Genomic DNA, 57350 nt, shown 5'->3' with positions numbered 1-57350 from the left:
CCCTCACAACCGATGGCAAAGAGCACCTAGTCTACCTAAAAGCACAGTGGCAAGGTTACAAGGATACCCTTGATGGGATTATTGAAGGGAGTTTAAGACATGACAAGGACTGAATACTTACAGCAGTTGGATAAATACCTGCACCGTTTACCAGAGGAAGACTACCAAGAAGCCATGGACTACTTCACCGAGTATTTCGACGAGGCAGGCGTGGATAACGAAGATCAGGTGATGGCAGAGTTAGGCACACCCAAAGAAGCCGCCCAGGATATCCTCAATGCCCTTTGGGAAAAGCAAGAAAATCAAGATAGTAATGACCACAAATCACGGACCAAAACCCTCTGGATAGCTCTCTTAGCTCTCTTTGCTGCACCACTAGCCATACCGACAATCATAGTCATGATAGGTTTGATAATTACCTTTGTCGCTGTGATCGTTGCCTTTGTGGTTACCTCCCTATCATTGTTGGTAGCTGGTGTGGCAACCGTTGCTGTGCTCTTTTGGGAAACCCTTACCCTTATCCCAGCTTCCTTGCCAGCCTTAGCCATGAGCTTTGGAGCACTCCTCTTAGTTTTAGGATTTGGTTTACTGCTCTGGTTCTTGTTAATGCTAATCATCAAAATAATGATACGTGCGCTAGTTGCTATTATCGGTCATATCACTAAGAAAGGAAAAAAAGCATGAAAACATCACACAAATACTTTTTGATTGTTGCGCTTCTTTGTCTTAGCTTTGGTAGTCTTGCTATCATCTGGGGGCATCGTAATGGTGGTTTAGAAGACATCAAAGCAGCCACCACAGCTAAGAAAATAACACAAGAAGTAGCCTCTTTTAAACAGTTAGAGCTAGACTTAAGCAATCGTGAACTGGTGATTGAACCCTCCAAAGATGACACGTGGCAGTTGAGCTACTACACAGATAATAAGATTTTAGGAGAATTATCCGTACAACAAGATGGCGAAAAACTCTCTCTCAAACAACTAAACAAAGGTAGTATTGTTATTGGACCAATCTCGGCTTTAGGTTATTACCTCAATAACCAAAGCGTTCAGACTCGTCGTGTGGTCTTATCAGTTCCTAAGGGAGCTCACTTTGAGAGTATTAAAGGGTATGTATCTGACACCGTTCATCTCAATCACTTCCCTATTAAAGACATCTCCCTGACATCTGATAGCCTCTACACCAATCATACGACTATTGATAAGGCTAACTTTTCAGTTGGGTCTCTCTATCTCAACAAGACCACTATTGAGCAATTAACATTAGACGTATCAAGCGACCTCTCATTAAGCCAAACAACCCTCAAAGGCGGTGATATTACTGGAATGGATGCCATCTTAACCGCTGATAAAAGCCTTCTCCAAAAAATCACTATTAGCAATCAAGATGGTGAAATTCGCTTCACCGATACTGAGCTTGATAATGTCACACTCTCTGGAGAAAATAATCGCATCAGTGCTACCAATCTAACCCTTAAAAACCTGATTGAAATCACTAATGCTGGCGATGATATTGACCTTATCTTAAATGATCAAATTGCTCAAACCACTCATCTTAATCTAACCGTAACAGATGCTAACTTATCTATTGCAGACAAGATTGCAGCTTCAAATCACATCGATAGCAGCCATGATGAGTCTACCCACACCTTTAACAAGGAAGTCAAAGACAGTCTTGCTACCCTCAAAATCACCAACATAGATGGCGACATTACACTTAACTAATAACTCTCTAAAAAGAAAAACAATCCGCAACACTTACCACACTAAAGTAAGAGTAGGACAATCGTCAGTAACACACGATGTCTTGATTTAAATTTAAGAACAAGAAAAAGGTTGGGCAATAAGTCCAACCTTTTAAAAATTTAGAAAAATAACTTGAAGCTGTGATTGACGGCTTGGGTCGCCTTATAAGTTTCAAAACAGGTTTTATCAAGGTTACAGGAGTGAGAGCACAAAAAAGGTTACATTTTACTAGAAATCAGCATTTTAAAACAAAACAAAAAGCCCGCAACTACGGGCTTTCTTTGCAATAAATATAAAAATTAAAGCATTTTGTTGTAGAATTCAACGATAAGTGCTTCGTTGATTTCTGGGTGGATTTCATCACGTTCTGGAAGGCGTGACAATGATCCTTCAAGTTTTTCAGCATCGAAAGATACGAATGCTGGGCGTCCAAGAGTAGCTTCAACAGCTTCAAGGATAGCTGGTACTTTAGCTGATTTTTCGCGAACTGAGATCACTTGACCAACTTCAACACGGTATGATGGAATATCAACGCGTTTTCCGTCAACAAGGATGTGACCGTGGTTTACGAATTGACGAGCTTGACGACGAGTCGTTGCAAGACCTAAACGGTAAACAACGTTGTCAAGACGACGCTCAAGAAGAAGCATGAAGTTGTAACCAAGGATTCCGCCTTTGATTTTTGTCGCTTGTACGAACAAGTTACGGAATTGTTTTTCACCCATTCCGTAAGTGAAACGCAATTTTTGTTTCTCAGCCAATTGCAAACCGTATTCAGAAAGTTTTGAACGGTTGTTTGGTCCGTGTTGTCCTGGAACGTAATTACGGCGAGCAAGCTCTTTACCTGTTCCTGTAAGTGATAAGCCAAGACGACGGGCTTGTTTCCATGATGGTCCTGTATAACGTGACATGTCAAATGTCCTCCTCTTTGTTTTTGGAAGCCAGAAGCTTCTTTTTTGAGGAAATAAGTATGTTCAATCCTGATTCGTGCAGATGCCCTTCGCCTAAACAGCCAAGGTTACTTGTATTTCAAGGTATCTGTTGACGAGCTTCATATTGAACTGCCATTATTTCACACAAAGAGTATTTTATCATGAAATCACAGTTTAGTAAAGGCTTTTAATCATCTCTTTTACAGAAAATGGCTAAAAAGAGAGGAAACGAGAATCATTATTCCATTAGAAATAGCCAATCTCTTGTCAACTTCCTTTACTTATTCTGTCAACTGTTCTGTAAACAAAAAAACCTCTCATTGAGGCTTTTATCTATTCTGCTGTTTCTTCTTCGTCAAAATAACGAATCAAGGTTTTTTCTGTCAAAATATCAGAGTAGGTGTAAGATTCTACATAAGAATTGTTGATAGCACCTGGTTCATCAGAATGATCATTGTACTCGACGATAAAGAGCGACTGATAAACTTCGATTAAACGACCTACCTTTGTTTTTTCCCGTTTACGGCCATTTTCTAAAGTCAACTCAACTAATTGTCCTTCATGGTTTTTAATGTCATCTTTGATTTTCTTCATTTTGGCTACATCAGCAAATGCATCACTCATATGGTTTCTCCTCTTTATGTTGACAAGTCTATTGACATACCTGTCAACTTTATCATCATGTCTAAAACTCCTCAAATGGAGCTATGCTTGAAAACTTGTTGTATTCTTTTTGGAACATCAATTTAACTGTTCCACGCGCACCAGCACGGTTTTTCTCTAAAATAACTTCAATAGTGTTGTCTTCGATCGTTTCTTCGGTGTCTTCTGTATCCTTACGGTAGTAATCATCACGGTAAAGAAAGGCAACAATATCCGCATCTTGCTCAATAGAGCCTGATTCACGAATATCCGAAAGGACTGGTCGTTTGTCTTGACGCTGCTCAACGCCACGAGATAGCTGACTAAGAGCAATGACAGGAACGCGTAATTCTTTGGCTAAGATTTTTAACTGCCGTGAAATTTCTGAGACTTCTTGTTGTCGATTCTCAGGCCTTGTTCCTGTAATCAGCTGTAGATAGTCAATGACAATCAGCCCTAGCCCTCCCTCGACTTCTTTGGATAATTTGCGTGAGCGGGCTCTTATCTCTGTGATTTTAATCCCAGGGGTATCATCAATGTAAATGGGAGCTTCAGCTAAAGCCCCTTGAGCAATCATGACGTTGGTCCAATCTTGCTCTGTTAGTTGCCCTGTCCGTAGAGCATGTGAGTCAATCATTCCTTCCGCTGCTAACATACGATCTACAAGACTTTCTGCTCCCATCTCCAGAGAGAAGATGGCGACAGCCTTCCCTTGCTTTGTCCCAACATTTTGTGCAATATTAAGCACAAAGGCTGTCTTACCAACCGCTGGACGAGCAGCTAAAATAACTAACTGGTCGGGGTGTAAACCTGTTGTAATACGGTCTAAGTCTCTAAAGCCAGTTGGCAGACCTGTAACATCTGAAGTTTGTTGAGCACGCATTTCGAGACTTTCAAAGTTTTGATCTAGAACACTAGCAATTGTTCTAAAACCACTACGATGGCTATGCTCATTGATATCAATCAAGGCTTTCTCTGCACCAGCAATGATTTCTTCGGACTCAAGAGAACCGTCATAGGCCTCATTGACAGTGTGGGTCAAGCGTTTAATGATTTGACGTAGCATGGCTTTTTCAGCCACAATTTTAGCATAGTATTCAGCATTGGCACTTGTTGGTACACTATTGACTAACTCTACAATATAAGAAAGACCACCGATGGTTTGTAGGTCACCCTGGCTATCTAGGATATTGCGAACCGTTGTAGCATCAATAGCATCATGCCTGTCGTTTAAGGTAACCATTGCCTTAAAGATGACTTGATGGGCATACTTATAGAAATCATCAGCCTCGATAAACTCACGAACAGATACCAACTGGTCTGGTGAGATAAAGATGGCCCCCAAAACAGACTGCTCCGCTACTAAATCTTGTGGCTGTACACGTAATTCAGGTGTCTCCACCATCTTTCTCTCACCTCCTTGTCACGAGTGCATGCCTATCTTGACATTAAGCCTCTTTAATGGCTAGTTTAATGTCAGCGGTTACCTCTTTGTGTAGCTTGACAGGAACTTCAATCAAACCAATGGCACGAAGCGGATGGTCTAGCTCAATATGACGCTTATCCACTTTGATGCCAAATTGTTTGTGCAATTCTTCTGCAATTTTTTTAGCAGTAATTGAGCCAAATGTACGCCCATCTGGACCAACTTTTTCCAGAAACTGCACACGTGTTGTTTCTTTATCAAGCACTTGCTTGGTTGCTTGGGCTTCTGCTAAGATATCAGCCTGGTATTTTTCTTCTGATTTTTGTTTACCTTTAAGCTCACCAATGGCCTGATTGGTGGCTTCTTTGGCTAATTGTTTCTTGATCAGAAAGTTTTGAGCGTAACCTGTCGGCACTTCCTTAATCTCGCCTTTTTTACCCTTGCCCTTAACGTCTTGTAAGAAAATAACTTTCATCATCTACTCCTTTTCATCTATTTCTTGGTCAAGCACTGCCAATAATTCCTTTGCCAGATCACTGACCGTTACCTCATCGCGTTGACAAGCAGCAAGGTTGAAATGACCTCCTCCACCTAGTTGCTCCATAACACGTTGCACATTGACAGCATTGCGACTTCGTGCGGAAATAATGGTCTGACCATTAGCGTTTTTAGAAATCACAAAACTGGCCTCAATATCAGCCATCCTAAGCAAATTGTCAGCTGCTTTACTAATGATAACATTGTTATACGGTGTATCCTCTGGACCACAGGCAATCATGACATGCTTTTTATAAGGTTCTGCCCGTAAAATTAACTCGTTAACTTGACGGTATTCTTCAAAATCAGTTGCTGCAATGGCTTGAATTTCAGCGCTATCACTTCCCAAACTTCTCAAATAACTGGCGACATCAAAGGTACGGCTGGTCACTCGAGTGGAGAAATTTTTAGTGTCAAGCATAATCCCCGCCATCAGTAGACTGGCTTGCAGTTTATTTAATTTGCGATCTTTGGCATTTTGGAAGGTAATTAACTCGGTCACTAACTCTGCTGCCGAACTCGCCCCGCTCTCAATAAATGTCAATACGGCATTGTCCGGAAAATCATCATCCCGACGATGATGGTCAACCACGATGGTCTCACGAAACTGATCAAATAAGTCTTCTGACAAGGTCAAGCTGATTTTGGAGTGATCTACCATAATCAGTAGCGATCTTTGGTCAACCAGCTGCAAGGCTTCTGATACGGTGATTATCTTGGTCGCAGCATCTTTTTGCAAACGACTAACGGCACGCTCAATATCCATTCCCATATCATGGGGGTCATAGACCACATAAGACTCTGAGACGAGCTGACTAGCGAAAAACTGCATCCCAACTGCCGATCCTAGAGCATCCATATCTAGGCGACGATGCCCTACGACAAAAACCTTATCAACTGACTTAATCTTGTCTGAGATGGCGGACATCATGGCACGTGTTCTGGTTCTTGAACGTTTAACCGTAGACACCGTCCCACCTCCAAAGTACATCAAGTCTGCATGCTCTTCATTTTCTTTTAAAACAACCTGATCGCCACCTCGAACGAGAGCGATATTGAGGTTTTCTTGGGCAATAACCCCAATTTGGTGATGATTGTTATTGCCGTAAGCAACTCCCATACTTAGGGTCAAAGACAACTCGTATTGCTGTGCTTTTTCACGGAAACGATCCAAAACATCAAATTTATTGGCCATTAACTTTTCAAGGATGCTATAATCCGTAAAAAAGTAAAAGCGATCCATGGCAACACGGCGATAAAAAATGGCGTGCTCTTCGGCAAATGTCGCAATAAAATTGGCGATAAAGCTGTTGATACTAGAGATATCTGCATCAGCCATATTATCGGTGAAATCATCGTAATTATCAATCGACATAATCCCTATAACAGGCTGTTTTTGGATAGCTCCTTGACTGCCTGAAAGGGCTTGGCTAGCATCAAGAAAATAACAGATGCCAGCTTCTAAGTCCATGTAAGAGTTGTAGCGAATCTCTCCAATAGTGATACTGCGCGTGAGAACCCCTTCTTTATGGGCATCAATCAGGTCCGATACAAGCTGACTATCAAACTTCCCTGACTCAGGGTCACTAAAAATAAGCTGAGAATAAGGATTGTACCAGTCAAGGTCACCTTTTTCAGGGTTGAACTTAATCACACCAACGGGCATCTTGTCGAGCAAGGTTTTTAAACTAAGCTCAGTTTGCTCACTTAGCAATGCCACCTGCTCATCTTCAGATAATTGATAGCTTTCTTTTTGGTAATATAGCAGCGCTGTCACAAACGCACATGCCACAAAAATAGCCAGTAGCAAGCTCGTTTCTGACGATGTTAGGCGTACACTAATCGCCAAAAGACCAAATACAATCATGCCAATCATCATAAGATGAATGGTTTCAAAACGAAATCTTTTCATTTACTAACCTCTTAAGGTCTTATTATACCACAAAAAAGGGTAGGACAAAATCAGTAAGCTAGGGCAGGTTGATTTTTGTTACAGTCTAAGGGTAAAACTCTAAAAGTAGCCTTTTAAGGTTTACGTCGAGCCTTATTATTGCCTTCAAGATAAACCATCAAGATTGAAATGTCCGCTGGGTTAACCCCAGAAATACGACTAGCTTGACCAATGGTTTCTGGATTGATTTTCTTGAACTTTTGACGGGCTTCTGTTGCGATGGAATCAATGGCATCCCAGTTGATGTTTGCTGGGATGCGTTTTTCTTCCATCCGTTTCATCTTGTCAACCTGATCCAGGGCTTTCTTAATATAGCCTTCGTACTTGATTTCCGTTTCCAAAAGCTCAATGACTTTACTATCCAAATCCTCTGCTGCTGATCCTACAAAGTCTGTTGCTACCTGATAATCAATCTCTGGGCGACGTAAGAATGCCTTGGCTGTCATGGCATCTGTCAATGGCTTGAAACCAAGTGCTTGTATTTTGTCGTTGACTTCCTTGACAGGTTTTAGCTTGAGAGTTGACAATCTTGTCAACTCATTGTCAAACTGATTTTTCTTGATTTCAAAAGCATGCCAGCGCTCATCATCAACCAAACCAACTTGACGTCCGAGTGGTGTCAACCGCATATCCGCATTGTCATGGCGAAGAATGAGACGGTATTCTGCACGAGAGGTCAAGAGGCGATAAGGCTCTAAGGTTCCTTTAGTGACAAGGTCGTCAATCATAACACCGATATAAGCATCTGAGCGTTTCAAAATAAATTCAGGCTTGCCTTGGACTTTAAGAGCCGCATTGATACCAGCAATCAGTCCTTGTCCAGCGGCTTCTTCATACCCAGATGTGCCATTGGTTTGACCAGCTGTAAAGAGACCTGAAATCACTTTAGTTTCCAAGGTTGCACGTAGTTGGTGAGGTAAAACGATGTCATACTCAATGGCATAGCCCGTCCGCATCATTTCGGCATTTTCCAACCCCTTAACCGAATGAATCAGCTCGCGTTGTACATCTTCTGGAAGTGAGGTTGACAGACCTTGCACGTAAACTTCGTCCGTATGACGCCCTTCTGGTTCAAGGAAAAGCTGATGGCGCTCTTTGTCTGCAAAACGTACAATCTTGTCCTCGATTGATGGGCAATAACGTGGACCAACTCCCTTGACGACACCAGAGAACATCGGCGCACGATGGAGATTTTCTTTAATCAAGTCATGACTAGCTGCATTGGTATAGGTCAACCAGCAGTCAACTTGATCAGTGATATAGTCTTTGTCCTTAGACAGAAATGAAAAATGATTTGGCTTTGTATCACCAGGCTGCACTTCTGTGACAGAATAGTCGATCGTTGAGCCTTTCACACGTGGTGGTGTTCCTGTTTTAAAGCGACCGATTTCAAGACCATGCTTGACAAGGTTGTCAGCCAGTGTCACTGAAGCCAAGCTGTTATTTGGTCCAGATGAATACTTGAGTTCACCTAAGATAATTTCCCCACGCAAGGCTGTTCCTGTTGTGATCACAACTGCACGAGCCCCATATTGTTGACCAGTAGCTGTCAAGACACCGACAACTTGTCCATCTTCTACCAAAATATCATCAATCATGGATTGACGAAGGGTTAAATGCTCTTCTTGCTCAACCGTTTTTTTCATTTCTGCAGCATAGAGATGTTTATCAGCTTGAGCACGAAGAGCGCGAACAGCAGGACCTTTTCCCGTGTTAAGCATCTTCATCTGGATATAGGTTTTATCAATATTTTTACCCATTTCGCCACCAAGAGCATCGATCTCACGAACGACAATGCCCTTAGCAGAGCCACCAATGGATGGGTTACACGGCATAAAAGCCAGCATATCTAGGTTGATGGTCGCAAGTAAGGTCTTAGACCCCATACGGCTAGCAGCTAAGGCAGCCTCAACACCCGCATGACCAGCTCCAACTACAATCACGTCAAACGTTTCACTAAAAGTATGTTCCACTTTAATCTTCTCCATCTTTATTGACAATATGCGTTAACTGTCCGTTCCAACGCTTTAAAGCCTTTTTGAGGAAGGCAGGCTTGATGTTAAAATTATCTAATTTATCCAAAGAAAGCCATTCACAAAGGTAAGTTTTATCACCTTCAATCATCTCAGCCGGCGCTTCTTCAGTAGGGGTGATAAGATAATGAAATTCAACATTATGAAAATGAACAGTGTCTACTGTAAACTGATTTTCCACCACAAAAGCCAAACCCACTATCTCGCCCGCAATACCGATTTCTTCCTGCATTTCCCGAAGTGCTGCTTGAGAACTTGTTTCCCCAACCTCAATCGCACCACCGATAGTATGATAACCATCCTCATGCTTCCCGAGAAGTATCTGATTATCCCTAATGATTAAAGCCGTCGCACGCACTCCGTAAACCTGATGATCTCTTTTCGTCCTAAAATCCATCTCTTTTCCTCCAATTTACAGGGCAATAATCTATTCTCTTGATTAAAAGAGTAGAACCACAAAAATAGCCAAAACCCTTATAATTGCAGACCAAAAAGACCTGCAAGACCATGAGCTTTGACTTTCATGATATGATTAACGCTAGTTTATCAAATATGGGCTGAGGATTCAAGCAACAGGTCGTCTTTTTCGAGAGTCTTTTAAATATACTGACAAGCAAGGCCATCTTTGTAGGCTTGGTCGATGATACCGCCACCTAAGCACTCATCGCCATCATAGAAAACAACGGCTTGTCCGGGTGTGATGGCACGTTGTGGCTCAGCAAAAACAACTTCTGCCTTGTCACCTTTCACCTTGACCGTTACTTTACCGTCTGGTTGACGGTAACGGAACTTAGCTGTGCATTCTATGATGAATTCTTCAGGCATGTCACGTGTAAAGTGAACGGTTGAAGCGTCAAGTGAGGTTGACATGAGAGACTCATGGTAGAAACCTTGCCCGACATAGAGGATATTTTGTGACAAGTCTTTACCAACAACAAACCAAGGCTCATTATCGCCACCTTGTTGACCACCAATACCAAGACCGCCACGTTGACCAATGGTATAGTACATCAGACCGGCATGTTCGCCCATATCACGACCATCAACCGTCTTCATACGCCCCTTTTGAGCAGGAAGGTATTGACTAAGGAACTCTTTAAAGTTCTTCTCACCAATAAAACAGATCCCTGTAGAATCTTTCTTTTTAGCCGTTGCAAGACCAGCTCGCTCTGCTATTTTACGTACTTCTGGTTTCTGCAAGTGACCAAGCGGAAACATGGTTTTTTGCAATTGGTCTTGTGATAATTGACTTAAAAAATACGTTTGATCTTTGCCATTATCAGCGCCACGAAGCATGTGGACAGTCCCATCTGCGTCCCGCGCAAGCTGCGCATAATGCCCAGTCGCTACATAGTCAGCTCCTAAACTCATGGCATAGTCCAAGAAAGCCTTAAACTTGATCTCTTTATTACACATGACGTCTGGATTAGGAGTTCGTCCCGCACGATATTCCGCTAAGAAATACTCAAAAACGCGGTCCCAATACTCTTTTTCAAAGTTAACCGAGTAATAAGGAATCCCAATCTGATCCGCTACGGCTGCGACATCTCTGTAGTCTTGCGTCGCGGTACAGACGCCAAATTCGTCAGTGTCATCCCAGTTTTTCATGAAAACACCGACAACATCATAGCCCTGCTCCTTGAGTAGCAGAGCGGTCACCGAGGAGTCAACTCCTCCACTCATGCCGACAACGACACGAGTCTTTGCATTATCATTCATCTGATAAGTCTCCCATCAATTTAAGGTCTCAAATCCCATTAGGATTTGAGAGTGTAAACTTAGACTTGAAGGGTCTAGTTTTTATATGGTAAAAGGCATTACTAAGTGTCCCTTGCCCTTCAAAAAGCAAGGGATTGATAGTATCGCCAAGTTTGTCTAAAAGCTAACACCAGCCAACCCATCAAAGAGATAGCCATTACGAAGCCAAACCAAGCCGGTGTTTTGTAAGCTAAAATCAGCTTATTCTCTCCTTTTTTAGACATAATCGTCGGACTACCTAGAAAGGACAGCTTATAGTCTGATTTGTCTAATTGACGATCGTTATAAATCATCCGGCTATCTTGATAAACGACTATTGGCAGCTGAAGTGCTTCTGGTTCAGAGCTTGTCCACTGCAATACTAAGCGATTTCCCTCAACCGTCTTTGTCATTGACGGTCTGTCTTTAATAAAAATGGCGGCGTACTCATAATAAGTATTACGTCCATTTAATGGTTCGTAGCGAGGGACATAGTCTGGCGTTGCTTTACTGACTCTTTTGAGAAAGCTAGCCTTATCTTTTTGGAAAAAGCTATTCTTGAGTGTTTTGTAATGTCCTTTTAGGTAAACATGCTTATTTTTACTGGTGATCAACTGTCGCTCTGCCCTATAAGTAATCATCTCATCCACACGGTTGGTGACTTGGACAAAGCCAATCAAGACAAATAGCCATAAAAACAGGGGTAACCATCGCCACCTGGTGATCAGTTGCTGGCATGCTAACCCACTAATAAGCAGCAATAAAACCGTCGCTGGAACAAAAAATCGAAAAGGAAATTGAATCAACTCTGCCAAACCAACCTGATGATCCACCAGCCATTGCCAAGGAAAGAAATGGGTTGACAAGAGTAAAAAACTAAGGTAAACCACATGTAGTAGTAATTCCCAGCCTATTTTTTTGCGAAACCATAAGCCAAGAAAGAGCACTTGACCAACCAAGAAAACGAGCAAAGGTTCTGGCCAAAACAACCAATACTTAGCCCTACCCGTAATGCCATCTTGCCCCATTTTTTCATTGATAAAAGGCGTTAGTAAATCATTAGCATGGTTCAAGTCGATGAAAACTGTCCAAACGTTGGCTGTTAAAACCAAAAACAAGGCAATGGCAAGCGAGATATGTTTTAAAAGTCCTATTTTTTGACTTGATCTTAGCCACCCATAACTAAAGAAAGGCAAGTACATCAAAATCAGAAACATGGCACTCAAAAGATGCACTTGAAACATTAAGGCAACACTAACCGCCAAACGTAAGGGCGAGACTTTGTGATATCTAACAAGTTGAACTGCTGGGATAAAACAAAAAGGTAGAATGGCCGCTCCCCAGCTGGAAAATCCCTGTCTCATGCTCCAATACTGGATGGAGAAGGTCGTCACATAAAAAAGAGCTAAGGGCAGAGCCAAGTGTTGTTTTAGGCGGCATTGTCTCAGTAAAGCATACATGGATAGGCCAGAAATAAGACCAATCGCAAAGCGAGAGAGATGTTGGTAAATAAACCAATTTTTGGAGATTAAGACCAAAAATCCTTGAAAATAAGCAAACAAGGGGCCGTAAACCGCATTGACAATTCGTCCCGACTGCTGAAAACCATGTAAGGATAAAAAATAAGAGTAATGCCCCGTCTTGATCTGCATAGCAGTATCATAAAAACGGTTATAATGAAAAATAGCGTCTGAACCAACGATAAAGCCCCCCGTCAATAACTGAGGCAAGATCAGCAAGAAGGCAAACATCGCAATAATAGCATAAGGTAGCAGACGGTGGTGTGTTAAGTGTTTAATCAACATAATTTCCTCTGTCATTATTATACCATGTTACTCCAAACAAGCCTCTATTTTGTTCTTTTAATCATTATTTTTGTTATAATTGTAAGCACAGATAATCAGGAGGAGTCACAATGACACTGTTAAGATTTCAATCCGTTTTTGATATTATTGGTCCTGTTATGATTGGGCCCTCCAGCAGTCATACCGCAGGTGCGGTCCGAATCGGCAAGCTAATCCATTCTATATTTGGAAAAGAGCCTAAAGAAGTGACCTTTCATCTCTACAATTCTTTTGCTAAAACCTATCAAGGACATGGGACCGATAGAGCACTTGTGGCAGGCATTATGGGCATGGACACGGACAATCCAGACATTAAGAATTCGCTTGAAATTGCTCATAAAAAGGGTATTCGCATCTATTGGGAAATTTTGAAAGAAGGCGATGCACCACATCCAAATACAGTCAAAATTGAAGTCAAGGATGCCGAGAATCATAGCATGAGCCTCACTGGAATCTCTATTGGAGGTGGTAATATCGAAGTTACTGAATTAAACGGCTTTGCAGTAACCCTACAAATGAACACACCAACTATTATTGTTGTCCATCAAGATGTTCCTGGTATGATCGCTAAAGTGACTGATATCTTGTCTGATTGCAATATCAATATTGCTCAAATGAACGTTACTCGTGAAAAAGCAGGGCAAAAAGCCATTATGATTATTGAAGTTGATTCGAGAGACTGTCAAGATGCTGTCAAGGCTATTGAACACATCCCAAACCTTTATAATGTCAATTACTTTGGATAAGGAGTGACTATGTTTTATACGATTGCAGAGCTTGTTCAGCAGGCCCAAGACAATTACAAGGGCTCGGTAGCTGATTTAATGATTGCCACAGAGGTTGAGTTGACAGGTCGTCAAGAAGATGAGATTCGCTTTATCATGTCTCGTAATCTGGAAGTCATGCTTGCCTCCGTTAAGGATGGTTTAAATAAGGAGCAGTCTGTTAGTGGACTCACTGGAGGCGATGCACTGAAACTAGATCAGTATATCAAAACGGGCAAAACCTTATCTGACACCACCATTCTAACAGCTGCACGCAACGCCATGGCGGTCAATGAACAAAATGCCAAAATGGGACTTGTCTGTGCCACTCCAACAGCTGGAAGTGCTGGCTGTATTCCAGCTATCATTTCGACAGCTATTGAAAAATTAAACCTGACCGAAGAAGAACAACTGGACTTCCTCTTTACAGCTGGGGCTTTTGGACTTGTTATTGCCAATAATGCCTCTATTTCTGGAGCTGAAGGGGGCTGTCAAGCTGAAGTCGGCTCGGCAGCGGCAATGGGGGCAGCAGCCATCACTATGGCTGCAGGAGGTTCTCCTTATCAAGCCAGTCAAGCTATTGCTTTCGTCATTAAAAATCTTCTGGGTCTGGTTTGTGATCCCGTCGCAGGCTTGGTTGAAGTTCCCTGTGTCAAGCGTAATGCCATGGGGGCTAGTTTTGCTCTGGTAGCAGCTGATATGGCACTTGCTGGCATCGAGTCCAAAATTCCAGTGGATGAAGTTGTTGATGCCATGTATCAAGTGGGCAAAGCCATGCCAACAGCACTCAAAGAAACAGCTGAAGGAGGTTTGGCTGCCACCCCGACTGGCAAACGCTATGCCCAAGAAATCTTTGGAGGTATCTAGATGAAACAAACCGTCTATCTCATACGACATGCTGAGCCTAATTATGACAATCATAATGATGTCGAAAGAGAGTTGACAGCTAAAGGTTTACAAGATTGTCAACTAGTACTAGATTACTTTAAGGATATTGCCATTGATAGGATTTATGCTAGCCCCTTCAAGCGGGCTCTTCAAACCGTTGATAAACTTGCTAAAGAAAAAGCACTACCCATCCAAATCAAAGAGAACTTTAGAGAACGTAAAATTGATGATGTTTGGATTGACGATTTTAATGCCTTTTCTAGACGGCAGTGGCAAGACTTTAACTATAAACTAGCCAATGGTGAGAGCCTCCAAGAAGTACAAGATCGAAATATCCAACAACTGCAAGAGATACTTAATCAACAAGAAACAGCTATTGTTATCTCTTCACACGGAACAGCCATTTCGACCATTATCAATTATTATGATAACCAATTTGCTTTTAATCACTTTCAAGCTATTAAGCAACTTATGCCCTTTATTGTTAAACTATCTTTTGATGAGGCTAGTATAGACAATATCACTATCATAAATCCCTTTACTAAGCAAATAGAATATCAAAAAAGAAGTTGACAGTGCTATCAACTTCTTTTTTGATTAGTAGCCCCAAGCTGCGAGTCCTTGAGCATTATAAGCATTAAGTGCTGAGTTGATTTGATCTTGCACGGTGGCTGTCGATCCCCAACCTGGCATGGTTTGAAAGAGCCCTGAGGCACCAGAGGCATTGCGAGCTCCGACTTGACCGTTTGACTCACGCGCAATGATATGCTCCCAAGTGGCTTGGTCAACGCCAGTAGCTGCGGCCATTTGTGCTGCGGCATAAGTTCCGACTTCACCTGCTGTATTACCGTTGGTCAACACATGAGCTGACGTCGTAACGACTGGCTGTGCGACATGAGTCACTTGTGCAACAACCGGTTCTTGACTTGTCGGTTCGTTAGTTGCTTCAGCAACGGCTGTTTGGGTCTCGACTGTCTCAGTCTCTACAGGACTTGCTTTTTGAGAAGTTTTACTCTCTGACTCTTTTGATTGGCTAGTAGTTGTTGATGTCACTTCCTGTGATTCGGCTTTAGACGAGTGTGTATTTGAACTTAAAACTCCTGACAAACTTAAAACAATTCCTAAAACTAAGCTTGCTAAGGATAGGTATAATGCTAATTTTTTCATATTAGTCTCTTTCTTTTCTTTAAACGTTTTATTATCACGGTCACTTTATCCATCATACTCTTCTTTTATTACTTAACAGTGATAGTTGTATGACAAATATGTCAGAAACTTTTAAAATTGTTAAAGAAAACCCTCAAAATCCATCAATACTAACGTTAAGCCCAGTTCTTTTTATCTGAAAATGATGATCACATAACGATAGACCAGAAATAAAAGCAAACCTAACAGAGATAATGCAAGTCCTTCTTTTAACCCTTGTGGCCTAAAAGTGAGTTGGATAGTTCCTTTTCCTTTTGGGATATCCACAGCCATGATTCCTTTTTGGACGCTGCGAATCTTTGTCGGCTTGCCATTAACTTGAGCCTTCCAGCCTTTATCAAATGGCAGGGTGTAAATCATAGAGGTGTTAGCATCAGCTTGATAAGTGGTTAGTAAAGTGTTCTGAAATGTTTTTGTACTCGTCTTTTGATGTTTTAAGTCAGTCATGGCTTTTTGATAAGATAGGATGTTTAGGCCATAAAAGTGAGGTACATCAAAACTGACGGCCCTATGACCAGGAAAAATTAGGTCAACCGTAACGGTTTTGGCCTCTTCAAAATAGCCGATATTAAAGAAAGAATAGGTATTATCAGTTGTAAAAATTTGCTTTGTTTGACCATAAGAAACGATGACTTCCTTTTGCTGCCCATCAGAAAGGCTCAAATTAGGCACACTAACATAAACTTGCTGTTGAGCAGGGACAGTTATTTGATAGCTTATTTGTGCTGTTTCTGAGGGCTTTGTCTCTAAGCTAACACGATTGGATAAGGTTTGTGTGGGAGTATTAGTTTGGTATGCTAGCCGTTGAAAATAAGTTTCTGAGAGTCCTGTTAGTTGGTTCAGAAAGAGGCTTTGATTGTCAAGAGTGTTGGCAGTAAAGTTGACATCTTTGTAACGATGCTTTGACATAATACCTAAAGGCAGAGCGTAAGCATTTTGATAAAGAGCTAAGTTTTCGGCAATTTTTGCTTTTGTAAAGCCAAATTTTTGTGGCTCAAAAGGGCTAAGATTATACTTTACCGACAACAAACTGTCTGCAATAATGGTATTATTTTGATAGCGTAGGTTAAGATTTGTTCCGTGGGATTGAAAGCCCAGACGATCAAGAAAACGACTGGAAGCTGTATTACGAATGGATGAAAATTGCGAAATACCGTTATAATGAAACTTCATGCTATCATTTCCGGTTTGGGGGAGCAGTCGTTCCGTTCGGTAAAATGCTGTTTCTTTAGATTTTGAATAGGTGACCAGAGCCTCAATGCTGCGACGATCTTTGTCATAGCTCTCACGTGTGGGAAATACCCATTCTGAACCAAGGCTACTGACCAGAAAACCCCCATTTAAAAAGATTTCAAAGACTGTAAAGAACAAGGTCACACTTGGTAAAAATCCTCTGGGAAGGCTGGTGTTGTGGTGATTGATGAGAATGACCAAATAAGCAAGCACAAATAAGATGGTCATTATTATTTGAGATGTTTTCAAAAAATCATATCTATCATGACAAAAAGCTGTCGCTGAAAAACCGAAAACGACTAAAATCACCAAACTTGCAGTATTTTTTACAGTCACACTTTGCCAGTGACTAAGCGTTTCGGCTGCCATGGTAATAATTAGAAGTGATAAGAGCCAAGAGTAGCGATGCAAAAACATATTTGGGGCATGCATGCCCTGCCATAGTAAGTCTAGGGGTTCAAGATAAAAAGCAGCTATCATAAGCATTACTAAAAACCCATAGGCTAGCCTTACTTGCCAGTTAATGCTTTTGATAGTGAGAAAAAGGAGGCAGAGCAACAAAGGAAATAGGCCTACTGATATCATAGGAAGAGAGCCAAACTTTGTTGTGTCATAGGCTCCTACGACATGCTTGGCAAAGACATCTAGATACCAAGCCTCTTTGGAGAACCAGTTAGTGATTGGTGAGAGTTGCTCCCCATGGGTGGAGAGGTCCAAGTAGCTTGGCAACAACATAAAAGCACTCGATAAAGCTGACAGGCTAGACACGATGGCAAAATCCAAAAACTGCTTGAGGCAATTACGCCAGCTGCTTGTTTTTGTTAACTGGACCAAGGTGTATAGTGCCAAAAAGATGGCCATCATAAAACCAAAATAGTAATTTTGACTAAAAAGAATGACTAGGCTAAGGTAATAAACCAGAAAACGACGTTTTTCCAATAGGAGATGCAAGCCTAACATAATGATTGGTGCTATGATAAAGACATCTAACCAAGTGTTAATTTCGAGTTGACTGACTGCAAAGCTCATTAAAGCGTAGCAAGTAGACAAGGCTAAGTTCAAGGCAGTGTTGACAGATCTGTAAAGCTGTCGTAAAGTGACAAACATGGTTAAACCAGAGCAACCAAATTTCATCAAAGTAAAGAGGTAGATGGCATCAGGGATTGTCTCCAAAGAGAAAAAATAGAGAAAAGGAGAGAAAAAAGAGCCAAGGTAATAACCGATTAGAGCATAAAAATTAAGCCCTAAACCACTGGTGAAGGTGTAGAAAAGACTGTCAGAGCCATGCAAAATATTTCTGAGACTTTGTGCAAAAATAGCGTATTGATGAAAGCCATCGCTAGCCAAAATCGTCCGATCACTTCCCCACCAAATACCGTTGGTGAGTAGAACCATAAACATGATTAAGATAGGCAGTAGCAATGCTAGAAAATAGGGGAGTCCCCTTTTAACTGTAGAAGTCATAGATTAACCTTGTAAACTCATTGTAAAGTATAGTTGAAAACTCAGTTGATGAACAACTGAGTTTTGTGATTTAGTCTTTCCAAAGTTCCTGAACCTTGGCTTGAACCTCCTTGTTTGCTAGGAAGTCATCGTAGGTCTCATCGATACGATCAATAACGCCATTTTTAGAAAGAACAACGATATGGTTAGCTAGTGTTTGAATAAACTCATGGTCATGACTGGCAAAGATGATAGAGCCCTTAAAGGCTTTTAAACCATCGTTAAGACTTGAGATAGACTCCAAGTCCAAGTGATTGGTAGGGTCATCAAGTACCAAGACATTTGATTTTAAAAGCATGAGCTTAGAGAGCATGACACGAACCTTTTCGCCCCCTGACAGGACATTGACAGACTTGTTAACCTCATCACCAGAGAAAAGCATCCGACCAAGGAAACCACGCAAGAAGGTGTTATCATCTTCTTCCTTAGCAGCAAACTGGCGTAACCATTCAAGGATTGACTCGTTATTGTCAAAGTCTTTGGTGTTGTCTTTTGGTAGATAAGATTGACTGGTTGTAACGCCCCACTTAACCGTTCCCTCATAAGGAATGTCGCCCATGATAGCACGAATAAGAGCCGTTGTCTGAATATCATTTTGCCCGATAAGAGCCGTCTTGTCACCTGGACGCAAAATAAAGCTAATATTATCCAAAACTTTCTCACCTTCAATGGTGACAGAAAGGTTTTCAACGGTTAGGAGGTCATTACCGATTTCACGTTCAGCTTTGAAATTAATGAAAGGGTATTTCCGACTTGATGGAACAATTTCTTCCAGTTCAATCTTATCAAGCATTTTCTTACGAGAGGTTGCTTGCTTAGACTTTGAAGCGTTGGCAGAGAATCGAGCCACAAACTCTTGTAATTGCTTGATTTTTTCTTCTGCCTTAGCATTACGATCAGACTGAAGACGTGCCGCTAACTCAGATGATTCTTTCCAGAAGTCATAGTTCCCAACAAAGAGTTTGATTTTACCAAAGTCAAGGTCTGCCATGTGGGTACAAACCTTGTTCAAGAAGTGACGGTCATGGGATACGACGATGACCGTATTGTCAAAATCAATCAAGAAATCTTCTAGCCATGAGATAGACTGGATATCAAGACCATTGGTTGGTTCATCAAGAAGAAGCACATCTGGCTTACCAAAGAGAGCCTTGGCTAAGAGAACTTTAACCTTGTCACCGTTGGCTAACTCACTCATACTTTGGTAGTGAAGGTCTTCTGAAATGTTAAGATTTTGCAGCAACTGAGAGGCTTCAGCTTCAGCTTCCCAACCACCGAGTTCTGCAAATTGCCCCTCTAACTCAGCTGCACGCACACCATCTTCGTCAGAAAAATCTTCCTTCATGTAGATAGCATCTTTTTCTTTCATGATGTCATAGAGCTCTTGGTTACCCATGATAACAACATCAATAGCGCGTTCATCCTCATAGTCAAAGTGATTCTGACGAAGGACTGAAAGGCGCTCATCCGGACCAAGTGAAATGTGTCCTGTTGATGGCTCAATATCTCCTGCTAGAATTTTTAAAAAGGTTGATTTACCAGCACCATTGGCACCGATAAGTCCATAAGTATTTCCTTCTGTAAATTTGATGTTAACATCATCAAAAAGTTTGCGATCACTAAAACGTAGTGATACATCTGAAACTGTAAGCAATGTGATTACCTCATTTTATCTATAATAATACTTCATTTTACTAGAAAAGTCAGCTTTTTTCAATGATTAGCCTGGTAAGATGATATCTTCTTCAGGGACTTTATAATCCTTTGTCAAGCTAAATCCTCGACCAGTCACACGGCTTGCTGGGGTGATGATGACAAAAGCCGATGGGTCAATCGTCTCAATCGCTTTTTCAAAACGGTGCACCTCATGGCTAGAAATCGTTGTCATTAACATGACCTGGTCCTTGTCAGTATAACCTCCTTTGATAGGAATGGTCGTGACCCCTCTGTCAAGCTCTGAGGCAATAATTTTCCGAATATCAAGATGTTTTTGTGAAACAATCATCATATTTCGTGCAGATGATATGCCTGTTTCCATGATGTTAACCGTATAAGAAACCACCATCAAACCAATGATCGAGTACATGACGGTTTCAATATCAAAGGCGAAAAACCCCATAGCAACACTAAAACCATCTACAACCGTCATAGCGATAGCTAGAGACAATGGGCTGTATTTGTGAAGAACTTGTGTTAAAATCCCTGTTCCACCAGTAGATGAATTGCCTAAGAACACTAAACCCAGACCAAAACCGACGATGATCCCACCAAAAATAGCAGCCAGCATGGGGTTAGACGTCGCAGACGGTAGCCATTCGGTTAATTTGATAAAAACAGGAAAAATCCAAGAACCATACAAGGTTTTAAAAAAATTAACGCGTCCTAAGCCAAAGTAGCAAATGGCTAGCAAGGGAATGTTGCTCCACAGCAAAAAGGTTGAAGGATTCCAGCCAAGTAATTTTTTTAAGCTAACAGCTATTCCCACCATGCCACCAGAAGCAATATTGTTATCAATAAACATAGTGTTAAAGCCAATAGCTACAATAAAAGTTCCCAATGTGACTAGCAAAAAGTCAATGATACGTCTGTTCATGTTTCCCTCTTTCTATGTTTTCTTCATCTTTATTATGAGGAAAAGTCATATACTCGTCAAGTTTTTCAGCCAAACCTTGACATTTGAAGGTGTTTTTTTTAGAATTGATGTATCAGATAAGTAGTTAGGTTTAATCCTTTTTAGAGAGCTGGTGGTTGCTGTAAACCAGTAGGATAACTTAATCAAGTGGGCTGATGTTTCACATGAAACCAAATGGTATCATGCTTCTTAATTCTTAATAAGGTAAGAGATGACACAACTGTGTTAATTGAGGTGGTACCGCGTCACATTAGTAAACGCCCTCACGTAGATTTATCTACGTGAGTTTTTTTATGTTAAAAAGTAGGGTAATGAATGGAAAAAATTTATCAAAAGTTAGATCGATACCGAGTTCTGGAAACAGAGAGATTACTCCTTAGTCCAGTGACCTTAGCAGATGCGAAAGACATGTTTTCCTATGCCTCAGATGAAGAAAATGTTCGTTGGACTTTTGCGGCCAATCAATCACTGGAAGAAACCAAAAATATTATCGCTAGCATCTATCTAGCTAGTCCCTTGGGACGCTGGGGGATTGAGCTAAAAGAGACAGGTCAGTTTATCGGAACCTTGGATATGCATCATCTAAAGGAAGAGGTTGGTTGTGCTGAATTTGGTTATACCCTAAATAAGTGTTTTTGGAATCAAGGTTATATGACAGAAGCTGCAAAGGCATTTGTAACAATTTTTTTCGAAAAACTCGATATGAATTGTTTAGTTGCTCGGTATGATAAAGAAAATCCAGCTTCCGGTCGAATTATGCAAAATCTCGGTATGCGATTCAGTCATGAAGAGCCCTATGCTAAGCTTGATAAAAAAGTTCCAGAACGTATTGTCACCATGATGCATTACGTCCTTACCAAAGAAGACTATTTTAAATAAATTGACAACATTGTCAACTAACTGTAAAGGAGAAAAAATGACTAGACCAATTATTTTAACAGGAGATCGTCCAACTGGGAAATTACACTTGGGGCACTATGTGGGTTCTCTTAAAAATCGTGTCCTTTTGCAAAATGAAGATCAATATGACATGTTCGTTTTCTTGGCTGACCAACAGGCTCTGACTGACCATGCCAAGGAATCTGAAATGATTAAGGAATCCATAGGAAATGTTGCTCTAGATTACTTATCAGCAGGTCTTGATCCTGAAAAATCAACCATTTTTATCCAAAGTCAAATCCCTGAATTAGCTGAATTAACCATGTACTACATGAACTTGGTATCATTGGCTCGTCTGGAGCGCAATCCTACAGTGAAAACAGAGATTGCTCAAAAAGGCTTTGGCGAGTCTATTCCATCTGGTTTTTTGGTTTACCCTATTTCACAAGCAGCTGATATCACGGCTTTCAAAGCCAATCTTGTACCGGTCGGTAATGATCAAAAACCCATGATTGAGCAGACACGTGACATTGTCCGTAGCTTTAACCACACTTACAAGTGCGATGTCTTGGTTGAACCAGAAGGTCTCTATCCAGAAAATGAAGCTGCTGGTCGTTTGCCAGGGCTTGATGGTAATGCTAAGATGTCTAAATCACTTGGTAATGGCATTTACCTGTCTGATGATATGGACACTGTCCGTCAAAAAGTCATGAGCATGTACACAGATCCAAATCACATTCGTGTTGAGGATCCGGGTCAGATTGAAGGCAACATGGTCTTCCATTACTTAGATATCTTTGGTCGCAAAGAAGATCAAGTGGATATTGCTACCATGAAAGAACACTATCAAGCAGGTGGCCTTGGAGATGTTAAAACCAAGCGTTATCTTTTGGACATTTTGGAGCGTGAATTATCACCAATCCGTGAGCGTCGTTTAGAATTTGCTAAAGATATGGGTCAAGTCTTTGACATGCTTGAAAAAGGCAGTGAAAAAGCACGCGTTGTAGCAGGACAGACCCTCTCAGAAGTCAAAGATGCTATGGGGATCAATTATTTTTAATCCCCTAAACGGGAGATAAGAGCAATATTTGATACGCTCTTCTTGTCCCGTCAATCTTTTCTTTAAAATATATCAGAAAGCTTTTGTTGACAAAATATATCAGCATGTTATGATAGTACAAATAAATTCTAATTTAAAAGGAGACTATTTCATGTCAAATTGGGAATCTAAATTTTTGAAAAAAGGATTTACCTTTGATGATGTCCTACTCATTCCAGCTGAGAGCCATGTTCTACCTAACGAGGTTAATCTAAAAACACAGTTGGCTAGCAATTTGACCTTAAATATTCCTATTATCACAGCAGCCATGGACACTGTCACTGATAGCAAGATGGCTATTGCCATTGCCCGTGCTGGTGGTCTTGGTGTCATTCATAAAAACATGTCTGTCCAAGAGCAGGCAGAGGAAGTTCGCAAAGTAAAGCGGTCCGAGAACGGTGTGATTATTGATCCTTTCTTCTTAACACCGAATCAAAAAATCCATGAGGCAGAAGACCTCATGCAGCGCTACCGCATCAGTGGCGTTCCCATCGTTGATAGCATGGATAGTCGTCGATTAGTCGGTATTATCACTAACCGTGACATGCGTTTTATTTCAGACTATAATGCTTTGATTGCGGAGCACATGACCAGTGATAATCTCATCACTGCTGAAGTAGGAACAGATTTAGCTACAGCAGAGCAAATTCTCCATAAGCATCGTATTGAAAAATTACCCTTGATTGATGAGCAAGGCCGTCTATCAGGACTTATCACCATAAAAGACATTGAAAAAGTGATTGAATTTCCAAATGCAGCCAAGGATGATTTTGGTCGCCTCTTAGTTGCTGGTGCAGTTGGCGTGACTTCTGATACTTTTGAGCGTGCTGAAGCTCTCTTTGACGCTGGTGCAGACGCTATTGTCATTGATACAGCCCATGGGCATTCCGCTGGCGTTCTTCGCAAAATTGCTGAGATTCGTGCACACTTCCCAGACAAGACTCTGATTGCTGGTAATATCGCAACAGCTGAAGGGACTCGTGCCCTTTATGACGCTGGTGTTGATGTGGTAAAAGTTGGGATAGGGCCAGGTTCTATTTGTACAACGCGTGTTATCGCGGGTGTCGGCGTCCCTCAAATCACAGCGATCTATGATGCTGCAAGCGTTGCGCGTGAGTACGGCAAAACCATCATTGCTGATGGCGGTATCAAGTATTCTGGCGATATTGTCAAGGCCTTAGCAGCTGGAGGCCATGCTGTTATGCTAGGTTCAATGTTTGCTGGCACAGACGAGGCTCCTGGGGAGACGGAAATCTTCCAAGGACGCCAATTTAAAACCTATCGTGGTATGGGTTCTATTGCTGCCATGAAAAAAGGATCAAGTGATCGCTATTTCCAGGGTGCTGTCAATGAAGCTAATAAGTTAGTTCCAGAAGGTATTGAAGGGCGAGTTGCTTACAAAGGATCAGCTGCTGACATTGTTTTTCAAATGCTTGGTGGTATTCGCTCGGGCATGGGCTATGTCGGAGCGGCTGATCTTAAAGAGTTACGTGAAAATGCTCAATTTATTGAAATGTCTGGTGCTGGTCTTAAAGAAAGCCACCCGCATGATGTCCAAATCACTAATGAAGCACCAAACTACTCTATGCAGTAAGCATCATAAAACTTGGCTAAAGGATGGCCTGCTGATAGCTTGTAGGACCTCATTGTGATTAGTCTATTTTTGACATGATAATCACTTGATGTGATGAATGCTGTTGACCCTAAAAAACTAGACGTTTCTGTTCCAGCCTCTTTTAGTGTCATAAGAATGACTATATCCTCGTTCTATCTGCTTTAGTCTCAATTGACTGGTATTGAAGGATTGAGGGTTCAGTTATACTAATGAAGCACTAACGGTGCTTGCTCACTCTTGAAATGAAAGGTAATGATTGTGGAAGGTATTCTTTTTGCTTTAGTTCCTATGGTAGCATGGGGAATGATTGGCTTTACATCAACTAAAATTGGGGGAACTGCTCATCAACAAACGCTGGGCCTCACTTTGGGTGCTCTTTTATTTGCAGCGGTCTCTTGGCTTATTGTTCGACCTGAAATGACCAGCACTTTATGGCTTTTCGGTATCATCGGAGGGCTATTGTGGTCTATTGGGCAAAATGGTCAATTTCATGCCATGAAGTATATGGGAGTCTCTGTCGCACAACCCTTGTCCAGTGGTTCACAGTTGGTTTTAGGTAGCTTAATTGGGGCTTTGATTTTCCATGAGTGGACGAAAAGAATTCAGTTTGTACTAGGCTTAGCAGCTCTTATCATTCTCTTAATTGGCTTTTTCTTTTTAAGCAAGCAAGATAGTGATGCCCAGCTTAAAACACTCAAAAGTAGAGATTTTCCAAAAGGTTTTCGTGCCTTGACTTACTCAACGATTGGCTATATTTCTTATACTGTTTTATTTAATAATATTATGCAGTTTGATGCCTTAGCGGTGCTACTTCCTATGGCAATAGGGATGGTCTTAGGAGCCATTCTTTTGATGAAAGGCAAGATCGCCTTTGAGCCAGTTGTTGTGAAAAATGCTGCCGTTGGTTTACTGTGGGGGACAGGAAATATTTTTATGCTCTTGGCTGCCGCTAGAGCAGGTCTTGCTATCGCCTTTAGTTTTTCTCAGCTAGGAGCGGTCATCTCCATCATTGCTGGTATTGTTTTTCTAGCCGAAAAGAAAACCAAAAAAGAAATCAGATGGATTACGATTGGGACCTTTCTTTTTGTACTAGGTGCTATCTTACTTGGTGTTGTTAAATCATATTAAAAAATCAGATCCTATCTAGGAATCTGATTTTATAGTGCCTTGATTGATGGTGAAAACGTTGATGTTATCTGGCATTTGCTTGAGGTGGTCAAGACTTGTCGTTGTCATAAATGTTTGGACATTTTCTTTTAAAACAGCCTCTAAAAGCTTTGATTGACGATGATTGTCAAGTTCGCTCATGACATCGTCAAGGAGTAAGATAGGGTAATCTCCAGTTGCCTGCTTGATGAGCTCAATCTCTGCCATTTTTAACGATAAGATTAGGCTACGATGCTGACCTTGACTCCCAAAGTTAGCCTTCATCTGGTTGATCAAAAACGACACATCATCACGATGAGGCCCAAGACTGGTATTTTTTTTGAAAATATCTCGTTGACGCTGTGTTGACAGTTGCTGTAAAAAATCTTGACGCAACGTTGACAGACTTGTAAAGGAAATAGAGGCATCATAGCAAATAGCCAGTGTTTCAACCCCTTCTGAAATGGTTGCATGATGCTTATTAGCCTCACGCTCTAAATCATGAATAAACTGATAGCGATGTTGCATCACACGACTACCGAAATCTGCTAATTGCTCATCTAAGACGGTTAAAAACGTGTCATCTATGGTTTCGGCCTGTTTTAAGTAAGCATTGCGTTGTTTGAGAACATGATTGTATTGACTCAAGTCTGATAGATAGATGGTTTTGATTTGCCCCAAGTCAATGTCTAAAAATTTTCGCCTTAAACTTGGTGAGCCTTTAATCAACTGTAAATCTTCAGGGGCAAAGAGAACCACGGTTAAATGACCGATGTAGTTTGAAAGTCGGTCTTGTTTAAGGTGGTTGACCTTGGTAACCCGCCCCTTATCTGAGAGATGAATTTCTAAGGGGATTTTACCGTTTTTTCGATGAACAAGACCTGACAGATGAAGGCTGTCTTGGTTAAAAGCAATCAATTCCTTGTCTGAGCGCGTACGATGACTCCGTGTTAAGGCTAAAAAATAAATCGCTTCTAAAAAATTAGTCTTGCCTTGAGCATTTCGACCAATAAAGACATTGAGATTCTTAGAAAACTGAGCAACCACCTCTTGGTAGTTACGATAGTGGTTGAGAGTCAGGCTTTCAATCCACATGAGTTAATTCCCTGGAAAACGTACGGGCTGTTTGACTGCTTTGGAACTGGAAGGCTTAGCTGTTTTTGGCTTGTTTTTATTCATTGTTTTGGCCAATGCAGCCACTCGTTTTTTTTCAGCCAAGTCCATTTGATGTTGTTCGATTTCTGAGTCACTTGGTTGGGTTAGCGTGATTGTCATCCCCTCGTCAACTAAGGTTAACTGATCGCCAATACGTAGCTTTTTACCACGACGTTTCTCATCTTGACCATTAACTAAGAGAGTGTGTTCTGCTAAATAGCTTTTAATAGCGCCTCCGCTTTGAATGATGCCGATTTCTTTTAAAAGCGCTTGTAGGGTTATATAGTCGTCAAATAATTTGTAATCCATTGCGATCTCCGTATCTTATTTGAAGTCATTATACCATAAAAAATGGTATAATTGATGCAACTACCCTTTCTAAAAGGAGTCTAAATGGAAATTGTCAAAGGTGTCAATGTACACCTCATTAAAAATAAATCATTCAAAACAGTCCAGATCAAGTGTCGTTTTAGTGGTTACTTGGATCAAAAAAATGTTGCTAGGAGGGTTTTAGTCGCTCAAATGCTGGAAACGGCTTGTCAAAAATACCCCACTAATCGAGATCTCCGAAAAAAACTAGCCAGTCTCTATGGTGCCAGTTTATCGACCAATGTCATCACCAAAGGACATGTGCATTGTCTTGATATTGACTGCTCTGTTATTAGTGACGCTTGTAGTTTTGAGGAAGATTCGTTACTGCAGCAGTTACTCGACTTATTAAAAGAGATGCTTTTTAAGCCTTTGATAAGGATTGAGCAATACCAGCCTGCTAGCTTTGATTTGGAAAAAACCAACCTGATGGCAGCCATTGATACAGAGGATGAGGATGTCTTTCACCTAGCGGACCAAGCCCTTAAACATCTCTTTTTCAAAGACCCTTGTCAAGCCTTGTCAACCTTGACAACCAAAGAACTCTTGGCAGAAGAAGATGCTTTCACAGCTTATCAAGAATTTCAGCGGATGTTGCATCATGATCTGATTGATATTTTTATCGTTGGTGATTTTGAAGATGACGTCATTATTGACACTTTAAAGAGCTTTCCTTTTAAGGAGAGGCACCTAACCTTGTCACTGACTTATAAGCAGCCTTACACCAATATCATTTCTGAAAGTTTGGTGCCAAAAGATAGCAAACAAAGTGTGCTTACCTTGGGGTATTACATGCCATTTAGCTATGGTGATGAAGCCATGGCTTCTGTTGCTGTTTACAATGCTTTACTAGGTGAGTTGCCAACGTCTAAATTATTCGTAACCGTTAGAGAGAAAAAAGGTTTAGCTTATGCTATCGGTAGCCACTATGATGCCTTTTCACAGTTGTTTAGCATCTACGCTGGCATCCAAAAAGCTGATAAAACCTTAGCTTTGCGTTTGATTTTAAAGCAGACCAAAGAACTACACCTAGGTCAATTTACCAAAAGTGAGCTGGATCAAGCTAAACTGACTTTAAAAAATCAATTGCTAGCAGCTCAAGATTATCCAAAACAACTCATTGAACTGACCTATCATCGCCATCATTGCGATCGCAAAAACACTATTGACAGTTTGTTGACAGAGATTGACAAGGTTAGTAAAGATTCTGTCATTGGCATTGCGAAAGCCTTAAAATTACAAGTCATCCATATTTTAGAAGGGAATGCTTAGGATTGCAAAGAAAACACCATACCTATCCCAACATAGACATCTCTGTTGAGGAAGTAATACTTGACAGTGGTTTACGCCTGCTTTTAGTGGTTAGGCCTGATTTTAATGAGACTCAGGTTTCCCTTTCAACTCCTTTTGGCTCTACTCATCATAAGGTAAAAGTAGGAGAGCAGGAGATGACCTATCCTCTTGGGACGGCACACTTTTTAGAGCATAAGCTTTTTGAACTAACGGATGGGCAGGATGCTTTAGAAGCCTTTACAGCGATTGGAGCAGAGGCGAATGCCTTTACAACCTATCAACAAACCGTTTATTATTTTACTACCGTTAACAAGGTCAATACAGGGATTCATCTCTTGTTAAATCTAGTCAAGACCTTTCACATAAGCCCTGAGAGTCTTGAAGAAGAGCGTGCCATTATCCAAAACGAGCTGCTCATGTATGAAGATGATAGCGACTATCAGCTCAATAAAGCTCTCCTAGTCAATCTCTATCCTGACTCTCCTTTGAGTGAGGATATTGGAGGTAATGCTTCGAGCATTGCACAAATCAGTCTAGCTGACTTAAAATCGGCATACCAGCATTTTTACCCCTTAAATCAACTGACCATGGTTGTTGTGGGAGATTTTGATGTTGACAATGCTGTCAAGGAAGTCTCAAACGCTGTCAACTTGATTGACGAAAATGAAAAGATCAATTTAGAAGATAAGGTTTCGACAACACCTATGATACAAGAGCCTGTCATAAAAAATAGCCGCTTGACTATGGCTGTCAAGCAGTCTAAGTTAGGACTGGGATATAGAGTTATAGGGGATTTAGAGGGTTATACACTGCAGTATTACAAAATAGGTTTACAGCTTTTCTTAGCCATGACCATGGGTTGGACAGCTAAGTCTTACCAAAATTGGTATGATCGCGGCTTGATTGACTATTCCTTTGATGTCAACCTAGAAATATCGTCTGGCTTTAAGTTTGTCACCATTACTGTAGACACCGATCAGCCGATTGCAATGAGTCAAAAAATCAAACAAGTCTTTGAAAAATACGCTAATAGCCCTGATTTTTCCAAAGAGCATTTAAGGCTCTTGAAAAAGGAGATGTATGGTGATTTCATCAAATCTTTGGATTCTATTGATCAATTAGCAAGCCAAATAACACTTGGTTTAGCAGATGATTCAGATTACTTGGCTACTGGTGATGTGATTCGCCAAATCAGTCTTGACGAGATTCGAGAGATTGTCGACCATTTCGTTCAAAATATGGCCTCAACCACTGTTACGATATTTCCAAAATAAGTCATGGGAAAATACTCTTTTTTTTGATATACTTATAGATAGCTAATACACTATAAATAAAAAATAATCAAGATCAATCAACAAAAGTCATTTTTGATTTGTTAACAAGATGAGGAGGTAAGACAATGATGCAAAAATCAGTTGGAACACAACTAAGAGATGGTCGTGAATTAAAGCATTTGAGTCTTGAAGACCTTGAAGCCCTAACGGGTATCAAAGCGTCTTATCTCCTTGCGATGGAAATGGATCAGTTCTCGCTTTTACCGAGTAAATCTTACGAAATTTCCTATCTCAAAAGATATGCCCAGGCTATTGACTTAGACCATGAAGACATTTTACGTCACTACCATATCGCCGTGGCCGAAAAGCAAGAAAGAACGCATGCAAAACAGCTAGAACCCTTGGTAGAAGCTAGGGAAGTCAAGACCTACAGCCGCTTACTGGCTACAACAAAGCCAACTAGCCATCGACGCCTTTCAAGGATGATGCTACTATCTAGTAAGGGGATTGGTTGTCTGTTGCCTGTCATGCTTGTAGCCATTTTGGGGATAATGGGGCTTTGGATATTTTGGCAAAGCTCTTTAAGAACTGTCGTTAATGAGCCCTCCACAAGGCTTGAATCCAAGGCTGTTAATAGCCCTACTACAAGTCCCTCTAGTGAATCACCAAGTCTTTTTGTAACACCATCAGCAGATGGTGTCAATCTGACTGCACAACTCACAAAGGCTAAGAAGCCTGTTGATCTGGTTCTGACACTGTCAGAAGGTGTCGTCAGTAACTGGTTTTCAGTCTCACAATCCCACTATGATGCTGGTGCTAACCTGAACCAAGAAATACCTGTAACCAGAGTTGTCTTAGCAGAAGATGTTACCCAAACCGTCATAGCCCTTGGCAATACGTCGGGTGTCAGCATTAAAGTCAATGGTCAAGATCTTGATCTTTCGACACTGTTACCTAACACGAGTGGCTATATCACATTAACAATCGAGTAAAAATAATGACAAAAAAAGAAAACATTCCCAATCTATTAACCGTTCTTCGCATGATAATGATTCCTTTCTTTTTACTGCTGACCTCTTTGTCGAGTAGTTTGTTTGGGCATATCACTGCTGCGATCATCTTTGCCATAGCTAGTCTTACAGACTACTTAGATGGCTATTTGGCTCGTAAATGGCATGTGGTGACAAACTTCGGCAAATTTGCTGACCCCTTGGCAGATAAGATGCTCGTGATGAGTGCTTTTATCATGCTTGTTGGCTTAAAGATGGCACCCGCTTGGTTGACGGCAATCATCATCTGTCGTGAATTAGCCGTCACAGGACTGCGCCTGCTCTTGGTTGAAACGGGTGGTAAGGTTCTAGCGGCAGCTATCCTAGGTAAAATCAAGACAGTCACTCAAATGCTAGCGGTTATTTTATTGCTCTGTCATTTCAGGGGTCTGGGGACACTTATGCTTTACATCGCCTTGTTCTTTACCCTTTATTCAGGTTATGATTACTTCAAAGGTGCTCGTTTCTTGTTTAAAGATACTTTTAAATGATGGGTGATGCTATGATTGATGTATCACAGGTATACTTTAAATACCAAGAAGATCAAGACGACTACACCCTAAAGGATATTTCATTTCATGTGAAACCAGGTGAGTGGCTCTCGATTGTCGGACATAATGGCTCAGGAAAATCAACCACTGCCCGCTTATTGGATGGGCTTTTATTCCCAGAATCGGGTCACATCAGCATCAATGGAAAGTCGCTAACAGAAGCATCCGTTTGGGAAATTCGTCAGGATATTGGTATGGTCTTTCAGAATCCTGATAATCAGTTCGTAGGAGCAACTGTCGAGGATGACGTGGCTTTTGGTCTTGAAAATAAAGGCATTAGTCAAGAAGAAATGACCGTCAGAGTTAGTGAGGCCTTAGCATTGGTGGGAATGACTGCTTTTAAGACTCGCGAGCCAGCAAGGCTTTCAGGTGGTCAAAAACAACGTGTTGCGATTGCTGGTGCGCTGGCAACAAGGCCTAAGATTTTGATTTTTGATGAATCGACTAGCATGCTTGACCCACAAGGACGTCACGAATTGTTAAGCACGATTGAAAGCATCCGAAAACAGTTTGACATGACGATCATTTCCATCACTCATGATTTGGATGAGGTTGCTCTTAGCGATCGGGTGATGGTGATGGCGTCGGGTCAGATTGAGTCTATTTTAACCCCGCAAAAGCTCTTTGCAAGAGGTCATGAATTGGTGGATTTGGGGTTAGACCTACCATTTACCTCTCGTTTGCAGTTATCTCTTCAGGAGCTTGGATGGTCGCCAAAAGAATATCAAACAGAAACGGAATTGGAAGAGGACTTATGGGAATTTCTCTCAAAGAGGTAAGTTATACCTATCAAGCTGGGACTCCTTTTGAAGGGCGTGCCCTTTTTGATATTGACTTAAAGATTGAACGGGGGTCTTATACTGCTTTTATTGGGCATACAGGCTCTGGCAAGTCAACGATTATGCAGTTGTTAAACGGTTTGAACATCCCTACAAAAGGTACTGTTTATGTGGATGATTTCAAAATGACACCATCTGCTAAGCCTAAGGTTATCAAATCTTTACGTCAAAAAGTTGGCTTGGTTTTTCAATTTCCTGAAAGCCAGTTGTTTGATGAAACCGTTTTAAAGGATGTGGCTTTTGGCCCACAAAATTTTGGGGTTTCAGTTGAAGAAGCGACTGAGCGTGCCCGTCAAAGCCTCAAGCAGGTTGGCATACCAGAAGCTTTATTTGATCAAAATCCCTTTGATTTGTCAGGTGGGCAGATGCGTCGGGTTGCGATTGCTGGGATTTTAGCCATGCAACCTGATTTTTTGGTTTTAGACGAGCCTACTGCGGGACTTGATCCTAGAGGTCGTAAGGAGTTGATGACCTTATTTAAGGAGTTACACCGTTCTGGCATGACGATTGTTTTGGTGACACATATGATAGATGATGTCGCTGATTATGCCGACTATGTTTACCTGTTAGAAAAGGGCAGCATCGTTGCACACGCAAAACCTGCGACTCTTTTTCAAGACCTTGCTTTTTTAGAAGCCAAGCAAGTCGGTGTTCCTAAAATCACAAAATTAGCTCATAAAATGCGTCAAAAAGGGTTATTCTTGTCTCAATTACCGATTACGATCGAAGGATTTTTGGAGGAAATAAAACGTGGATAAGTTACTATTAGGTCGATATATCCCTGGTGATTCTCTTGTCCATCGTTTGGACCCTCGTAGCAAGTTGATAGCGATGATGCTGTTTATTATCGTGGTTTTTTGGGCCAATAATGTGGTGACTAACCTTATCCTGTTAGCTTTTACCATTGTGGCAATCATCTTATCCAAGGTTCCGCTTTCATTTTTTATCAATGGTGTCAAGCCGATGATCGGGATTATCTTATTCACAACCTTATTTCAAGTCTTTTTTACCACACAAGGTAATCCCCTATTCTCATTTTGGTTTTTTAAGATCACAGATTTTGGACTAGCTCAGGCCTTGCTGATTTTTATGAGATTTGTCTTGATTATCTTGATGTCAACCATTCTAACACTCACCACCATGCCCTTAAGTTTGGCAGATGCAGTGGAGGCGCTCTTGAAGCCTTTGAGCGTTATCAAAGTACCGGCACACGAAATTGGCTTAATGCTGTCTCTCAGCTTGCGTTTTGTTCCTACCTTGATGGATGATACCACGCGAATCATGAATGCGCAAAGAGCAAGGGGAGTTGACTTTGGAGAAGGGCATTTAGTGCAAAAGGTTAAGACCATCATTCCTATTTTAATCCCTTTATTTGCATCAAGTTTTAAGCGGGCGGATGCCTTGGCAACAGCTATGGAAGCAAGAGGGTATCAGGGCGGAGATGGGCGTACGAAATACCGTCAATTAAAGTGGCAACCCAAAGATAGCTTAACCCTTCTCATTTTCCTATTTCTTGGGATAGCTTTGTTAATACTAAAAAGCTGACAGGTTGCTCCTTGAAATCATGGTCTTGCAACCTCTTTAAGAATGACTTATGATTTTTAACCATCACAACGATAAATCGTTGACTGGTTTTACCTAGATTGATTTTTCCTGAGGATCACTAGCTTATGCAGAGAAGAACTACCTAGCTGCTTCTCTATCTGTGAGAGCTTGTCAGGTGTTTTTCGTACCATCAATGCTCCTGAGAACTTCTCCAGATTATCACACTACTAGGGTTGGCAGAGTTGGCAGTTGTTATAGAAACAATAAAAAGCCCCAAAAGGCTTTTTTTTCATGTGATGCCCCCTACAGGACTTGAACCTGTGACCCATGGATTAAGAGTCCACTGCTCTACCAACTGAGCTAAGAAGGCAACATAGAAAAAGCTGTATTGGTACCGGTGATTCACGGCTTGTATTGAACCCGCACAATAAAGCAGGTGGGTGACTCGTTCTTGACTTAGCTGCTTCCGCGTGTAAACGGCTTGCATGCTGCCAAGACTCTCTCGTCTCCCGAAATACAAAGAATTAGTCGGTCAACACTTAGATGTGAATTCGTATACCACAGCTATTTCTATCTCTATCATACCACTTTTTTTAAAAATTTCAAGTCAAAAAATGCAAACGTTTTCTATCGCTTTAGTTAGAGAGCCGGTCAATTCGGTCTTTATTAGCACCTAGAGCGCGCTCGTATTTTCCAGTCTCGTTGGCATTAAAATAATTGGCATTTTTGAGTTTGTCTGGGAGGTATTGTTGCTTAACCCATTTTTCTGGATAGGCATGAGGGTACTTATAGTCTTTAGCATTTCCAAGTTCTTTACTGCCAGTATAGTGTCCATCTCGTAGGTGTCTTGGGATAGGTAAATTACCAGAAGTACGAAGATCAGCTAGGGCAGCGTCCATGGCCACATAGGCTGAATTAGACTTAGGAGAAAGTGCTAAATCAACAACGACGTTGGCTATCAAGATTCTAGCTTCGGGAAACCCAATTCGCTGTGCTGCTTCCAAGGCTGTCACGGTGTGGATTTGAGCTTCAGGATTAGCCAAACCAATATCCTCGTAAGCAATCACCGTCAAACGACGCGCCAAACTCGGCAGATCGCCAGCTTCAATCAGTCGCGCCGCATAATGGAGGCTAGCGTTGACATCAGAGCCGCGGATAGATTTCTGGAGGGCAGACAGTACGTCATAGTGGCCGTCGCCGTCCTTGTCCATGGTAATGTAGCTGCGCTGCAAACTATTCTCAATCGTGTCTAGGGTGATGTGACGGCTACCATCTGGTTCTTCTGGCGTTGACATGACAGCTAGGTCTAGGGAATTATAGGCAGAGCGCAGATCCCCGTTAGTGGCAGTAGCGATGAAGTCCAAGGCTGCGCTATCCAAATGCACATCGAAAGCAAAGCCTCGATCCTTGTCAGAAATCGCTCTTTGGATCGCTGACTTGATAGCGTTATTGTCCAGTGGCTCCAGCTCAAAAATCTGGACACGGGAGCGAATGGCGGGTGTGACAGAGAAAAAAGGGTTCTCCGTTGTGGCACCAATCATGATGATATTGCCATTTTCCAACAGGGGGAGAAGAAAATCTTGCTTGGTTTTATCAAGGCGATGAATCTCGTCCAGAAGAAGGACGAGTCCGCCTGAAAACTTGGCTTCTTCAGCGATTTCTTGTAGGCGTTTTTTGGTGTCGACCGTGGCATTAAAGGTACGAAAAGCATACTTTGTCGTTCCAGCAATAGCACTCGCAATAGAGGTTTTTCCGATTCCAGGAGGGCCGTAGAGAATCATGGAGGAGAGCATGTTGGCCTCAACCATACGGCGGAGGATTTTTCCCTCCCCAACCAGATGCTCTTGCCCGATGACTTCAGAGATATTGCGTGGTCGCATGCGTAAGGCTAAGTTATCAGGCATAATATCCCTCCCCAAGCGTCCGTATCTTGTATGGTATCAGGTGATGAAAGATCATTTTTATTAGTGTCCTTAGTCTAAATTATGTTAGAATTATTATACTATAAATAAGGAAACGAGAAAGGTTTTTAATGCCTTTCTCGAGTGAGGCAGTTATGGCTAAGTTTGGGTTTTTGTCGGTTTTAGAGGAAGCGTTAGAAAAGCATTTGGAGGTGGATTTTGCCATTGACTGGGATAAGAAGAATCACGCGGTTGAGGTGATTGTGGTTTTAGAGGCGCAAAATCAGGCAGAGGTTGAAGTCATTGATGATGCGGCAGAAGTATCTAAAGAAGATATTGTTTTTGAAGATTTTGTCCTCTTTTACAATCCAGCCAAAAGCAAGTTTGATCCAGAAGACTATCTGGTAGCTATTCCCTATGAGCCTAAAAAAGGTTTGTCACGTGAATTTTTGGTTTATTTTGCCAAAACCTTGAATGAGGTGACAGCAGAAGGTCTCAGCGACCTCATGGACTTCCTCCAAGATGATAGCATCCCTGAATTCTCCTTAAAATGGGACCAAGAAACCTTTGAAAAAGGCAGAGCAGACTTGGAAGAAAAAGAATGGCACGGGTATCCGAGGTATTGAGAATATGTTAAAAGAAATGCGAAGTAAATTCAAAGCGACTCTTGTTGAATATTGGAAAACTTCAAAAATAACCATAATAGTAAAGTCGTTATTATATTTATTCGCAACTATCATCCCAGCTTTGTTTATAAAAAATATATGGATAATTCTTTTTTTAGGAGTAATTTGGTCTACGTTAGAGTTGTTTTTAATTTCAATAGAGACTGAAAGTTTTCAAACGAAAATAAAAAAATTAAAAGAAAAAATAAAAGAGCAGAGTGAGCTAGAACGTGAATTAGAAATAGCAGATGAAATAAATGAAAATCATTTAAAATCTTTCCTAATTTTTTTGACAAATGAATTAAAACTGTTACGTTCAGAAAGAATATCCGTTTATTATCGTAATGAAAAAAATTCTGATTTTGAAATTATATCAAGGTATAGTCTGAATCCGAGCTATATCTCAAAAGGTCGTCAGTCATATGAAAAAGATAAAGGTTTTATTGCAAAGTGTTGGGAAGGAGATAGTGAAGATTTTATAAAAATCCTTTCTGAAGTTGGTACAGAAGAATATTATACTGAACAAGATGCGGTGGGATATACACGATCAGAAATTGATGGATTAACAATGAAACCGAGATTGTTTTATGTTTTAAACGTATCAAAGCCTGATTGTCCATCGATTGGAGTAGTGGTCATTGAATCAACGAGCGATAAACTAGATAAGTATAGGCGTGCAGTAGAAGAAGAGAGAATAAGAGAGTTACTTAGGAAAGATATGCTTCGATACATTGGCTTGCTTTATGATTTAATGGATAAAAAAATTGTTAGGAAGAGGTAGAATAATGACACAAAGAGTTGATGATGTTTTAAGATATCTGGTAAAAAACTACCCATACAGCGATGAATTATCAAAAACTAGAACAACAAAAATGGTATATTTAATTGATTGGAAAAGTGCTTTACAAAGAAAATGTCAGATTACTGATATTGAATGGTATTTTGATCATTATGGTCCTTTTGTTTCTGATGTTTTTGATGTTGCCGATGAAGACCCAGAATTAAGTATCGAGCCTACTATTTCAAATTTTGGAACCAGAAAATATTTAGTAAAGTCTAAAAATCCAAAGGAGGAGTTAGTTTTTAACTTATCTGACGAGGAGAGAAGAATAGTTGATTCGGTCATAGATGAAACTAAGGTATTAACATGGAATGATTTCATAGATTTTGTTTATGATACTTATCCCATAAAGTATTCAAAAAGGTATGGTGTTTTAGATTTAGTAGCTCTAGCGCAAGAATCAATGAGTAATGATTGAGAGGATTTTAGAAAACCCTATGAACACTTGGAATGAATTAACGATTACTATTCGCCGTGAGGCTGAGGAGGCGGTGTCTAACCTCCTTATTGAAACGGGGAGTCAGGGGGTTGCGATTAGCGATTCGGCTGATTATATAGGTCAGGAGGACCGCTTCGGCGAGATTTATCCTGAGGTGGAGCAGTCGGATATGATTGCGATTACGGCTTATTATCCTGACACCATGGATATGGCTGCGGTGACTAAAGAACTCAAAACTGGTCTTGATAGACTAGCTGAATCTGGGGTGACACTTGGCGATTACTCGCTTGATTTAAAAGAATTAGCCGAGGAAAACTGGGCTGACAGCTGGAAGAAATACTACGAGCCTGCTCGTATCACCCATTATTTGACCATTGTGCCGTCATGGACGGACTATGAAGCTAGCTCTGGTGAGAAGGTCATTAAGCTGGATCCGGGCATGGCTTTTGGAACGGGAACTCACCCAACGACTAAGATGAGTCTCTTTGCCTTGGAGCAGGTGCTTCGTGGTGGCGAGACGGTGCTGGACGTTGGGACAGGTTCTGGTGTGCTCTCTATCGCTAGTTCGCTTCTTGGTGCCAAGGAGATTTTCGCCTACGATTTGGATGATGTGGCGGTGCGCGTGGCTCAGGAAAATATCGACATGAACCCGAATATGGAAAACATTCATGTGGCAGCGGGTGACCTTTTGAAGGGCGTGGACATCGAGGCAGATGTCATTGTTGCTAACATCTTAGCGGATATTCTCATTCACTTGACGGATGATGCCTATTGCTTGGTTAAGGATGAGGGCTATCTCATCATGTCTGGTATTATCGCTGACAAGTGGGATATGGTTCGCGAAAGTGCTGAGAAAGCTGGCTTCTTCCTTGAGACTCATATGATTCAAGGTGAGTGGAATGCTTGTATTTTCAAGAAAACCGATGATATTTCCGGTGTGATTGGAGGCTAAATGCAGCAGTATTTTATAAAAGGAGCCCCTGAAAACCCTGTTACCATAACTGACAAAGATATCATCAAGCACATGTTTAACGTCATGCGCTTGACAGAGGATGACGAGGTTGTGTTGGTCTTTGATGACGGTATCAAGCGTTTGGCCAAGGTTTTGGATGCTTCGGAACATTCTTTTGAGCTGGTCGAGGAATGGCTTGATGATGTGGAATTACCAGTCCATGTCACCATAGCATCAGGTTTTCCCAAAGGGGATAAGCTTGATTTGGTTACCCAAAAAGCGACGGAATTGGGAGCAAGGAGCATCTGGGCTTTTCCAGCTGACTGGTCCGTGGTCAAATGGGATGGCAAAAAATTAGCTAAAAAAGAAGAAAAATTAGCCAAAATCGCCTTGGGTGCAGCAGAACAATCCAAACGCAATCGTGTGCCAGAAGTTAAGCTTTTTGAGAAAAAAGCTGACTTTCTAGGGCATTTAGTTGACTTTGATAAGATTTTCATCGCCTATGAAGAATCTGCTAAAGAAGGCGAAATGGCTGTCTTGGCGCGTGAGTTAAAGGATATCCAAAAGGGAGCTACGATTCTCTTTGTCTTTGGCCCTGAAGGTGGGATCTCCCCCAAAGAAGTTGAGGCTTTGGAGGCTGCAGGTGCTCTTAAATGTGGCCTTGGTCCCCGAATCATGCGGACTGAGACGGCACCGCTGTATGCCCTGTCAGCAGTCAGTTTTGCGACGGAATTATGCCATCAGCAAATCTAAGGTCAAGCTATTATCCTCTGGAGTATTAGCTGTTTTGATTTTAAAAAACGTCTTTACATTTTGAAAAAAGGTGCTATAATAAAGGTAACAACAGTGCAAACGCTCGCGTCGTTTTGCAACAACTCAAAAACAATCAAAAATCAATCCAGTGATGCTTAAGATATCATTAAATCTTTCTAAAGCCAGTCACCGAAAACTTTTTGATGGTTTAAGAGCATCAAAGGGCATTGGGCCTAAAAAATGAGGAGAACTCACATGAAAGAAAAATGGCAACAGTTTTTCAGCTTTGAATTTTGGCAAAAATTCGGCAAATGTTTAATGGTGGTTATCGCGGTTATGCCAGCAGCTGGTTTGATGGTTAGTATCGGTAATTCTATCGCTCTGATAGATCCTAATTCGCCCCTACTAGCCAACATTGGTAACGTCGTTGCTCAAATTGGCTGGGCCGTTATTGGTAATCTTCATTTGCTCTTTGCTTTGGCTATCGGTGGTAGTTGGGCAAAAGAGCGTGCAGGTGGTGCTTTTGCGGCAGGTCTATCCTTTATCTTGATCAATCGTATCACAGGTGGGCTTTATGGTGTCTCTAGTGCCATGTTAGCAGATCCTAAGGCAACCTTGACCAGTTTCTTAGGGACTAAGATGGTGGTTGCAGACTACTTTACTAGCGTTTTGGAATACCCTGCTCTTAATATGGGAGTATTTGTTGGTATTATCGCTGGTTTTGTTGGTGCAACAGCTTTCAACAAGTATTATAACTATCGTAAACTACCAGACGCTTTGACTTTCTTTAACGGGAAACGCTTCGTGCCTTTCGTGGTCATCTTACGCTCGGCTATTGTAGCGATTATCTTGGCTCTTTTTTGGCCCCTTGTCCAATCAGGTATCAATGGCTTTGGTAAATGGATTGCGTCATCACAAGACACAGCACCTGTGCTGGCTCCCTTCTTGTATGGTACTTTGGAGCGTCTACTCTTGCCATTTGGGCTTCATCACATGTTGACGATCCCAATGAACTATACAGCACTTGGGGGCACCTATGATATCATGACAGGTGCCAGTGCAGGTAGTCAAGTATTCGGACAAGATCCTCTATGGTTAGCATGGGTAACAGACTTGATAAATCTTAAAGGTGCAGGTGATACCGCAGCCTACACGGATTTGATGCAAACGGTAACGCCAGCTCGCTTTAAAGTTGGTCAGATGATTGGGTCAAGTGGTATTTTGATGGGGCTTGCCTTTGCCATGTACCGTAATGTTGATCCAGATAAAAAGTCCAAATACAAGGCTATGTTTCTCTCTGCAGGTGCTGCAGTCTTTCTGACAGGTGTTACAGAGCCATTAGAGTACATGTTTATGTTTGCTGCGATGCCTCTTTATCTAGTTTATGCTCTGCTTCAAGGAGCAGCCTTTGCGATGGCAGATGTGGTTAACCTTCGTGTTCACTCATTTGGAAACATTGAACTCTTGACCCGTACTCCGATGGGTATCAAAGCAGGTCTTGGTATGGATCTAATCAACTTTGTTTGGGTGTCTCTCTTATTTGCAGTGATCATGTACTTTATTGCAGACCTTATGATTAAAAAAATGAATCTAGCGACCGCAGGTCGTAACGGTAACTACGACGCTGATATGCTCGGAGATGCTTCAGAGAAGTCTAGCAAAGGCGAGGTTACAAACGCCGATTCACAAGTGATTGAGATCATCAACCTTCTAGGTGGTAGAGATAATATCGCTGATGTTGATGCCTGTATGACTCGACTACGTGTCAGTGTTAATGACACTCATAAAGTTGGTTCGGAAAAATCTTGGAAGCAAGCAGGTGCGATGGGCTTGATTGTCAAAGGCAATGGGGTTCAAGCGATTTATGGACCTAAAGCTGATGTCCTCAAGTCAGATATTCAAGATTTATTAGAATCAGGTGCAGACATTCCTACGGTTGCAGTTCAGAAAGCTGACGCTACCGTCAAAGCTCGCAGGTCTGCTAAAGGGATTGAGGAAAGTATTGTCACTGTTGCTGATGGGGAAGTGCTTGCCATCACAGAGGTAGCTGATCCCGTCTTTTCGCAAAAAATGATGGGCGACGGTTTTGCTGTCGAGCCAATTAGTGGTAATATCTACTCCCCAGTCGCAGGTGTGGTTACTAGCATCTTCCCAAGCAAACACGCCTTTAGTTTGTTGACGGATACGGGGTTAGAAGTTTTAATTCATGTAGGTCTTGATACGGTTGATCTTAAAGGGCAACCCTTCTCAGCGAAAGTCACTGATGGTCAACGTGTGGCTCAAGGAGACCTTTTGGTGGTAGCTGACCTTGATGCGATTCGTTCGGCAGGTCGTCAAGTGACCACTGTTGTTGCCTTTACCAATACAGCTGAGATTGCGTCAGTGACTGTGGAGAAACTTGGTCATCACTCAGCCAAAGAAGTGGTTGCACGTGTCAATCTCTAAAGGCTTCAGTAGTTAAAGAAAAGAATCTGAGTCGAGTACTCGGGTTCTTTCATTTCGAAGCCCAATGAGCTTTTGGAGATAGTGCTGTGTGTCAGTCTGGATGTGATAGAAAGGATTTTCCAAATGAAATTACTAACCCTAAATACCCACTCCTGGATGGAGGAGGAGATGGAGACGAAGTTTCAGGATTTGGTGACATGGATTGTTGAGGAAGATTATGATTTGATTTGTTTGCAGGAAGTTAATCAGTTGATGGCGTCGATAGAGGTTGAGAAGGCCCTTCGTTATAGTCCTTTGCCGGTCAATCCTGCTGTTTGTGAGGATAACTATGCTCTCAGGCTAGTGGAGGCTTTGGAGGAGCAAGGGAAAAGCTACTATTGGAGTTGGGCTTATAATCATGTGGGTTATGACCGCTTTCATGAGGGTGTCGCTATCCTATCGAAAACGTCGATTGAGGTGGCTGATGTGTTGGCATCTGAGACGACAGACCCTAGTGACTATCATACCCGCCGAGCCCTCTTGGCTCGGACAGTGGTTGAGGGTCAGCCTCTGTCTCTTGTCAGCCTGCATCTCTCTTGGTGGGGAAAAGGTTTTGAGGTTGAGTGGCCACGCTTGGCAAAAGCCTTAGAGACAGAAAAAAATCCCTTGATTGTGATGGGAGATTTTAACAATCCTACAGGCAATCAGGGTTATCAAGAGGTTATCAACAGTTCCTTGAATTTGGTGGATAGTCATGTGGTCGCTGATACGATTTCAGGAGACCATACCATTCAAGCCGATATTGATGGCTGGGAAGGCAACAAACAAGCCCTCAAAGTAGATCATGCTTTTGTGGATAAATCCTTTAAGGTGATATCCTCAAGCCTTGTTTTTGATGGTAACAACAGCCCAATAGTGAGTGATCACTTTGGTTTGGAAATGGAGATTGTATAAAAAAGTCCTGACGGTGGTCAGGACTTTTTGAGGTTTGAGAGGATGCGTTTTTTGGCTTCCTCAAGTGAGATTTTTGAGGTGAGTTGTGTCTCCGGTATGATGGTCAGGTAGTCTTTGTCAAGCCACCATCTTTTAAGCGCTTCTTGACCAAATTCCTTAGCTTTCTCACGCCCAGAATGGCGTTTGATGGTTTCATCAAAGGGGAGATCGTAGTAGTAGGCATAGATATCTTCTAAGCTATAGAGTTCTAATATTTTTTGCCAGACAGGTTGGTACCAATCTGACCGCAAGATACCTTCTAAAATCACTGTGTGACAGTTGTCATAGCCATATTCAAGGAGATTTAACAGAAGTGGGATAGTTGGTGTGTCAAAGCCATCATGAGCATGTAGCATGGTTCGTCTCAGCAAATCCTGCGACAGCAATAGGGTATTTTCGCCCAGTTCTTCTTGAAGAGCGCGGGCTAGACTGGTTTTTCCTGAAGCAGCATTGCCTCGGATAATGATTAATGTGGGCATAGTAGCTTACTTCTTGTAAAAATGACCAAACTTATCTTCAATTTCGTGATAAATAGCTCTCGGATTTTTTCCTGTTGTATTAAGGGTGATGTTAATCAGTGGATAACCCATTTTGAGATTCGCTTTGGTAGCATTACGTTGCAAGACGCTCATTTTAGCAAGGTAAGCTTCCTGATCTTTAACACTGACACTAATGAAAGTCTGATTGAGCATATGGCGAAGTTGGACATTTTCAATATCTTTCCAGGGAACAAAACCAAGAGCCAATGCGGAAGAATGATCTGTAATTCCTTGCTCATCAACAATGAGCAGAGAATAACTGGTAAAAATTCTCTTGATAAGAATGATAAAGACCCATCCAAAGAAGGCAATCGATAAGAGTCCTATTAAGATGGCAAAAAGATCGGATGAGAATAAAAAGAGAAGTCCGAAGATGACAAACATAAGTGCTCCAAGAGCATAGATCATATTTCCGAGTTTTTTACTTGGGATAACAATTGGTTCAATCATAGTTTTCTCCATTTTTGGAATCTGAATAGTTAAGACAATCAGTCAATCATTTCACTCTTAAGGTAAGCGTCAACCAAGCGTTCGGTGGCTTCTACCGAGTCGGTATGGGTACGTTCGTAGGAGTGGCTAGACTCGATACCAGCCCCAAGGAGAGCGTGTCTGACTTCGGCGCCAGCACTAAGGGCAGCAGAAGCATCGCTACCGTAGTAAGGGTAGATGTCTAGCTTGTAGGGAATATTTTGCGCTTCACAAAGAGACACCATGTGCTGACGGAGTTCATAGTGATACGGTCCAGAAGCGTCCTTGACACAGATGGAAACTGTGTATTCGTCTGTGGCTTGATCATCTCCCATGGCGCCCATATCGACTGCCAGGTATTCGACCGTTTGACTTGGGAGACTTGAGTTGGCACCGTGACCGACTTCTTCGAATGCTGAGAAGTAGAAGTGGCTTGTGTATGGGAGTTCAGTTCCTTCTTCCTTGTAGGTTTTTAGGAGTTTTAGGAGAATAGCTGCGCTGACCTTGTCATCTAGGTGACGGGATTTGATAAAGCCATTTGGTGTTACGACAACACGTGGGTCAAAGGAAATGAAATCGCCAACTTCAATTCCTAGGGCGTGTGTTTCCTCTGCAGTAGTCATTTTTTCATCCAAACGAACTTCCATATTAGCCTGGTTACGTTCGGCTGATCCGGCGTCTTTATAGACATGGACAGAAGTTTGGTGCATGAGGATGGTACCAGAGATTTCCTTGCCATTTTTAGCGACATGAACCGTACAGTTTTCGCCTTCGATAGCATTGTAAACAAAGCCGCCAACCAAGTCCATCTTGAGACGACCATCGGGCTTAATAGCGCGCACCATGGCACCAAGAGTGTCCAGATGAGCAGTTACGACACGGTGTTTGTCATTGTCTTTTCCTTCGACAGAAACCATCACCCCACCCTTGTGCGTGCGAACAGGCTCATAGCCAAAGCTTTGCAATTCTGAAACGAGGTAATTCATAATCGTTTTGGTAAACCCAGTTGGTGATGGGATGTTGGTTAAGGTAGTGATATAATCGATAGTTGTTTTCATGTGGACTCCTTTTAAGTTAGTATTATAGTTATTTGAATTAAGATCAGGACATCGATGAATCATTTTGATAAACGCTAATAATGTTAGCTATTCTATACTTTGTCCTAATCTATTTTCAATCCACTATAGTATGTGCTAAAAGCTTTCCAAGCTTCAATCACAATTGGCGCAATCCGCTCGATATCAGCTGAGGTGCCTCTGAGTTCAAAGTCAGCTAGCATGGGAAAGTCAAATTGCTTGGCATATTGCTTGGCTGATAGGCAATACTGGTTATTGAAGTTACGATTGCCAGATCCGATGATACCAAAACAGTTTTTATAATTGTCGTGAGCTGCGATGAATTGACGCAAAGGGGTTGTCAACATCTCGGTATCACCCTTATCAAGGCCATTGCCCCCTTCAAGATAGGTTGGTAAGAGAGCTAAAAACTCTTCTTCGATTGGGAAAGTTTCATGCTTGAGGTCTTTAATATTAATCAATTTGGATTCAATGTCGTGCGTTTCTTTGAGAAATGTGGCAAAGCGCGTGACAAAGCTATGGGTATTGCCACTGAGACTGATGTAAACAAGGGTTAGTGATGTCATAAGACCTCCGTATCAAAAAGATAATGCTTCTAGCTTTTATTATAGCATAATGATTGAGGTAATTTTAAGGCAATAAGTTATAGTGATGAAAGCCACTAAATGTGTGAAGTTAGGCATCTGGTCTACTTTTGTTTCATAATTGTCACTTGTCAATTGGGATTTATGGAAATGAGGTAGGTGAAACAATGTGAGCAAGCCATTTTTTGGCAACCAAAATGATTTAAGGATATTAAAACATTCTGAGCAATTTGTCATAGATACGATGTGTTGTTAACTGTTGTAGCTCTTCTATTTTGCTTGTTTTCGTGGTAAACTAGTAGGAGGAACATGTCTAAGGAGGTCAGTATGGAATTTAATGACAAGCAGGAACTGGGAGAGCTTTTTAAAGAAATGCGCCTCGCACGTGGATTAAAACTGAAAGATATTGCTTCTGATAATCTAACAGTATCACAATTATCTAAATTTGAAAATGGTTATAATATGCTTTCCGCTGATAGATTGTTAAAGGCGATAGAAGGTCTTCACATGAGTTTTGCAGAATTTGGAATGGCTATGAATCACTATGACGTAGATGATTTAACAAAGCTAAGTTATCGGATTTCTCAATCTCGTCAAAGAAATGATGTAGCAGGATTGCAAGAGTTATTAAAAGAGTATTCAGAACCACAAAACTTACCGATGTATCAATTTTTGGAATATGTATTAATTCAAAACAATCTTCAAAGTCTAGGTGGAGAATATCAAATAACGAAGGAGGAAATTGATAGAGTAACTCAATATTTTTATAATGTAGAGATATGGACAGGTTATGATCTTTTCATATTTGGTAATACGATGGATCTTTATAGCACAGATGATTTAATATTTATAGCAAAGTCTTTGTGGCAAGATAGTCAAAAATTTATTAATTTATCTAATTATAGGGTTGGGATAAAAGGTTTCTTAGTTAATATTATAGCTGTTTTTATTGAACGAAATGAGAATTACTATGCCCAATATTACTTGGAGAGATTATCGAGTATGCTTCACTATCAAGATGTTTTAGAAAAGATATTCATAGAATTTTATAACCGATTTTTACAATGTAAAGCTAATCACTTTGCGAGTGATCAAGACATGCTTAATTTTTTTACATCTCTTGAATTATTGGGAGCCAAAGATTTTGCTCAGTCATTAAGTCACCAGTATATTCTTTTAAAAAATCACTGCTCATAAAAATTAAGATATTGGAACAATAGTATCTTGACCATATAGAAAAAAGCAACGGTTTTGCCGTTGCTTATTTGAGTTCAAAAAGACCAAATGAAAAAAATATTAAGTAACATCAGTTTCATCAATAATCTCCTCCTTTATAATAAATAATTTACTACATTTTAAGAGGATAAATCACTTTTATCGGATAAGAAATTAAAAAGAATAAAATTTTCTTATTCGATAATAATTAATTTTGAGATTATTATTTGCTATACTAATTTTACAAGTACTTGTAAAAAAATAAATATTTAGGAGATAAATGATGTTTAAATTTGATATAACAAAATTGTTAGGAACAATTACAGTTGGTGTTGGATTTTTAAGTGTTTCTTTCCCTCAATACATTAAAGAATTGAAGCGCACTATTTAAATGGATTAAACGTTTTATTTTAGTTTGTCAAACGATTAACCAATAATAAATTTATTTTTGGTAAGTCTGAATGACTGATGTTATATCAGCTATTCAGGCTTTTTTAAAATGATAGAAAGTCTTATGGATATGAAACAAAAACTCTTGATAATATTAGGGTTACTCCCATTTGTAGGTCTTCTCTTTTTTTTACAAAATCAGCAAAGTCAATCATCACCAGAAGTCTCAAAAGAGAAAAAAGCTTCAGTCTATAAAGTGGTTAAGCAAGATGACCTGCTCTTGATGGGTGATGTTCAATCAGATAATATTACTGTTTTAGACAATATCGCTACTGATCAGTTATTGATAAAAAATGGAGAGCCCGTTGCTAAAAATCAGAAAATCTCCAAAAATGGTTATGAAGCACCTGTGGCAGGAATGTTTAGTATTGGAGAGGATGGTACTCTATCAATAATAAGCCAACGGCTATATGTGGCATCAAGTGTTTCGGAGCTAGATCGTGAGCTAATTTCAGAGGAGCAGGCATTACAAGCCAAAGTTTTAGAAACTGGAAAAATCGTTGAAGCAAAAATCAGTTGGATCAATCGCCAACCAACCATAACCGAAAAAACATTGTCGTATTATGCTTTTAAAGCCGAAGTAGCTGATTTAAGGATAGGTCAGCATGTCCTCTTAACTGTTCCTTATAAAACAGTTGTTATTCCAGAACAATATCTTAAAGATAATCAGCTTTTGGTAACGTTACCAGAAGAAAAAGGTTGGCGATCTTTACCAATTGACCTATTTAACAAAGGTGGTGTTTTATACGCCAATTTATCAGATATACCAATTGGGACAATGTTAAAGGAGCAAATAAATGATTAAGTTAGTCAATGTTTCTAAGGCTATCTCACTCAATCCCTCCAAAGAGCAGTTTATTTTAAAAAATATTAATCTGAGAATACAAAAAGGAGAGTTTTTAGCGATAGTTGGACCATCTGGATCAGGAAAGTCAAGTCTCATTAATATTATAGGATTACTTGATGATGATTATAGTGGAGATTATTTTTTAGATAGCCAGTTATTACCAGAGTTTTCTGATAAAGAAATTTCCTTGATGAGAAATGAAAAGATAGGCTTTGTCTTTCAAAATTTTAAGCTATTACCCGAATATACCGTCAAAGAAAATATTAGTCTACCTCTACTATATGGGAAATCATTAAAGCTTACTGATGATGATTTAAAATATTTGCTTGATAAGGTGGGATTGTCTCATAAAATGAACCAATATCCCAATACACTTTCAGGCGGACAACAACAGCGTATTGCAATTGCGAGAGCTTTGGTAAATAATCCCGATATTATCATTGCAGATGAACCAACGGGAGCATTAGATACGGAAATGTCTGAGAAAATACTGGCCATTCTTTCTGATATACATCAACAAGGGAAAACAGTTATCATGGTAACACATTCGAAGGAAGCTTCTAAAATGGCAGATCGGATTATTCAAATTGTTGATGGCCAAATAAATGATAAGAACGAGGGTAGTGAATGAAATATTGGTTCTTTTTTCAAAATATGCTCAAACCAATTAGAGCTAATATCAGACAAACAATTCTCACAGTTGGTTCTCTTATTGTTGGTGTCGTCAGTGTATTAATTGTTCTTGGTTTAGGAAATGGTGTTAGAGAATCCGTCTCAGAACAAATGCTACGCATCACAGGAGGTCAAAATACTTTTACTGTTAATCTATCTAAAGCTCCTGAAAGTGTAGGATTTACTGAAAATGATGCTTCACGTTTAATGAGCTTAAAAATGATTGACAAGGTAGTCTTAAACTACGATTCGTCACTAAGCACTATATCCGTTACAAATGTATCTCAATCTAATCAACAACCGAGCCTCATGACCTATGGAAGAGCGACAAAGAATGAAGTTGATGAGATCGAGGGCTTAGTTACCTTAGAAGGGTTAGACGTGTTAGCTGTTAAACAAGGGGTAGCTATATCTAAAGTAGCTTCTAAAAAACTGTTTCCCAACCTCTCCTCACCTTTAGGTCAGCTTATCAGTCTCAATAATCGTATTGTAACTATCGAAAGTCTTTATAAAGGGCCGCAAGAGGCTCCAGATTTTCTGCTGAGTTCTTCTGAATTTCTGAGAATAGGTACCTATTTGCCAACGTTTAATCAATTAAAAATATCTTTTAGAGGAAGTAAGAAACAAGTGGAAAATGAGGTTATTACTTATCTGAAAACCTACTCAGAACAAGGGAATCTGGGTGAACTATCTATTGTTGACTTTAGACCAGTTGTTAACCAGATTAAGAAAAATGCGTCTTTAGCAACAAATTTAATAGCTAGCGTTGCAGGTATTTCTTTAGTTGTAGCTGGGTTTGGAATCATGAGCACAACTTATTCTTCCATTGCCAGTCGAAAAAATGAAATTGGTTTAAGGCGAGCATTTGGAGCAACCAGACAAAATATTCGAAATCAATTTATTTTGGAGTCAGTTTTGATGGCTTGCTTTGCTTCTTTACTGTCCATTTTATTTGTTCTTGCTTTAAGCGCACTTTTGGGAGATCGCATGGGTGTTCGGCTCATAATAACCAATTGGAATATAGTTGTTGCTATTGCTTTGCCGATGTTAATTTCATTGCTATTTGCTTTTATTCCAGCAGTGTCGGCATCAAGAACTAATGTTTTACTTTTATTGAGGTGATTTTATGAGTACGAAAATACTAAAAGACGTTGCTATTGCGATTAGTTTAGTGGTGGGGACTCTTTTTATAACAGGAGTGGCGACCATTTCTTTGATGCTCTTTTTACCTCATAATCATCAAGATTGGTTTTATTTAGGGACACGCATTGCCTTGCTTGTCTCTGTAATGATAATAGCTTATATTTATCATCTTATCTTTGGAATCAATTACCGATTAACTATTGAAAGAACAAAAAAAATATTGTTTTTTAAGCTTCTTAGTTTTACCATTATGCTTATAACGACAGTTGTTGTTCTTAAAGATTGGTCATTGAATGAGATTGGTTTATTATTGCTATCATTTTTCATATCAGCTGTTGCAGAGGAACTGTTGTTTAGGGGACTTGTTGAGTATCAGTTAAAAAAAGACTTTCAGCTGGTTTTTGTTATTTTTGTTCAAGCTATTCTATTTGCTTTTTTGGGGCATCAAGGCTTTGATTGGTATAGTAATTTGATTGTTCGATTGCCTTTAGGGATTGCTTTATCAGTGCTACGGCATTGGACAGATAGTTATTCAATGGCAATGGCGGTACATTATGCTTATAATGCTAGTGTTTCTCTAATATTTTAAGGAGTTTATTTATGATGAAAAAAGTTGATTATATGTTATTGATTGTTTTGATAGTAGAGATGTTCGTCGCTTTTATTTTTAAAACTAAGGTGAGTATACCCTTATTGGTCATATTGACTACAGTCATTCCAATGCTTTTGTTAGCAGTTTTATTTGGGCGTCTAATCTATCATTACCATCAGAAAATATCGTTCTTCTATAGTATTGTTGCATCTCTTGTTGCGACTCTTATTATTTTTTTCTATGGTCTCTTGTTTCCATGGCAGGCCTTATTGTCTGGAGCAGGTGCTCAGATTAGTTATACACCAGGCATAGGTAATGTCATTTCAACTTTTTTGACTGAGATGGCACTTATTTCCGTAGTAACACTGATTACAAAAACGCTAGTGAAACGAAATAATACTTAACATGATTGCTATTTTTCGATACTGTACCAATAAATTGTGTTACGGAATAGGTGTATTATTACTAATTGTTGCAGCTGGCTTAGGTTTACTTATTCCTCTGCAAATTAAAATTGTCTTTAATGAGATGGCATCGAATCATTTGATGCTGAGTCGTCTTCTACCCTTAATAGGCTTATTTGTCCTCAATATATTATTGACAACCATTGGAAATTATATACTAGGTTTTATAGGTGAACAAACTGTCTGTAGGATAAGAAATTGTCTTATTAATAATCTTTCTCACTTAGAGCTAATGATATCTGGAGGTGGTGAAGATGAGGAGATAGCTAATCATATCACTAACGATACTGAAATTATTAGTGATGTCTTAACAACTACCCTACCAACGTTGGTAACAGGAACGTTAACTTGGCTAGGATCTATTATCATGTTATTTGCTATTCAAGCCTACTTGACTTCATTTATTCTAGTTTGCTCTTTATTTCTTTTTCTTATCATAAGATATGTAGGTATCCGACTCAAAACTATTTCAGAAAAATTTAGATCACAGTTGGCTGTTCTTAATGCTAGTTTGGTACAATTAACAAAATTTTCATTAGATATAAAGATTAATGATTCAGGCGAGTGGTTTATCCATCGAACTTTAGATAAAAATCAGGAACTTTATCGCTTATCGCTAAAGGGATTGAAATATCGTATGATTTTAATTCCAATAATTAATATGGTTTTGTTGATTATGATGATTACTATTATTGGGCTTGGAATTTATAGCATAAAAAAGGAGTTGATAACGATTGGGGCTCTAGTATCATTTATGATTTATCTATATCAGTTACTACCAGTTACTTTGAATTTAGCCACAACGCTAACTAATTTTTCGGGTCAACAAGGAGCACTATCATTTGTTTTCAATAAACTTGAACAAAACAACTTGTCTAAAACGATGCGTTCAACAAAAAGCTCAACCTTGTTGTCGCCAACTGCGATATTTGGTGAAAACTTAGCTCTAACGATAGAGAATAAAGATATCTATCGTAACATTAGCTTTACTGCTAAACAAGGTCAGGTATTAGTTATCACAGGTCCTAGTGGATCTGGCAAAAGTAGTTTACTGAGACAACTTCTCGGCTTTTATCCACTTACTGATGGTGTTTTAAGGTTCGACAATCAAAATGTAGCATTAATGCCTTATCAAGAGCGGCTAGATCAGATTTCTTTTTTAGGACAACAAAGTTTTATTTTCAATGGAGAGACTTTATGGGATAACTTAACCTTGGGAGATAACTTTTCTCTTGAGGAGATTACCCATTATTTAAAAGAATTTCAGTTATGGGATGAACTAGGATGTGAAGAAGGGCTGGATCAATTGAAATTGGATTCAGAGTGTTTATCAGGAGGTCAAATTCAACGCCTTTCGTTAATCAGAATCCTTTTAAGAGATAGGAAGATAATCATATTAGATGAAGTCACCTCGGCTCTTGATGCCAAAAATGAAGAGCGCGTCATTGATATACTGAATGCTATAAAAGATAGGCATATCATTATACAAGTTTCACATCGAGAGCAAATCATAGCCCAGGCAGACAGTCTCATCACATTAGGTGGTTAAATATACGGTAGAATTAGTATCTATTTAAGTAGATAGTATTGAAAAGTTACTTGGTTTATTTTCTCAATTAAAAAAGGTTAGGCAAAAGTTATATAATATGAAAAAGGTATATAAAAGTGTTAATTGTATACCTTTTTAGATTATCCATTTTTTTAAAAAAGGGCTTCTTTGAGATAACTGACAAAGCTATGGGTATTGCCACCACGCCAAAGCACAAAAAGACTAAGAGAAGGTTTTCATGCGTTTGGCGTGTGTCTATGAGATGGTGCATTCCTTTTTCTAAAGAATCGTGTTAAAATAGTGAGACGATAAGAGTTTAAGATTTGGCAGGTAGAAAAGATGGCAAAGATAGTTGATTTAACGGGGCAAGAGGTTGTTGCACTGGCAGCGGCATACATGACCAAGGAGGATCTTGCATTAGTTAAGAAGGGGCTGGAGTGTGCTGAAAAAGCGCATGAGGAGCAGTATCGTAAGTCTGGTGAGCCTTATATCATTCATCCTATTCAGGTGGCAGGGATTTTGGCAGGCCTTCATTTGGATGCTGTGACGGTGGCTTGTGGTTTTTTGCATGACGTTGTGGAAGACACTAACTTTACCTTGGGAGATATTGAGGAACTCTTTGACAAGGATGTCCGCAATATCATTGATGGGGTAACCAAGCTCGGCAAGGTCGAATACAAGTCTCATGCAGAGCAGCTGGCTGAAAATCATCGTAAGATGCTGATGGCTATGTCCAAAGACATTAGGGTAATCTTGGTTAAGTTGGCAGATCGCCTGCACAACATGCGTACCCTAAAGCACCTCAAGAAAGAAAAACAAGAACGTATTTCCCGTGAGACCATGGAAATTTACGCCCCGCTGGCTCATCGTCTAGGAATCAGCCGCATCAAGTGGGAGCTGGAGGACCTTTCATTTCGTTACCTCAACGAAGTTGAATTTTATAAAATTTCCCACATGATGACAGAAAAACGTCGTGAGCGTGAGGAACTTGTGGATGATATTGTCCATAATATCAAGTCAACAACGGAGCAGGAGGGCGTTTTTGGCGATGTCTATGGGCGCCCCAAGCATATCTACTCCATCTATCGCAAGATGCACGACAAGAAGAAGCGTTTTGATCAAATCTATGATTTAATTGCGATTCGCTGTGTCATGGAGACACAAAGTGATGTCTATGCCATGCTGGGCTATATTCACGAGTTATGGCGTCCGATGCCAGGGCGTTTTAAGGATTATATCGCCAATCCTAAGGCCAATGGCTACCAGTCCATCCACACAACGGTCTATGGACCAAAAGGGCCTATCGAAATCCAAATCCGTACCAAGGAGATGCACCAAGTGGCAGAGTTTGGGGTCGCTGCTCACTGGGCTTATAAAAAAGGCATTACTGCCAAAGTTGATCAGAAAGAGTCAGCACTTGGTTTGAATTGGATAAAAGATCTAGTAGAGCTTCAAGATGCTTCAAATGGTGATGCGGTTGACTTTGTGGATTCGGTTAAAGAGGACATCTTCTCGGAGCGTATCTATGTCTTTACACCGACAGGAGCTGTGCAGGAGTTGCCCAAAGACTCAGGGCCGATTGACTTTGCCTATGCGATTCATACCCAGGTTGGTGAGAGAGCTACAGGTGCCAAGGTAAATGGTCGAATGGTGCCTCTAACCTCCAAGTTAAAAACAGGTGATGTGGTCGAAATTGTCACCAATGCTAACTCTTTTGGACCTAGCCGTGACTGGATTAAGATGGTGAAAACCACCAAGGCACGTAATAGGATTCGCCAATTTTTCAAAAATCAAGACAAGGAAATGTCCATCAATAAAGGACGTGACTTGCTGGTTACTTATTTCCAAGAGCAGGGCTATGTGGCCAATAAGTATCTTGAGAAAAAGCGTATTGATGCCATTTTGCCAAGGCTTAGTGTCAAAAGTGAAGAAGGCCTCTATGCTGCGGTGGGCTTTGGGGATATTAGCCCCGTTAGTGTGTTTAACAAACTAACGGAAAAAGAGCGTCGTGAGGAAGAGCGAGCGCGTGTCAAAGCTGAAGCCGAGGAGCTGATGAAGGGTGGCGAAGTTAAGACCGAAAAGAAAGATGTGATCAAGGTTAAAAGTGACGAAAATGGCGTCATTATCCAAGGGGCATCAGGTCTTTTGATGCGGATTGCCAAATGCTGTAATCCCGTGCCAGGTGATGCGATTGAAGGTTATATCACCAAGGGGCGTGGTGTTGCCATTCACCGTCAGGACTGCCACAATATCAAGAGTCAAGACGGCTACGAACAGCGTTTGATTGAGGTTGATTGGGATGATGCCACGTCGCACAAAGAGTACCAAGCTGAGATTGATATTTATGGGCTCAACCGCCCAGGGATTCTTAATGATGTGATTCAGATTATCTCTAATGTCACCAAAAACATCTCATCCTTTCATGGACAGCCGAGTAAAGACATGAAGTTTGCCAATATCCACGTCACCTTTGGCATCCCAAATGTTGCTGAATTGACTGCAGTAGTGGATAAGATTAAGATTATTCCAGATGTTTATTCTGTTAAGCGTACCAACGGCTAAATGATGTTGAGATAGGATTGGAAGGTTACAGATAGCGTACAGACTCTTAGTCAATGCGCTTCTCTGCTCAATCAGCAGATTTTTTGCTAGACCTTTCATCTCACCCGACTGACGCCCTTGTCTCCTTTGTTTAGTTTGTTGCTTGTCATCACTGTTTAGAAAGGCGGTACTTTTATGAAAATCATTATCCAAAGAGTGTCACAGGCTTCTGTGACTGTCAATGAAGAGGTTGTTGGTCAGATTAAGCGAGGCTTGTTGCTTTTAGTTGGTGTTGGCCCTGAGGATGGTCACGAGGATATCGCCTATGCGGTACGAAAGATTGTCGCTATGCGCCTCTTTTCTGACAGTGATGGCAAGATGAATCTTTCGGTGCAGGATATCAAGGGCAGCATCCTCTCGGTTTCCCAGTTTACGCTTTATGCCGATACCAAAAAGGGTAATCGCCCGGCCTTCACAGGTGCTGCCAAGCCTGATGTGGCACGTGCGATTTATGACCAGTTTAATCAGGCCTTAGCTGCTCATGTACCCGTTGAAAAGGGCATCTTTGGTGCAGATATGAGCCTGGCTTTAATCAATGATGGTCCAGTCACCATTAGCCTCGACACCAAAAGAAGATGACCCTAGGGTCAAGTCATTCCTTGCTTTTGTCTCGATGGGGAAAACATGGTATGATAGGAGTGTGACATGGCAGGAGCTTAGCGCTCATTACCATTCGTTTAGAACCTGTATTGAAGTGAAGTGCCAAATGGTGAATAAAGGTTCTTAGATAGGAGATAGGTAGGTTTTATGAAAGTAGTTGTTTTAGTGGTTTTAGGCCTGTATTTGGCAGTTGTTGCCTTTGCTGCTGTGCTGGGTAGCTTGGGTGCCAAGATTATCACCAAGCGTAACATGTGGTTAACGCTTTTTAGTGTCTTGGTCAGTATTGCTTTTACCTATATTTACCTAGGTCAGGGAAATTCAAGTGCTATCTATGGGATCGCTGGTGGTCTTTTTGGTATATCTGCTATCGCGATTAGTAACGCGACTCAGATGGCTCAAAAACCCAATCCTCTGCACCATCTGGTTCGTATGGGGATCAATCTTGTTTTTCTAGTCTTGCTATATTGGGTTTTCACCCATAGATAGGAGAATGCCATGCTTGCTGTCATTGCAGGGACACCTGTTGATACAGCTTTTGGTCTTGCCTTAGCCAAAAGCACTCGCCAAGAGATACTGGGCATAGCCATTTCCCAAACACCCCAAGAACAGACCGCCTTTCAGGTCTTAAAAGAAGCCGACAAAAATGCCCACATGACAGCGGTTTTAAAGGATTGCCAAGCAAAAGGAGTGACTCAGGTCTTGGTCTACTGCAACTCTCTAAGCAGTTCGGTGGATTTTGACCAGCTGTCTAGGGACTTGTCTTTGGACATCCTAACCCCCTTGCATTTTTACCGTGACCTTGCCATGTCTTATCAGACTATGGGGCTTCTCGCAGCCAATGCTCAAGGCAGTGCAGGGATTGAGCGTGCCATCACTTTGACCAATCCCCAGAGTAGAGTTCATGCCATCTCTAGCCTTGACTGGGTGGAAGCAATCGAGCAGGAAATCCCAGCTCAAGAAATGGTAGACCAGATGGGTTTGAAGGAAACGATCAGGTTGTTTGAGACCTTAAAGGTTGAGGCCATTGTCTTTGGTTGCACCCATTTTCCGTACTTTTTAGCAGCCTATCAAGAAGAAACACACTTACCCTGTGTGAGTGCGGATGCTTATTTTGTAGAGAAGCTGAGCCAGCAAAGATAGTGCTAAGGATATCAAGCGAAACACTTTTGAGGCTGGACAAAAACTCAATATTAGCCTTTCTCTTAAAAATGGAACAATAAAAACTGGCTTAGAATCCCCCTTTCTTGAGGACCTTACGCTAAGCCAGTTACTCTTTTTAAGACTTTTTCCAAGCCCCTCTTGGATCGGATAAATGTGATATAGTCAAATGAATGAACCTTCAGACAAAAAGCTGAGACGTAGGAAACTCACATAGGGTAATGAACGATTTGAAGTTGGAGCGAAGACAAGCAAATCTTGTCGCCTAGCCTACAGCAAGTTGAAAGGGCAAAGCCTCGTGAGAAGGTTTTGAGGTCTGAGCCTCAAAATCAAAAAACGAAGCGTATCAAAGTGAATTCAAAAGACGATATTAGCCAGCCGCTCCTGCTGTCGCGCCCTCATAGCCTCAATCGCCAGCCCCGCTGGCGATTTTTTGCTAGCCTTCTCTCCCTCCACCAAAAGGTCAGATATAGTCAGTAAAAACCTCTAAAACCCCGTCAAATCAAGCATAATACTTGACAAAATGGGGGGGGGGGG

General features: G+C 40.8%; 56 protein-coding genes, 1 tRNA gene and 1 other RNA gene (1 of these 58 running past the window's edge). 35 read left to right on the top strand and 23 right to left on the bottom strand.

Translation table 11 applies throughout. The annotated features are described in order from the left end of the window. The 3 genes in view from ACMZ6Z_RS00880 to ACMZ6Z_RS00870 are tightly spaced (each overlapping or abutting the next) and all read left to right on the top strand, a layout consistent with a single transcriptional unit that may run on beyond the window. Window positions 1–113: the 3' end of a PadR family transcriptional regulator gene (locus tag ACMZ6Z_RS00880; RefSeq protein WP_416130777.1), read on the top strand. Its footprint begins 214 nt before the window's first position; only the last 113 of its 327 coding nucleotides appear in the window; the start codon falls outside the window, past its left edge; it ends in the stop codon at window positions 111–113. After that, a complete protein-coding gene (locus tag ACMZ6Z_RS00875; protein WP_416130776.1) occupies window positions 100–684 on the top strand; it encodes a DUF1700 domain-containing protein in 585 nt (194 codons plus the stop codon). The genes ACMZ6Z_RS00880 and ACMZ6Z_RS00875 overlap by 14 nt, the downstream gene beginning before the upstream one ends. Beyond that, window positions 681–1724, top strand: coding sequence for a DUF4097 family beta strand repeat-containing protein (locus ACMZ6Z_RS00870; RefSeq protein WP_416130775.1), 1044 nt, complete (start codon window positions 681–683; stop codon window positions 1722–1724). The genes ACMZ6Z_RS00875 and ACMZ6Z_RS00870 overlap by 4 nt, the downstream gene beginning before the upstream one ends. A 320-nt stretch (window positions 1725–2044) precedes the next feature. Here ACMZ6Z_RS00870 and rpsD read toward each other — a convergent pair whose 3' ends face one another. The 9 genes from rpsD to ACMZ6Z_RS00825 form a co-directional block, all read right to left on the bottom strand. Then, on the bottom strand, window positions 2045–2656 hold the full coding sequence (gene rpsD, locus ACMZ6Z_RS00865) for a 30S ribosomal protein S4 (protein ID WP_416130774.1): 612 nt from the start codon (window positions 2654–2656) through the stop codon (window positions 2045–2047). A gap of 354 nt (window positions 2657–3010) precedes the next feature. Next, window positions 3011–3301 carry a Veg family protein gene (locus ACMZ6Z_RS00860; protein ID WP_416130773.1) on the bottom strand — a complete coding sequence of 97 codons (291 nt, stop codon included), beginning with the start codon at window positions 3299–3301 and terminating at the stop codon, window positions 3011–3013. 61 nt (window positions 3302–3362) lie between these two features. Beyond that, the gene (gene dnaB, locus ACMZ6Z_RS00855; protein ID WP_416130772.1) at window positions 3363–4724 is read right to left on the bottom strand and encodes a replicative DNA helicase; all 1362 of its coding nucleotides are present in this window, start codon (window positions 4722–4724) and stop codon (window positions 3363–3365) included. A gap of 43 nt (window positions 4725–4767) precedes the next feature. After that, entirely contained in the window at window positions 4768–5220 is a 453-nt protein-coding gene (rplI, locus tag ACMZ6Z_RS00850) for a 50S ribosomal protein L9 (protein WP_416130771.1), read from the bottom strand. A 3-nt stretch (window positions 5221–5223) separates the two neighbouring features. Continuing rightward, window positions 5224–7194, bottom strand: coding sequence for a DHH family phosphoesterase (locus tag ACMZ6Z_RS00845; protein WP_416130770.1), 1971 nt, complete (start codon window positions 7192–7194; stop codon window positions 5224–5226). A 113-nt stretch (window positions 7195–7307) separates the two neighbouring features. Then, window positions 7308–9206 (bottom strand): tRNA uridine-5-carboxymethylaminomethyl(34) synthesis enzyme MnmG, encoded by a 1899-nt coding sequence (gene mnmG, locus ACMZ6Z_RS00840; RefSeq protein WP_416130826.1) that lies wholly within the window; start codon window positions 9204–9206, stop codon window positions 7308–7310. A gap of 1 nt (window position 9207) precedes the next feature. Further along, window positions 9208–9663, bottom strand: a complete 456-nt coding sequence (locus ACMZ6Z_RS00835) for an NUDIX hydrolase (protein ID WP_416130769.1) — start codon at window positions 9661–9663, stop codon at window positions 9208–9210. A 200-nt stretch (window positions 9664–9863) separates the two neighbouring features. Further along, on the bottom strand, window positions 9864–10985 hold the full coding sequence (mnmA, locus tag ACMZ6Z_RS00830; RefSeq protein ID WP_416130768.1) for a tRNA 2-thiouridine(34) synthase MnmA: 1122 nt from the start codon (window positions 10983–10985) through the stop codon (window positions 9864–9866). A gap of 119 nt (window positions 10986–11104) precedes the next feature. Next, the gene (locus ACMZ6Z_RS00825) at window positions 11105–12823 is read right to left on the bottom strand and encodes a hypothetical protein (RefSeq protein ID WP_416130767.1); all 1719 of its coding nucleotides are present in this window, start codon (window positions 12821–12823) and stop codon (window positions 11105–11107) included. Between the two features lie 95 nt (window positions 12824–12918). Here ACMZ6Z_RS00825 and sdaAB point away from each other — a divergent pair, with 95 nt between their 5' ends. Genes sdaAB through ACMZ6Z_RS00810 form a run of 3 tightly spaced genes read left to right on the top strand, consistent with a single transcriptional unit; the run spans window position 12919 to window position 15072 of the window. After that, window positions 12919–13593 carry an L-serine ammonia-lyase, iron-sulfur-dependent subunit beta gene (sdaAB, locus tag ACMZ6Z_RS00820; protein WP_416130766.1) on the top strand — a complete coding sequence of 225 codons (675 nt, stop codon included), beginning with the start codon at window positions 12919–12921 and terminating at the stop codon, window positions 13591–13593. Between the two features lie 9 nt (window positions 13594–13602). After that, window positions 13603–14478, top strand: coding sequence for an L-serine ammonia-lyase, iron-sulfur-dependent, subunit alpha (gene sdaAA / locus ACMZ6Z_RS00815; RefSeq protein ID WP_416130765.1), 876 nt, complete (start codon window positions 13603–13605; stop codon window positions 14476–14478). Continuing rightward, entirely contained in the window at window positions 14479–15072 is a 594-nt protein-coding gene (locus ACMZ6Z_RS00810) for a histidine phosphatase family protein (RefSeq protein ID WP_416130764.1), read from the top strand. It begins immediately after the preceding gene. A gap of 24 nt (window positions 15073–15096) precedes the next feature. Here ACMZ6Z_RS00810 and ACMZ6Z_RS00805 read toward each other — a convergent pair whose 3' ends face one another. The 4 genes from ACMZ6Z_RS00805 to ACMZ6Z_RS00790 all read right to left on the bottom strand — a co-directional run bounded on the left by ACMZ6Z_RS00805 (window position 15097) and on the right by ACMZ6Z_RS00790 (window position 21034). Continuing rightward, the gene (locus tag ACMZ6Z_RS00805; protein ID WP_416130763.1) at window positions 15097–15666 is read right to left on the bottom strand and encodes a transglycosylase; all 570 of its coding nucleotides are present in this window, start codon (window positions 15664–15666) and stop codon (window positions 15097–15099) included. A gap of 171 nt (window positions 15667–15837) precedes the next feature. Continuing rightward, window positions 15838–18402: a YfhO family protein gene (locus tag ACMZ6Z_RS00800; RefSeq protein ID WP_416130762.1), complete on the bottom strand. Its 2565-nt coding sequence runs from the start codon at window positions 18400–18402 to the stop codon at window positions 15838–15840. Between the two features lie 70 nt (window positions 18403–18472). After that, window positions 18473–20095 (bottom strand): ABC-F family ATP-binding cassette domain-containing protein, encoded by a 1623-nt coding sequence (locus tag ACMZ6Z_RS00795; RefSeq protein WP_416130761.1) that lies wholly within the window; start codon window positions 20093–20095, stop codon window positions 18473–18475. Between the two features lie 66 nt (window positions 20096–20161). Then, window positions 20162–21034, bottom strand: a complete 873-nt coding sequence (locus ACMZ6Z_RS00790; protein WP_416130760.1) for a YitT family protein — start codon at window positions 21032–21034, stop codon at window positions 20162–20164. A 354-nt stretch (window positions 21035–21388) separates the two neighbouring features. Here ACMZ6Z_RS00790 and ACMZ6Z_RS00785 point away from each other — a divergent pair, with 354 nt between their 5' ends. The 3 genes from ACMZ6Z_RS00785 to guaB all read left to right on the top strand — a co-directional run bounded on the left by ACMZ6Z_RS00785 (window position 21389) and on the right by guaB (window position 24645). After that, window positions 21389–21952, top strand: coding sequence for a GNAT family N-acetyltransferase (locus ACMZ6Z_RS00785; RefSeq protein WP_416130759.1), 564 nt, complete (start codon window positions 21389–21391; stop codon window positions 21950–21952). 37 nt (window positions 21953–21989) lie between these two features. Next, the gene (trpS, locus tag ACMZ6Z_RS00780; protein WP_416130758.1) at window positions 21990–23012 is read left to right on the top strand and encodes a tryptophan--tRNA ligase; all 1023 of its coding nucleotides are present in this window, start codon (window positions 21990–21992) and stop codon (window positions 23010–23012) included. Between the two features lie 151 nt (window positions 23013–23163). After that, on the top strand, window positions 23164–24645 hold the full coding sequence (gene guaB, locus ACMZ6Z_RS00775) for an IMP dehydrogenase (RefSeq protein ID WP_416130757.1): 1482 nt from the start codon (window positions 23164–23166) through the stop codon (window positions 24643–24645). Here the strand turns inward: guaB and ACMZ6Z_RS00770 are convergent. Beyond that, the gene (locus tag ACMZ6Z_RS00770; protein ID WP_416130756.1) at window positions 24630–24797 is read right to left on the bottom strand and encodes a hypothetical protein; all 168 of its coding nucleotides are present in this window, start codon (window positions 24795–24797) and stop codon (window positions 24630–24632) included. The two genes, guaB and ACMZ6Z_RS00770, sit on opposite strands and share 16 nt — an antisense overlap. A 127-nt stretch (window positions 24798–24924) precedes the next feature. Between ACMZ6Z_RS00770 and ACMZ6Z_RS00765 the strand changes: the two genes are divergently transcribed. Next, a complete protein-coding gene (locus tag ACMZ6Z_RS00765; protein WP_416130755.1) occupies window positions 24925–25794 on the top strand; it encodes a GRP family sugar transporter in 870 nt (289 codons plus the stop codon). Window positions 25795–25809: 15 nt separating this feature from the next. Here the strand turns inward: ACMZ6Z_RS00765 and recF are convergent, their stop codons facing one another. Together recF and yaaA are read right to left on the bottom strand one after the other, a co-directional pair. Beyond that, window positions 25810–26907, bottom strand: a complete 1098-nt coding sequence (gene recF, locus ACMZ6Z_RS00760; protein WP_416130754.1) for a DNA replication/repair protein RecF — start codon at window positions 26905–26907, stop codon at window positions 25810–25812. Window positions 26908–26910: 3 nt separating this feature from the next. Next, window positions 26911–27276 (bottom strand): S4 domain-containing protein YaaA, encoded by a 366-nt coding sequence (yaaA, locus tag ACMZ6Z_RS00755; RefSeq protein WP_416130753.1) that lies wholly within the window; start codon window positions 27274–27276, stop codon window positions 26911–26913. An 84-nt stretch (window positions 27277–27360) separates the two neighbouring features. On the opposite strand from yaaA, the gene yfmF reads away from it, so the two are divergent. The 7 genes from yfmF to ACMZ6Z_RS00720 all read left to right on the top strand — a co-directional run bounded on the left by yfmF (window position 27361) and on the right by ACMZ6Z_RS00720 (window position 33887). Next, window positions 27361–28608 carry an EF-P 5-aminopentanol modification-associated protein YfmF gene (gene yfmF, locus ACMZ6Z_RS00750; RefSeq protein ID WP_416130752.1) on the top strand — a complete coding sequence of 416 codons (1248 nt, stop codon included), beginning with the start codon at window positions 27361–27363 and terminating at the stop codon, window positions 28606–28608. Between the two features lie 2 nt (window positions 28609–28610). Further along, window positions 28611–29903, top strand: coding sequence for an EF-P 5-aminopentanol modification-associated protein YfmH (gene yfmH / locus ACMZ6Z_RS00745; RefSeq protein ID WP_416130751.1), 1293 nt, complete (start codon window positions 28611–28613; stop codon window positions 29901–29903). A gap of 125 nt (window positions 29904–30028) precedes the next feature. Beyond that, a complete protein-coding gene (locus ACMZ6Z_RS00740) occupies window positions 30029–30895 on the top strand; it encodes a helix-turn-helix domain-containing protein (protein ID WP_416130750.1) in 867 nt (288 codons plus the stop codon). A 5-nt stretch (window positions 30896–30900) separates the two neighbouring features. Next, window positions 30901–31443 carry a CDP-diacylglycerol--glycerol-3-phosphate 3-phosphatidyltransferase gene (pgsA, locus tag ACMZ6Z_RS00735; RefSeq protein ID WP_416130749.1) on the top strand — a complete coding sequence of 181 codons (543 nt, stop codon included), beginning with the start codon at window positions 30901–30903 and terminating at the stop codon, window positions 31441–31443. 11 nt (window positions 31444–31454) lie between these two features. Continuing rightward, window positions 31455–32282, top strand: a complete 828-nt coding sequence (locus ACMZ6Z_RS00730; RefSeq protein WP_416130748.1) for an energy-coupling factor ABC transporter ATP-binding protein — start codon at window positions 31455–31457, stop codon at window positions 32280–32282. Continuing rightward, window positions 32258–33100: an energy-coupling factor transporter ATPase gene (locus ACMZ6Z_RS00725; RefSeq protein WP_416130747.1), complete on the top strand. Its 843-nt coding sequence runs from the start codon at window positions 32258–32260 to the stop codon at window positions 33098–33100. The genes ACMZ6Z_RS00730 and ACMZ6Z_RS00725 overlap by 25 nt, the downstream gene beginning before the upstream one ends. Continuing rightward, window positions 33093–33887, top strand: coding sequence for an energy-coupling factor transporter transmembrane component T family protein (locus ACMZ6Z_RS00720; protein WP_416130746.1), 795 nt, complete (start codon window positions 33093–33095; stop codon window positions 33885–33887). The genes ACMZ6Z_RS00725 and ACMZ6Z_RS00720 overlap by 8 nt, the downstream gene beginning before the upstream one ends. 297 nt (window positions 33888–34184) lie before the next feature. Here the strand turns inward: ACMZ6Z_RS00720 and ACMZ6Z_RS00715 are convergent. From ACMZ6Z_RS00715 to ACMZ6Z_RS00705, 3 genes are all read right to left on the bottom strand, one after another. Next, window positions 34185–34257: transfer RNA gene (locus ACMZ6Z_RS00715), tRNA-Lys, on the bottom strand. A 6-nt stretch (window positions 34258–34263) separates the two neighbouring features. Further along, window positions 34264–34457, bottom strand: a non-coding RNA gene (ssrS, locus tag ACMZ6Z_RS00710) — 6S RNA. Between the two features lie 65 nt (window positions 34458–34522). After that, a complete protein-coding gene (locus tag ACMZ6Z_RS00705) occupies window positions 34523–35791 on the bottom strand; it encodes a replication-associated recombination protein A (protein WP_416130745.1) in 1269 nt (422 codons plus the stop codon). A 152-nt stretch (window positions 35792–35943) separates the two neighbouring features. On the opposite strand from ACMZ6Z_RS00705, the gene ACMZ6Z_RS00700 reads away from it, so the two are divergent. The 7 genes from ACMZ6Z_RS00700 (at window position 35944) to ACMZ6Z_RS00670 (ending at window position 42816) form a co-directional block, all read left to right on the top strand. Beyond that, window positions 35944–36414 carry a DUF3013 family protein gene (locus ACMZ6Z_RS00700; RefSeq protein ID WP_416130744.1) on the top strand — a complete coding sequence of 157 codons (471 nt, stop codon included), beginning with the start codon at window positions 35944–35946 and terminating at the stop codon, window positions 36412–36414. Then, window positions 36356–37234 (top strand): hypothetical protein, encoded by an 879-nt coding sequence (locus ACMZ6Z_RS00695; RefSeq protein ID WP_416130743.1) that lies wholly within the window; start codon window positions 36356–36358, stop codon window positions 37232–37234. Before ACMZ6Z_RS00700 ends, ACMZ6Z_RS00695 begins: the two co-directional genes overlap by 59 nt. A 4-nt stretch (window positions 37235–37238) precedes the next feature. After that, a complete protein-coding gene (locus ACMZ6Z_RS00690) occupies window positions 37239–37712 on the top strand; it encodes a Panacea domain-containing protein (protein WP_416130742.1) in 474 nt (157 codons plus the stop codon). A gap of 19 nt (window positions 37713–37731) precedes the next feature. Beyond that, the gene (prmA, locus tag ACMZ6Z_RS00685) at window positions 37732–38685 is read left to right on the top strand and encodes a 50S ribosomal protein L11 methyltransferase (RefSeq protein WP_416130741.1); all 954 of its coding nucleotides are present in this window, start codon (window positions 37732–37734) and stop codon (window positions 38683–38685) included. Then, window positions 38686–39438, top strand: a complete 753-nt coding sequence (locus ACMZ6Z_RS00680) for a 16S rRNA (uracil(1498)-N(3))-methyltransferase (protein ID WP_416130740.1) — start codon at window positions 38686–38688, stop codon at window positions 39436–39438. It abuts the gene before it with no gap. Between the two features lie 255 nt (window positions 39439–39693). Then, window positions 39694–41883 (top strand): PTS transporter subunit IIBC, encoded by a 2190-nt coding sequence (locus ACMZ6Z_RS00675; RefSeq protein ID WP_416130739.1) that lies wholly within the window; start codon window positions 39694–39696, stop codon window positions 41881–41883. A 123-nt stretch (window positions 41884–42006) separates the two neighbouring features. Further along, the gene (locus ACMZ6Z_RS00670; protein WP_416130738.1) at window positions 42007–42816 is read left to right on the top strand and encodes an endonuclease/exonuclease/phosphatase family protein; all 810 of its coding nucleotides are present in this window, start codon (window positions 42007–42009) and stop codon (window positions 42814–42816) included. Window positions 42817–42833: 17 nt separating this feature from the next. On the opposite strand, the gene ACMZ6Z_RS00665 is transcribed toward ACMZ6Z_RS00670, so the two are convergent. The 4 genes from ACMZ6Z_RS00665 to nrdI all read right to left on the bottom strand — a co-directional run bounded on the left by ACMZ6Z_RS00665 (window position 42834) and on the right by nrdI (window position 45504). Beyond that, window positions 42834–43334 carry a kinase gene (locus ACMZ6Z_RS00665; RefSeq protein WP_416130737.1) on the bottom strand — a complete coding sequence of 167 codons (501 nt, stop codon included), beginning with the start codon at window positions 43332–43334 and terminating at the stop codon, window positions 42834–42836. A 6-nt stretch (window positions 43335–43340) separates the two neighbouring features. Beyond that, a complete protein-coding gene (locus ACMZ6Z_RS00660) occupies window positions 43341–43844 on the bottom strand; it encodes an STM3941 family protein (protein ID WP_416130736.1) in 504 nt (167 codons plus the stop codon). Between the two features lie 38 nt (window positions 43845–43882). Then, on the bottom strand, window positions 43883–44920 hold the full coding sequence (locus ACMZ6Z_RS00655) for a M42 family metallopeptidase (protein ID WP_416130735.1): 1038 nt from the start codon (window positions 44918–44920) through the stop codon (window positions 43883–43885). A gap of 104 nt (window positions 44921–45024) precedes the next feature. Next, window positions 45025–45504: a class Ib ribonucleoside-diphosphate reductase assembly flavoprotein NrdI gene (nrdI, locus tag ACMZ6Z_RS00650; RefSeq protein WP_416130734.1), complete on the bottom strand. Its 480-nt coding sequence runs from the start codon at window positions 45502–45504 to the stop codon at window positions 45025–45027. Window positions 45505–45849: 345 nt separating this feature from the next. On the opposite strand from nrdI, the gene ACMZ6Z_RS00645 reads away from it, so the two are divergent. The 11 genes from ACMZ6Z_RS00645 to ACMZ6Z_RS00595 all read left to right on the top strand — a co-directional run bounded on the left by ACMZ6Z_RS00645 (window position 45850) and on the right by ACMZ6Z_RS00595 (window position 56795). After that, entirely contained in the window at window positions 45850–46719 is an 870-nt protein-coding gene (locus ACMZ6Z_RS00645; protein ID WP_416130733.1) for a helix-turn-helix domain-containing protein, read from the top strand. A gap of 538 nt (window positions 46720–47257) precedes the next feature. Next, window positions 47258–47992, top strand: coding sequence for a hypothetical protein (locus ACMZ6Z_RS00640; protein ID WP_416130732.1), 735 nt, complete (start codon window positions 47258–47260; stop codon window positions 47990–47992). Further along, complete coding sequence (locus ACMZ6Z_RS00635) at window positions 47985–48665, top strand: ABC transporter ATP-binding protein (protein ID WP_416130731.1); 681 nt, start codon at window positions 47985–47987, stop codon at window positions 48663–48665. Before ACMZ6Z_RS00640 ends, ACMZ6Z_RS00635 begins: the two co-directional genes overlap by 8 nt. Then, a complete protein-coding gene (locus ACMZ6Z_RS00630; protein WP_416130730.1) occupies window positions 48662–49828 on the top strand; it encodes an ABC transporter permease in 1167 nt (388 codons plus the stop codon). The genes ACMZ6Z_RS00635 and ACMZ6Z_RS00630 overlap by 4 nt, the downstream gene beginning before the upstream one ends. Before the next feature lie 4 nt (window positions 49829–49832). Then, entirely contained in the window at window positions 49833–50438 is a 606-nt protein-coding gene (locus tag ACMZ6Z_RS00625) for a lysostaphin resistance A-like protein (RefSeq protein ID WP_416130729.1), read from the top strand. 11 nt (window positions 50439–50449) lie between these two features. After that, window positions 50450–50845 (top strand): hypothetical protein, encoded by a 396-nt coding sequence (locus ACMZ6Z_RS00620; protein WP_416130728.1) that lies wholly within the window; start codon window positions 50450–50452, stop codon window positions 50843–50845. Between the two features lies 1 nt (window position 50846). Beyond that, window positions 50847–52454 (top strand): ATP-binding cassette domain-containing protein, encoded by a 1608-nt coding sequence (locus ACMZ6Z_RS00615; RefSeq protein ID WP_416130727.1) that lies wholly within the window; start codon window positions 50847–50849, stop codon window positions 52452–52454. Between the two features lie 339 nt (window positions 52455–52793). Beyond that, complete coding sequence (locus ACMZ6Z_RS00610) at window positions 52794–55016, top strand: RelA/SpoT family protein (RefSeq protein ID WP_416130726.1); 2223 nt, start codon at window positions 52794–52796, stop codon at window positions 55014–55016. A 174-nt stretch (window positions 55017–55190) separates the two neighbouring features. Further along, entirely contained in the window at window positions 55191–55634 is a 444-nt protein-coding gene (gene dtd / locus ACMZ6Z_RS00605) for a D-aminoacyl-tRNA deacylase (protein ID WP_416130725.1), read from the top strand. 168 nt (window positions 55635–55802) lie between these two features. After that, the gene (locus ACMZ6Z_RS00600) at window positions 55803–56141 is read left to right on the top strand and encodes a hypothetical protein (RefSeq protein ID WP_416130724.1); all 339 of its coding nucleotides are present in this window, start codon (window positions 55803–55805) and stop codon (window positions 56139–56141) included. Between the two features lie 9 nt (window positions 56142–56150). Then, on the top strand, window positions 56151–56795 hold the full coding sequence (locus ACMZ6Z_RS00595; protein ID WP_416130723.1) for a glutamate racemase: 645 nt from the start codon (window positions 56151–56153) through the stop codon (window positions 56793–56795). Window positions 56796–57350 lie beyond the last annotated feature (555 nt).

Source organism: Streptococcus pluranimalium (assembly GCF_047785705.1).
Classification (GTDB): Bacteria; Bacillota; Bacilli; order Lactobacillales; family Streptococcaceae; genus Streptococcus; species Streptococcus pluranimalium_A.
Note: the sequence above shows the minus strand (reverse complement) of the source record. Positions and strands in the feature narration are given on the sequence as shown.

Excerpts from the sequence above, each read along its gene's own strand:
- ACMZ6Z_RS00875 (WP_416130776.1), top strand. The coding sequence starts at position 100 with ATGACAAGGACTGAATACTTACAGCAGTTGGATAAATACCTGCACCGT.
- ACMZ6Z_RS00870 (WP_416130775.1), top strand. The coding sequence starts at position 681 with ATGAAAACATCACACAAATACTTTTTGATTGTTGCGCTTCTTTGTCTT.
- rpsD (WP_416130774.1), bottom strand. The coding sequence starts at position 2,656 with ATGTCACGTTATACAGGACCATCATGGAAACAAGCCCGTCGTCTTGGC.
- ACMZ6Z_RS00860 (WP_416130773.1), bottom strand. The coding sequence starts at position 3,301 with ATGAGTGATGCATTTGCTGATGTAGCCAAAATGAAGAAAATCAAAGAT.
- dnaB (WP_416130772.1), bottom strand. The coding sequence starts at position 4,724 with ATGGTGGAGACACCTGAATTACGTGTACAGCCACAAGATTTAGTAGCG.
- rplI (WP_416130771.1), bottom strand. The coding sequence starts at position 5,220 with ATGAAAGTTATTTTCTTACAAGACGTTAAGGGCAAGGGTAAAAAAGGC.
- ACMZ6Z_RS00845 (WP_416130770.1), bottom strand. The coding sequence starts at position 7,194 with ATGAAAAGATTTCGTTTTGAAACCATTCATCTTATGATGATTGGCATG.
- ACMZ6Z_RS00835 (WP_416130769.1), bottom strand. The coding sequence starts at position 9,663 with ATGGATTTTAGGACGAAAAGAGATCATCAGGTTTACGGAGTGCGTGCG.
- mnmA (WP_416130768.1), bottom strand. The coding sequence starts at position 10,985 with ATGAATGATAATGCAAAGACTCGTGTCGTTGTCGGCATGAGTGGAGGA.
- ACMZ6Z_RS00825 (WP_416130767.1), bottom strand. The coding sequence starts at position 12,823 with ATGACAGAGGAAATTATGTTGATTAAACACTTAACACACCACCGTCTG.
- sdaAB (WP_416130766.1), top strand. The coding sequence starts at position 12,919 with ATGACACTGTTAAGATTTCAATCCGTTTTTGATATTATTGGTCCTGTT.
- sdaAA (WP_416130765.1), top strand. The coding sequence starts at position 13,603 with ATGTTTTATACGATTGCAGAGCTTGTTCAGCAGGCCCAAGACAATTAC.
- ACMZ6Z_RS00810 (WP_416130764.1), top strand. The coding sequence starts at position 14,479 with ATGAAACAAACCGTCTATCTCATACGACATGCTGAGCCTAATTATGAC.
- ACMZ6Z_RS00805 (WP_416130763.1), bottom strand. The coding sequence starts at position 15,666 with ATGAAAAAATTAGCATTATACCTATCCTTAGCAAGCTTAGTTTTAGGA.
- ACMZ6Z_RS00800 (WP_416130762.1), bottom strand. The coding sequence starts at position 18,402 with ATGACTTCTACAGTTAAAAGGGGACTCCCCTATTTTCTAGCATTGCTA.
- ACMZ6Z_RS00790 (WP_416130760.1), bottom strand. The coding sequence starts at position 21,034 with ATGAACAGACGTATCATTGACTTTTTGCTAGTCACATTGGGAACTTTT.
- ACMZ6Z_RS00785 (WP_416130759.1), top strand. The coding sequence starts at position 21,389 with ATGGAAAAAATTTATCAAAAGTTAGATCGATACCGAGTTCTGGAAACA.
- trpS (WP_416130758.1), top strand. The coding sequence starts at position 21,990 with ATGACTAGACCAATTATTTTAACAGGAGATCGTCCAACTGGGAAATTA.
- guaB (WP_416130757.1), top strand. The coding sequence starts at position 23,164 with ATGTCAAATTGGGAATCTAAATTTTTGAAAAAAGGATTTACCTTTGAT.
- ACMZ6Z_RS00770 (WP_416130756.1), bottom strand. The coding sequence starts at position 24,797 with ATGACACTAAAAGAGGCTGGAACAGAAACGTCTAGTTTTTTAGGGTCA.
- recF (WP_416130754.1), bottom strand. The coding sequence starts at position 26,907 with ATGTGGATTGAAAGCCTGACTCTCAACCACTATCGTAACTACCAAGAG.
- yaaA (WP_416130753.1), bottom strand. The coding sequence starts at position 27,276 with ATGGATTACAAATTATTTGACGACTATATAACCCTACAAGCGCTTTTA.
- yfmF (WP_416130752.1), top strand. The coding sequence starts at position 27,361 with ATGGAAATTGTCAAAGGTGTCAATGTACACCTCATTAAAAATAAATCA.
- ACMZ6Z_RS00740 (WP_416130750.1), top strand. The coding sequence starts at position 30,029 with ATGATGCAAAAATCAGTTGGAACACAACTAAGAGATGGTCGTGAATTA.
- pgsA (WP_416130749.1), top strand. The coding sequence starts at position 30,901 with ATGACAAAAAAAGAAAACATTCCCAATCTATTAACCGTTCTTCGCATG.
- ACMZ6Z_RS00730 (WP_416130748.1), top strand. The coding sequence starts at position 31,455 with ATGATTGATGTATCACAGGTATACTTTAAATACCAAGAAGATCAAGAC.
- ACMZ6Z_RS00725 (WP_416130747.1), top strand. The coding sequence starts at position 32,258 with ATGGGAATTTCTCTCAAAGAGGTAAGTTATACCTATCAAGCTGGGACT.
- ACMZ6Z_RS00705 (WP_416130745.1), bottom strand. The coding sequence starts at position 35,791 with ATGCCTGATAACTTAGCCTTACGCATGCGACCACGCAATATCTCTGAA.
- ACMZ6Z_RS00700 (WP_416130744.1), top strand. The coding sequence starts at position 35,944 with ATGGCTAAGTTTGGGTTTTTGTCGGTTTTAGAGGAAGCGTTAGAAAAG.
- ACMZ6Z_RS00690 (WP_416130742.1), top strand. The coding sequence starts at position 37,239 with ATGACACAAAGAGTTGATGATGTTTTAAGATATCTGGTAAAAAACTAC.
- prmA (WP_416130741.1), top strand. The coding sequence starts at position 37,732 with ATGAACACTTGGAATGAATTAACGATTACTATTCGCCGTGAGGCTGAG.
- ACMZ6Z_RS00680 (WP_416130740.1), top strand. The coding sequence starts at position 38,686 with ATGCAGCAGTATTTTATAAAAGGAGCCCCTGAAAACCCTGTTACCATA.
- ACMZ6Z_RS00675 (WP_416130739.1), top strand. The coding sequence starts at position 39,694 with ATGAAAGAAAAATGGCAACAGTTTTTCAGCTTTGAATTTTGGCAAAAA.
- ACMZ6Z_RS00670 (WP_416130738.1), top strand. The coding sequence starts at position 42,007 with ATGAAATTACTAACCCTAAATACCCACTCCTGGATGGAGGAGGAGATG.
- ACMZ6Z_RS00665 (WP_416130737.1), bottom strand. The coding sequence starts at position 43,334 with ATGCCCACATTAATCATTATCCGAGGCAATGCTGCTTCAGGAAAAACC.
- ACMZ6Z_RS00660 (WP_416130736.1), bottom strand. The coding sequence starts at position 43,844 with ATGATTGAACCAATTGTTATCCCAAGTAAAAAACTCGGAAATATGATC.
- ACMZ6Z_RS00655 (WP_416130735.1), bottom strand. The coding sequence starts at position 44,920 with ATGAAAACAACTATCGATTATATCACTACCTTAACCAACATCCCATCA.
- nrdI (WP_416130734.1), bottom strand. The coding sequence starts at position 45,504 with ATGACATCACTAACCCTTGTTTACATCAGTCTCAGTGGCAATACCCAT.
- ACMZ6Z_RS00645 (WP_416130733.1), top strand. The coding sequence starts at position 45,850 with ATGGAATTTAATGACAAGCAGGAACTGGGAGAGCTTTTTAAAGAAATG.
- ACMZ6Z_RS00640 (WP_416130732.1), top strand. The coding sequence starts at position 47,258 with ATGAAACAAAAACTCTTGATAATATTAGGGTTACTCCCATTTGTAGGT.
- ACMZ6Z_RS00635 (WP_416130731.1), top strand. The coding sequence starts at position 47,985 with ATGATTAAGTTAGTCAATGTTTCTAAGGCTATCTCACTCAATCCCTCC.
- ACMZ6Z_RS00630 (WP_416130730.1), top strand. The coding sequence starts at position 48,662 with ATGAAATATTGGTTCTTTTTTCAAAATATGCTCAAACCAATTAGAGCT.
- ACMZ6Z_RS00625 (WP_416130729.1), top strand. The coding sequence starts at position 49,833 with ATGAGTACGAAAATACTAAAAGACGTTGCTATTGCGATTAGTTTAGTG.
- ACMZ6Z_RS00620 (WP_416130728.1), top strand. The coding sequence starts at position 50,450 with ATGATGAAAAAAGTTGATTATATGTTATTGATTGTTTTGATAGTAGAG.
- ACMZ6Z_RS00615 (WP_416130727.1), top strand. The coding sequence starts at position 50,847 with ATGATTGCTATTTTTCGATACTGTACCAATAAATTGTGTTACGGAATA.
- ACMZ6Z_RS00610 (WP_416130726.1), top strand. The coding sequence starts at position 52,794 with ATGGCAAAGATAGTTGATTTAACGGGGCAAGAGGTTGTTGCACTGGCA.
- dtd (WP_416130725.1), top strand. The coding sequence starts at position 55,191 with ATGAAAATCATTATCCAAAGAGTGTCACAGGCTTCTGTGACTGTCAAT.
- ACMZ6Z_RS00600 (WP_416130724.1), top strand. The coding sequence starts at position 55,803 with ATGAAAGTAGTTGTTTTAGTGGTTTTAGGCCTGTATTTGGCAGTTGTT.
- ACMZ6Z_RS00595 (WP_416130723.1), top strand. The coding sequence starts at position 56,151 with ATGCTTGCTGTCATTGCAGGGACACCTGTTGATACAGCTTTTGGTCTT.